Source organism: Streptomyces sp. NPDC033131 (genome assembly GCF_055578365.1).
Window position 1 is genome coordinate 251098 of record NZ_JBVIPA010000001.1, and the last position, 55939, is coordinate 307036.

Annotated in this window: 51 protein-coding genes and 1 pseudogene (2 of these 52 running past the window's edge); 20 read left to right on the forward strand and 32 right to left on the reverse strand. The window is 70.4% G+C overall.

Annotated elements, in window-relative coordinates; genetic code table 11:
• The 3 genes in view from ACZ5XS_RS01085 to deoC are tightly spaced (at most 5 nt apart) and all read right to left on the reverse strand, a layout consistent with a single transcriptional unit that may run on beyond the window.
• Nucleotides 1-467, reverse strand: partial view of an aldehyde dehydrogenase family protein gene (locus ACZ5XS_RS01085; protein ID WP_468647115.1) — the 5' portion only. Its footprint begins 433 nt before the window's first position; the window shows 467 of its 900 coding nt (coding positions 1-467); the start codon lies at nucleotides 465-467; its stop codon lies beyond the left edge, outside the window.
• Nucleotides 460-1896 (reverse strand): aldehyde dehydrogenase family protein, encoded by a 1437-nt coding sequence (locus tag ACZ5XS_RS01090; protein ID WP_468647116.1) that lies wholly within the window; start codon nucleotides 1894-1896, stop codon nucleotides 460-462. The genes ACZ5XS_RS01085 and ACZ5XS_RS01090 overlap by 8 nt, the downstream gene beginning before the upstream one ends.
• Before the next feature lie 5 nt (nucleotides 1897-1901).
• Nucleotides 1902-2861 (reverse strand): deoxyribose-phosphate aldolase, encoded by a 960-nt coding sequence (gene deoC, locus ACZ5XS_RS01095; RefSeq protein ID WP_468647117.1) that lies wholly within the window; start codon nucleotides 2859-2861, stop codon nucleotides 1902-1904.
• Between the two features lie 146 nt (nucleotides 2862-3007).
• Between deoC and ACZ5XS_RS01100 the strand changes: the two genes are divergently transcribed.
• The gene (locus ACZ5XS_RS01100) at nucleotides 3008-3712 is read left to right on the forward strand and encodes a PH domain-containing protein (RefSeq protein WP_468647118.1); all 705 of its coding nucleotides are present in this window, start codon (nucleotides 3008-3010) and stop codon (nucleotides 3710-3712) included.
• A gap of 105 nt (nucleotides 3713-3817) precedes the next feature.
• On the opposite strand, the gene ACZ5XS_RS01105 is transcribed toward ACZ5XS_RS01100, so the two are convergent.
• The 4 genes from ACZ5XS_RS01105 to ACZ5XS_RS01120 all read right to left on the reverse strand — a co-directional run bounded on the left by ACZ5XS_RS01105 (nucleotide 3818) and on the right by ACZ5XS_RS01120 (nucleotide 8498).
• Nucleotides 3818-5053, reverse strand: coding sequence for a hypothetical protein (locus tag ACZ5XS_RS01105; protein WP_468647119.1), 1236 nt, complete (start codon nucleotides 5051-5053; stop codon nucleotides 3818-3820).
• A gap of 229 nt (nucleotides 5054-5282) precedes the next feature.
• Nucleotides 5283-6914, reverse strand: a complete 1632-nt coding sequence (locus ACZ5XS_RS01110; RefSeq protein ID WP_468647120.1) for a phospho-sugar mutase — start codon at nucleotides 6912-6914, stop codon at nucleotides 5283-5285.
• A gap of 183 nt (nucleotides 6915-7097) precedes the next feature.
• Nucleotides 7098-7934, reverse strand: a complete 837-nt coding sequence (locus tag ACZ5XS_RS01115; protein WP_468647121.1) for a purine-nucleoside phosphorylase — start codon at nucleotides 7932-7934, stop codon at nucleotides 7098-7100.
• Between the two features lie 126 nt (nucleotides 7935-8060).
• Nucleotides 8061-8498, reverse strand: a complete 438-nt coding sequence (locus ACZ5XS_RS01120) for a gamma-glutamylcyclotransferase family protein (protein ID WP_217241348.1) — start codon at nucleotides 8496-8498, stop codon at nucleotides 8061-8063.
• A 106-nt stretch (nucleotides 8499-8604) separates the two neighbouring features.
• On the opposite strand from ACZ5XS_RS01120, the gene ACZ5XS_RS01125 reads away from it, so the two are divergent.
• The gene (locus tag ACZ5XS_RS01125) at nucleotides 8605-10053 is read left to right on the forward strand and encodes an NAD(P)H-quinone dehydrogenase (RefSeq protein WP_468647122.1); all 1449 of its coding nucleotides are present in this window, start codon (nucleotides 8605-8607) and stop codon (nucleotides 10051-10053) included.
• A 166-nt stretch (nucleotides 10054-10219) separates the two neighbouring features.
• Nucleotides 10220-11182, forward strand: coding sequence for a DeoR/GlpR family DNA-binding transcription regulator (locus ACZ5XS_RS01130; RefSeq protein ID WP_468647123.1), 963 nt, complete (start codon nucleotides 10220-10222; stop codon nucleotides 11180-11182).
• 881 nt (nucleotides 11183-12063) lie between these two features.
• Here the strand turns inward: ACZ5XS_RS01130 and ACZ5XS_RS01135 are convergent.
• Nucleotides 12064-13836, reverse strand: coding sequence for an acetyl/propionyl/methylcrotonyl-CoA carboxylase subunit alpha (locus ACZ5XS_RS01135; RefSeq protein ID WP_468647124.1), 1773 nt, complete (start codon nucleotides 13834-13836; stop codon nucleotides 12064-12066).
• Nucleotides 13837-14218: 382 nt separating this feature from the next.
• On the opposite strand from ACZ5XS_RS01135, the gene ACZ5XS_RS01140 reads away from it, so the two are divergent.
• Nucleotides 14219-14704: a hypothetical protein gene (locus tag ACZ5XS_RS01140; protein ID WP_468647125.1), complete on the forward strand. Its 486-nt coding sequence runs from the start codon at nucleotides 14219-14221 to the stop codon at nucleotides 14702-14704.
• Nucleotides 14705-14717: 13 nt separating this feature from the next.
• Here the strand turns inward: ACZ5XS_RS01140 and ACZ5XS_RS01145 are convergent, their stop codons facing one another.
• Together ACZ5XS_RS01145 and mmpB are read right to left on the reverse strand one after the other, a co-directional pair.
• Nucleotides 14718-15338 carry a Maf family protein gene (locus tag ACZ5XS_RS01145; RefSeq protein WP_217241343.1) on the reverse strand — a complete coding sequence of 207 codons (621 nt, stop codon included), beginning with the start codon at nucleotides 15336-15338 and terminating at the stop codon, nucleotides 14718-14720.
• A gap of 34 nt (nucleotides 15339-15372) precedes the next feature.
• Nucleotides 15373-15501 carry a morphogenic membrane protein MmpB gene (mmpB, locus tag ACZ5XS_RS01150; RefSeq protein ID WP_468647126.1) on the reverse strand — a complete coding sequence of 43 codons (129 nt, stop codon included), beginning with the start codon at nucleotides 15499-15501 and terminating at the stop codon, nucleotides 15373-15375.
• Between the two features lie 76 nt (nucleotides 15502-15577).
• On the opposite strand from mmpB, the gene ACZ5XS_RS01155 reads away from it, so the two are divergent.
• Nucleotides 15578-16333 carry an SGNH/GDSL hydrolase family protein gene (locus ACZ5XS_RS01155; protein ID WP_468647127.1) on the forward strand — a complete coding sequence of 252 codons (756 nt, stop codon included), beginning with the start codon at nucleotides 15578-15580 and terminating at the stop codon, nucleotides 16331-16333.
• Between the two features lie 417 nt (nucleotides 16334-16750).
• Here the strand turns inward: ACZ5XS_RS01155 and ACZ5XS_RS01160 are convergent, their stop codons facing one another.
• Nucleotides 16751-16960, reverse strand: coding sequence for an acyl-CoA carboxylase epsilon subunit (locus ACZ5XS_RS01160; RefSeq protein WP_217241341.1), 210 nt, complete (start codon nucleotides 16958-16960; stop codon nucleotides 16751-16753).
• A gap of 8 nt (nucleotides 16961-16968) precedes the next feature.
• Complete coding sequence (locus ACZ5XS_RS01165; protein WP_468647128.1) at nucleotides 16969-18579, reverse strand: acyl-CoA carboxylase subunit beta; 1611 nt, start codon at nucleotides 18577-18579, stop codon at nucleotides 16969-16971.
• Nucleotides 18580-18689: 110 nt separating this feature from the next.
• Here ACZ5XS_RS01165 and ACZ5XS_RS01170 point away from each other — a divergent pair, with 110 nt between their 5' ends.
• Together ACZ5XS_RS01170 and ACZ5XS_RS01175 are read left to right on the forward strand one after the other, a co-directional pair.
• A complete protein-coding gene (locus ACZ5XS_RS01170) occupies nucleotides 18690-19550 on the forward strand; it encodes a biotin--[acetyl-CoA-carboxylase] ligase (RefSeq protein ID WP_468647129.1) in 861 nt (286 codons plus the stop codon).
• 222 nt (nucleotides 19551-19772) lie between these two features.
• A complete protein-coding gene (locus ACZ5XS_RS01175; RefSeq protein ID WP_468647130.1) occupies nucleotides 19773-20933 on the forward strand; it encodes an adenylate/guanylate cyclase domain-containing protein in 1161 nt (386 codons plus the stop codon).
• Nucleotides 20934-20939: 6 nt separating this feature from the next.
• Here the strand turns inward: ACZ5XS_RS01175 and ACZ5XS_RS01180 are convergent, their stop codons facing one another.
• Entirely contained in the window at nucleotides 20940-21614 is a 675-nt protein-coding gene (locus tag ACZ5XS_RS01180; protein WP_468647131.1) for a hypothetical protein, read from the reverse strand.
• A gap of 211 nt (nucleotides 21615-21825) precedes the next feature.
• Here ACZ5XS_RS01180 and ACZ5XS_RS01185 point away from each other — a divergent pair, with 211 nt between their 5' ends.
• The 3 genes from ACZ5XS_RS01185 (at nucleotide 21826) to hutH (ending at nucleotide 25733) form a co-directional block, all read left to right on the forward strand.
• Complete coding sequence (locus ACZ5XS_RS01185; RefSeq protein WP_468647132.1) at nucleotides 21826-22626, forward strand: enoyl-CoA hydratase/isomerase family protein; 801 nt, start codon at nucleotides 21826-21828, stop codon at nucleotides 22624-22626.
• Nucleotides 22627-22963: 337 nt separating this feature from the next.
• A complete protein-coding gene (locus tag ACZ5XS_RS01190) occupies nucleotides 22964-24112 on the forward strand; it encodes a GGDEF domain-containing protein (RefSeq protein ID WP_468647133.1) in 1149 nt (382 codons plus the stop codon).
• 82 nt (nucleotides 24113-24194) lie between these two features.
• The gene (gene hutH, locus ACZ5XS_RS01195) at nucleotides 24195-25733 is read left to right on the forward strand and encodes a histidine ammonia-lyase (protein ID WP_468647503.1); all 1539 of its coding nucleotides are present in this window, start codon (nucleotides 24195-24197) and stop codon (nucleotides 25731-25733) included.
• A gap of 57 nt (nucleotides 25734-25790) precedes the next feature.
• Here hutH and ACZ5XS_RS01200 read toward each other — a convergent pair whose 3' ends face one another.
• Together ACZ5XS_RS01200 and ACZ5XS_RS01205 are read right to left on the reverse strand one after the other, a co-directional pair.
• Nucleotides 25791-26567, reverse strand: coding sequence for a hypothetical protein (locus ACZ5XS_RS01200; protein WP_468647134.1), 777 nt, complete (start codon nucleotides 26565-26567; stop codon nucleotides 25791-25793).
• A 42-nt stretch (nucleotides 26568-26609) separates the two neighbouring features.
• On the reverse strand, nucleotides 26610-26927 hold the full coding sequence (locus ACZ5XS_RS01205) for an LAETG motif-containing sortase-dependent surface protein (protein ID WP_468647135.1): 318 nt from the start codon (nucleotides 26925-26927) through the stop codon (nucleotides 26610-26612).
• A 109-nt stretch (nucleotides 26928-27036) separates the two neighbouring features.
• Here ACZ5XS_RS01205 and ACZ5XS_RS01210 point away from each other — a divergent pair, with 109 nt between their 5' ends.
• The 7 genes from ACZ5XS_RS01210 (at nucleotide 27037) to ACZ5XS_RS01240 (ending at nucleotide 36453) form a co-directional block, all read left to right on the forward strand.
• A complete protein-coding gene (locus tag ACZ5XS_RS01210) occupies nucleotides 27037-27456 on the forward strand; it encodes a hypothetical protein (protein ID WP_468647136.1) in 420 nt (139 codons plus the stop codon).
• Between the two features lie 220 nt (nucleotides 27457-27676).
• Complete coding sequence (locus ACZ5XS_RS01215) at nucleotides 27677-28930, forward strand: L,D-transpeptidase (RefSeq protein ID WP_468647137.1); 1254 nt, start codon at nucleotides 27677-27679, stop codon at nucleotides 28928-28930.
• A 135-nt stretch (nucleotides 28931-29065) separates the two neighbouring features.
• Complete coding sequence (locus ACZ5XS_RS01220) at nucleotides 29066-30532, forward strand: ABC transporter permease (protein ID WP_468647138.1); 1467 nt, start codon at nucleotides 29066-29068, stop codon at nucleotides 30530-30532.
• 277 nt (nucleotides 30533-30809) lie between these two features.
• A complete protein-coding gene (locus ACZ5XS_RS01225; protein ID WP_468647139.1) occupies nucleotides 30810-31493 on the forward strand; it encodes an ABC transporter ATP-binding protein in 684 nt (227 codons plus the stop codon).
• Between the two features lie 287 nt (nucleotides 31494-31780).
• Nucleotides 31781-35020: a S8 family peptidase gene (locus ACZ5XS_RS01230; RefSeq protein WP_468647504.1), complete on the forward strand. Its 3240-nt coding sequence runs from the start codon at nucleotides 31781-31783 to the stop codon at nucleotides 35018-35020.
• 80 nt (nucleotides 35021-35100) lie between these two features.
• Complete coding sequence (locus tag ACZ5XS_RS01235) at nucleotides 35101-35871, forward strand: globin domain-containing protein (protein WP_468647140.1); 771 nt, start codon at nucleotides 35101-35103, stop codon at nucleotides 35869-35871.
• A 69-nt stretch (nucleotides 35872-35940) separates the two neighbouring features.
• Nucleotides 35941-36453 carry a hypothetical protein gene (locus ACZ5XS_RS01240; protein WP_468647141.1) on the forward strand — a complete coding sequence of 171 codons (513 nt, stop codon included), beginning with the start codon at nucleotides 35941-35943 and terminating at the stop codon, nucleotides 36451-36453.
• A gap of 38 nt (nucleotides 36454-36491) precedes the next feature.
• Here ACZ5XS_RS01240 and ACZ5XS_RS01245 read toward each other — a convergent pair whose 3' ends face one another.
• On the reverse strand, nucleotides 36492-37415 hold the full coding sequence (locus ACZ5XS_RS01245; RefSeq protein ID WP_468647142.1) for a helix-turn-helix domain-containing protein: 924 nt from the start codon (nucleotides 37413-37415) through the stop codon (nucleotides 36492-36494).
• Between the two features lie 174 nt (nucleotides 37416-37589).
• On the opposite strand from ACZ5XS_RS01245, the gene ACZ5XS_RS01250 reads away from it, so the two are divergent.
• A complete protein-coding gene (locus tag ACZ5XS_RS01250; protein WP_468647143.1) occupies nucleotides 37590-38630 on the forward strand; it encodes an NAD(P)-dependent alcohol dehydrogenase in 1041 nt (346 codons plus the stop codon).
• A gap of 37 nt (nucleotides 38631-38667) precedes the next feature.
• Here ACZ5XS_RS01250 and ACZ5XS_RS01255 read toward each other — a convergent pair whose 3' ends face one another.
• From ACZ5XS_RS01255 to ACZ5XS_RS01265, 3 genes are read right to left on the reverse strand one after another with little or no spacing between them, the layout of a single operon-like run.
• Nucleotides 38668-39807, reverse strand: coding sequence for a FecCD family ABC transporter permease (locus ACZ5XS_RS01255; protein WP_468647144.1), 1140 nt, complete (start codon nucleotides 39805-39807; stop codon nucleotides 38668-38670).
• Nucleotides 39804-40793, reverse strand: a complete 990-nt coding sequence (locus ACZ5XS_RS01260; RefSeq protein WP_468647145.1) for a FecCD family ABC transporter permease — start codon at nucleotides 40791-40793, stop codon at nucleotides 39804-39806. The genes ACZ5XS_RS01255 and ACZ5XS_RS01260 overlap by 4 nt, the downstream gene beginning before the upstream one ends.
• Nucleotides 40790-41848: an iron-siderophore ABC transporter substrate-binding protein gene (locus tag ACZ5XS_RS01265; RefSeq protein WP_468647146.1), complete on the reverse strand. Its 1059-nt coding sequence runs from the start codon at nucleotides 41846-41848 to the stop codon at nucleotides 40790-40792. The genes ACZ5XS_RS01260 and ACZ5XS_RS01265 overlap by 4 nt, the downstream gene beginning before the upstream one ends.
• A gap of 154 nt (nucleotides 41849-42002) precedes the next feature.
• Between ACZ5XS_RS01265 and ACZ5XS_RS01270 the strand changes: the two genes are divergently transcribed.
• Nucleotides 42003-42386: a VOC family protein gene (locus tag ACZ5XS_RS01270; protein ID WP_468647147.1), complete on the forward strand. Its 384-nt coding sequence runs from the start codon at nucleotides 42003-42005 to the stop codon at nucleotides 42384-42386.
• A gap of 64 nt (nucleotides 42387-42450) precedes the next feature.
• Here the strand turns inward: ACZ5XS_RS01270 and ACZ5XS_RS01275 are convergent, their stop codons facing one another.
• From ACZ5XS_RS01275 to ACZ5XS_RS01325, 11 genes and pseudogenes are all read right to left on the reverse strand, one after another.
• Nucleotides 42451-43377 carry a trypsin-like serine protease gene (locus ACZ5XS_RS01275; protein WP_468647148.1) on the reverse strand — a complete coding sequence of 309 codons (927 nt, stop codon included), beginning with the start codon at nucleotides 43375-43377 and terminating at the stop codon, nucleotides 42451-42453.
• A 178-nt stretch (nucleotides 43378-43555) separates the two neighbouring features.
• Nucleotides 43556-44662 (reverse strand): serine hydrolase domain-containing protein, encoded by a 1107-nt coding sequence (locus ACZ5XS_RS01280; protein WP_468647149.1) that lies wholly within the window; start codon nucleotides 44660-44662, stop codon nucleotides 43556-43558.
• 67 nt (nucleotides 44663-44729) lie between these two features.
• Nucleotides 44730-45413 carry a DUF4389 domain-containing protein gene (locus ACZ5XS_RS01285; protein WP_468647150.1) on the reverse strand — a complete coding sequence of 228 codons (684 nt, stop codon included), beginning with the start codon at nucleotides 45411-45413 and terminating at the stop codon, nucleotides 44730-44732.
• A gap of 510 nt (nucleotides 45414-45923) precedes the next feature.
• Nucleotides 45924-46439 carry an SAM-dependent methyltransferase gene (locus tag ACZ5XS_RS01290; RefSeq protein ID WP_468647151.1) on the reverse strand — a complete coding sequence of 172 codons (516 nt, stop codon included), beginning with the start codon at nucleotides 46437-46439 and terminating at the stop codon, nucleotides 45924-45926.
• Nucleotides 46436-47614: a hypothetical protein gene (locus tag ACZ5XS_RS01295; protein WP_468647152.1), complete on the reverse strand. Its 1179-nt coding sequence runs from the start codon at nucleotides 47612-47614 to the stop codon at nucleotides 46436-46438. The genes ACZ5XS_RS01290 and ACZ5XS_RS01295 overlap by 4 nt, the downstream gene beginning before the upstream one ends.
• A 24-nt stretch (nucleotides 47615-47638) precedes the next feature.
• Entirely contained in the window at nucleotides 47639-48208 is a 570-nt protein-coding gene (locus tag ACZ5XS_RS01300) for a hypothetical protein (protein WP_468647153.1), read from the reverse strand.
• A gap of 4 nt (nucleotides 48209-48212) precedes the next feature.
• On the reverse strand, nucleotides 48213-48761 hold the full coding sequence (locus tag ACZ5XS_RS01305; protein WP_468647154.1) for an RNA polymerase sigma factor: 549 nt from the start codon (nucleotides 48759-48761) through the stop codon (nucleotides 48213-48215).
• A gap of 149 nt (nucleotides 48762-48910) precedes the next feature.
• Complete coding sequence (locus ACZ5XS_RS01310) at nucleotides 48911-49990, reverse strand: toll/interleukin-1 receptor domain-containing protein (RefSeq protein ID WP_468647155.1); 1080 nt, start codon at nucleotides 49988-49990, stop codon at nucleotides 48911-48913.
• Nucleotides 49991-50555: 565 nt separating this feature from the next.
• Nucleotides 50556-51221: a peptide-methionine (S)-S-oxide reductase MsrA gene (gene msrA / locus ACZ5XS_RS01315; RefSeq protein WP_468647505.1), complete on the reverse strand. Its 666-nt coding sequence runs from the start codon at nucleotides 51219-51221 to the stop codon at nucleotides 50556-50558.
• Between the two features lie 93 nt (nucleotides 51222-51314).
• Nucleotides 51315-52439, reverse strand: a pseudogene (locus tag ACZ5XS_RS01320) (hypothetical protein); the annotation flags it as partial.
• 96 nt (nucleotides 52440-52535) lie between these two features.
• On the reverse strand, nucleotides 52536-53654 hold the full coding sequence (locus ACZ5XS_RS01325) for a hypothetical protein (protein ID WP_468647156.1): 1119 nt from the start codon (nucleotides 53652-53654) through the stop codon (nucleotides 52536-52538).
• Nucleotides 53655-53740: 86 nt separating this feature from the next.
• Here ACZ5XS_RS01325 and ACZ5XS_RS01330 point away from each other — a divergent pair, with 86 nt between their 5' ends.
• Nucleotides 53741-54895: a cystathionine gamma-synthase gene (locus tag ACZ5XS_RS01330; protein WP_468647157.1), complete on the forward strand. Its 1155-nt coding sequence runs from the start codon at nucleotides 53741-53743 to the stop codon at nucleotides 54893-54895.
• Between the two features lie 286 nt (nucleotides 54896-55181).
• Here the strand turns inward: ACZ5XS_RS01330 and ACZ5XS_RS01335 are convergent, their stop codons facing one another.
• Together ACZ5XS_RS01335 and ACZ5XS_RS01340 are read right to left on the reverse strand one after the other, a co-directional pair.
• Entirely contained in the window at nucleotides 55182-55430 is a 249-nt protein-coding gene (locus ACZ5XS_RS01335) for a hypothetical protein (protein WP_468647158.1), read from the reverse strand.
• Nucleotides 55431-55455: 25 nt separating this feature from the next.
• On the reverse strand, nucleotides 55456-55939 hold the 3' portion of the coding sequence (locus ACZ5XS_RS01340) for a sigma factor-like helix-turn-helix DNA-binding protein (RefSeq protein ID WP_468647159.1). Its footprint extends 20 nt past the window's final position; only the last 484 of its 504 coding nucleotides appear in the window; its start codon lies off the right edge, out of view — the gene reads right to left on this strand; it ends in the stop codon at nucleotides 55456-55458.

Below are 55939 nucleotides of genomic sequence, written 5' to 3' on the forward strand. Positions count from 1 at the left end.
GCGACCACGCCCGTCGGCTCGGGGGACGAGAGGTTGAAGTACGGGCCCGCCACCGGGTTGGCGCCGCCGACCACCTGGGCGATCTTGTCGGTCCAGCCCGCGTACCAGACCCAGCGGTCGATCGTCGCCTCCACCTGCTCGGCGGCCTTGGACTTCGACAGGCCCTCGGCGTCGGCGACCTCGTGGACGAACTGTCCCCTGCGGCCCTCCAGCATCTCCGCGACGCGGTAGAGGATCTGGCCGCGGTTGTACGCGGTCGCCCCGGACCAGCCGCCGAACGCCTTGCGCGCCGCGACCACGGCGTCACGGGCGTCCTTGCGGGACGAGAGCGGCGCGTTGGCCAGCCACTTGCCCTTCGAGTCGGTCACTTCGTACACCCGGCCGCTCTCGGAACGCGGGAACTTCCCGCCGACGTACAGCTTGTAGGTCTTGAAGACGCTCAGACGTTCGTTGCTGCGGTCAGACATCGAGGTACGCCTCCAGGCCGTGGCGGCCGCCCTCGCGGCCGAAGCCCGACTCCTTGTATCCGCCGAACGGCGACGTCGGGTCGAACTTGTTGAACGTGTTGGACCAGACGACGCCCGCGCGGAGCTTGTTCGCCACCGCCAGGATGCGGGAGCCCTTCTCCGTCCAGATGCCCGCCGACAGGCCGTACTGGCTGTTGTTGGCCTTGGCGACGGCCTCGTCCGGGGTGCGGAAGCTGAGGACGGACAGCACCGGGCCGAAGATCTCGTCGCGGGCGATGGTGTGCGCCTGGGTGACGTTCGTGAAGAGCGTCGGGGCGAACCAGTAGCCGGAGGAGGGGAGTTCGCAGGCCGCGGACCAGCGCTCGGCGCCCTCCGCCTCGCCCGCCTCGACGAGCGTGGTGATGCGGGAGAGCTGTTCGGCGGAGTTGATCGCGCCGATGTCCGTGTTCTTGTCCAGCGGGTCGCCGAGGCGGAGGGTCGAAAGCCTCCGCTTCAGGGAGTCCAGCAGCTCGTCCTGGATCGACTCCTGGACCAGGAGCCGGGAACCGGCGCAGCAGACCTGGCCCTGGTTGAAGAAGATGCCGCTCACGATGCCCTCGACGGCCTGGTCGATCGGGGCGTCGTCGAAGACGATGTTGGCGCCCTTGCCGCCGAGTTCGAGGGTGACCTTCTTCCTCGTGCCCGCCACCTGGCGGGCGATGGCCTTGCCGACCGCCGTGGAGCCGGTGAAGGCCACCTTGTTCACGTCGGGGTGCTCGACGAGGGCCGCGCCCGTGGCGCCGTATCCCGGGAGGATGTTGACGACGCCCCTGGGGAGGCCCGCCTGGCGGCAGATGTCCGCGAAGAACAGGGCGGTCAGGGGGGTCGTCTCGGCCGGCTTCAGCACCACCGTGTTGCCGGTCGCGAGCGCCGGGGCGATCTTCCACGCCAGCATCAGCAGCGGGAAGTTCCAGGGGATGACCTGGCCGGCCACGCCGAGCGGGCGCGGGTTCGCGCCGAAGCCCGCGTGGTCGAGCTTGTCGGCCCAGCCCGCGTAGTAGAAGAAGTGCGCGGCGACCAGGGGCAGGTCGGCGTCCCTCGTCTCCTTGATGGGCTTGCCGTTGTCCAGCGTCTCCAGGACGGCCAGTTCGCGGCTGCGCTCCTGGATGATGCGGGCGATGCGGAACAGGTACTTCGCGCGCTCGGAGCCCGGCAGCGCCGACCACTTCACGAAGGCCTTGCGGGCCGCCCGCACCGCGCGGTCGACGTCCTCGGAGCCCGCCTGGGCGATCTCGGAGAGGACCTCCTCGGTCGACGGGGAGACCGTCTTGAAGACCTTGCCGTCGGCGGCCTCGGTGAACTCGCCGTCGATGAACAGGCCGTAGGAGGGCGCGATGTCGACGACGGAGCGGGACTCCGGTGCGGGTGCGTACTCGAATGCGGATGCCATGGTGATCAGTCCACCGTCACGTAGTCGGGGCCGGAGTAACGGCCGGTGGCCAGCTTCTGACGCTGCATGAGCAGGTCGTTCAGGAGCGAGGAGGCGCCGAACCGGAACCAGTGGTTGTCCAGCCAGTCCTCGCCCGCGGTCTCGTTGACCAGTACGAGAAACTTGATGGCGTCTTTGGAGGTGCGGATCCCGCCGGCCGGCTTCACGCCGACCTGTACCCCGGTCTGGGCGCGGAAGTCGCGGACCGCCTCCAGCATGAGGAGGGTGTTCGCGGGCGTCGCGTTGACGGCGACCTTGCCGGTGGACGTCTTGATGAAGTCGGCTCCGGCGAGCATGCCGAGCCAGCTGGCGCGGCGGATGTTGTCGTACGTCGACAGCTCGCCCGTCTCGAAGATGACCTTGAGGCGGGCGGCGCCCCCGCAGGCCTCCCTCACGGCGACGATCTCGTCGAACACCTTCGTGTAGTTGCCCGCGAGGAACGCCCCGCGGTCGATGACCATGTCGATCTCGTCGGCGCCCGCGGCGACCGCCTCGCGGACGTCCGCCAGCTTCACGGAGAGCGCGGCGCGGCCCGCCGGGAAGGAGGTGGCGACCGAGGCGACCTTCACGGAGGAACCGGCGACGGCCTCCTTGGCGGTGGCCACCATGTCCGGGTAGACACAGACGGCCGCGGTCGCGGGGGTCGTACGGTCGGTCGGGTCGGGGCGGACCGCCTTGGCGCCGAGCGCCCGGACCTTGCCCGGGGTGTCCGCGCCTTCCAGCGTCGTCAGGTCGACCATCGAGATGGCGAGGTCGATGGCGTACGCCTTCGCGGTCGTCTTGATGGAACGGGTGCCGAGCGAGGCGGCGCGCGCCTCCAGGCCGACCGCGTCCACGCCGGGCAACCCGTGGAGGAAGCGGCGCAGCGTGCTGTCGGACGTGGTGACGTCGGCGAGAGCGTGTGCAGCGGATGCAGTGGTGGGCATGGTCACAAGCCGAGCATATCTACGCGCGTAGCGGCTGTACACCCCGGCGGACATATCAGGTGCTCATCCGGTACTCGTCCCGTACTCGTCCGGTACGGCGGCACCTCGTACCGGCGTCGGCGGGGGCTTCGGGCAGAATCGGGACCATGACGACCCCGGAGCCCCAGTCACCAGCGCCGCAGCCCCCGGTGCCCCAGTCGCCTGACCGGATCTACCGGTCGCCCGCGGGCATGGCCGGCGGTTTCCTGCTGCTCGGCATCACCGGCTGGCTCGGTATCGACGCGATCGTCACCGGCGAGGGCCGCACACCGTGGCTGGCACTCGCCGCCCTGATCCTCGTGGTGCCGCTGGTGGTGGCCTTCACGCTGCGCCCCGCCGTGTTCGCGAACGAGGAACGGCTGCGCATCCGCAACCCCTTCCGCGTGATCGTTCTGCCATGGGCCCAGGTCGCGTCGCTGCGCTCCGGCTACTCGAACGAGGCCGTCGCCTCGTCCGGCAAGAAGTTCCAGCTCTGGGCCATCCCCGTGTCCCTGCGGGGCCGCAAGAAGGCGGCCCGGCGGCAGGCCAGGCGCGGGGCGGAGGGCGACGGACGGGGCGGTGCGTTCGGCGGCGGCCTGTCCGGGCTGTCCGGCGGGATGCGGGGTGCAGGGATCGGCGGCGGGACCGCGGTACCGGACGGGCCCGTCCGAGCGGTGACCGACCGGGTCATGGACGAGCTTCGCGAAATCCACGAGGCCCAGGGGGAGGCGGAGGCGGCCAAGGGCGAGGTGACCGTGCGGTGGGCGTACGAGATCGTGGGGCCGGCGGCGGCCGGGGCGGTGCTGCTGGCGATCCTGATCGCGCTGGGCTGAGGGCACTTCCCGGCGGGGCGTGGCCGAGTCCTGGAGCGCGCGGGACGCGGGGCGGTGAGTGGGCGGCGGTACGCCGTCCGGGGCGGGGTGGCCTGCGAGTGACGGTCACGGGGGTCCCCGCCACACCAGGGTCATGTACGCGCCGAGGTACGCCGAGCCCGTCACCGCCGCCGTCAGGACCACCGCGCGGTGGCGGCGGGATGCGCGGGACAGGTGGAGCGCCAGGGGCAGGAGGAGGGGGAAGGCCGGCAGGAGGAAGCGGGCGCGGGGGAAGTACACGCCGCTGCCGGCCAGCACGATGGTCAGCAGGACGCCCGTGAAGACCAGGAGGGGCAGCGGCTGGCGGTCCCAGAGGGACAGACCGAACAGCACCGCCGAGGCCAGCAGGGTGAGCGTCACCGCCACCAGGAAGAGCGGGGGCGTCGCGTCCCGCCACAGCAGGTCCCGCATCACCACCAGGGTGTGCAGGCCGCCGTCCAGCTCGTTGCTCCACAGCCGCTGTACGGCGAAGTAGCCGTCCCAGCGGCCCAGGTGCAGGCCCACCCAGCCGACGTACCCGCACCAGCCGAGCGGGGCCAGGAGGGCGGCCGCGAGGACGCGGGCCTCGCGGGGGCGCCGGTACAGCGAGACCAGGGCCGTGACGGTGACCGCGGCCGCCACCGCGACGCCGGTCGGGCGGGTCAGTCCGGCCAGGGCGGCGCAGGTGCCCGCGGCCGGCCAGCGGCCCGTGAGCACCGCGTACAGCGACCAGGCCGCGCACGCCGTGAACAGGGACTCCGTGTAGCCCATCCACTGCACCAGGCCGACCGGGAACGCCGCCCAGAGGGTGGTGAGGAGGATGCCGGCGCGGCGGCCGTACAGCCGGTCGCCGACCGCGAAGATCCCCCAGGCTGCGACGAGCGAGGCGACCACGGCGATGGCCAGGCCGGTACTGGCACGACTGCCGGGGGTGAACGCCGCGACGGCCTTCACCAGCACCGGGTACAGCGGGAAGAACGCCATGCTCTTCGCGCTGGGAACGGCCCCGGCCTCATGGTCGTAGCCGTGGTCGGCGATCCGCAGGTACCAGGTGGCGTCCCACTGCGTCGCCAGGATCGGCCAGAGCCCCTCGTGCCGGCGGTGCGCCCACACGGCGAGGACCAGCAGGCCCGTGGCGCGTACGGCGACGTAGGCGAGGAGCGCGGGGGCCGCTCGGCGCAGGGCGTGCAGGGCGCGTCGGCGGAGCGTACGGGGGTGCGGGGAGGCGCCCGGCCGGTGGCCGCCGGGTGCGGGGGGCACCGTGGCCGCGGGGGTGGTCTCGGTGGTCGCTCGGGGTGTCGGCCAAGAGACGGTCGAGGACACGGCGGCGGCTCCAGGCTGGCTCGGCGGGTGCTTCCGGTCCACCGTTGCCCGCGGGGCCGGCGGAGGCGGGGAGCCCGCGTCAGCCTGCCTGGGGAAATCACCCGATGGGGTGCCCCCTGAGTTTCCTCGGGGGCACCCCGCCCACGGATGGAGGCAACCCGTCCGCGGCTCAGATCCGTCGCGTACCGCTCAGGTCCGTCGCGTACCGCTCAGGTCCGTCGCGTACGGCTCAGATGCCGGCCGCCGTCGACAGGTCCCGCTTGATCGTCGCCAGCAGTTCCGCCGCCTTCGCGCGGGCCGCCGGGAGGTCGGCGTGCGCGGCGACCGGGACGACGACCTCCAGGTAGCACTTCAGCTTCGGCTCCGTGCCGCTGGGGCGGACGATGACCCGGGCGCCGTCGAGCGTGTAGCGCAGGCCGTCGGTGGGCGGGAGCGTGTCCGTGCCCCGGGTGAGGTCCTCGGCCCTGGTGATCGGCAGGCCGGCCAGGTGGGTCGGGGGCTGTTCGCGCAGGCGCCGCATCGCGTCGGCGATGACCGACAGGTCCTCCACGCGAACCGCGAGCTGGCCGGTGGCGTGCAGGCCGTGCTCGACCGCGATGTCGTCGAGGAGGCCGAGGAGGCCGCGGTTCTCCTCTTTCAGCGACGACGCGAGTTCCGTGATCAGGAGGGCTGCCGTGATGCCGTCCTTGTCCCGTACGCCGTCCGGGTCCACGCAGTAGCCGAGGGCTTCCTCGTAGCCGTAGCGCAGGCCCTCGACGCGGGCGATCCACTTGAAGCCGGTGAGGGTCTCCTCGTACGGCAGGCCCGCCTTCTCGGCGATCCGGCCGAGGAGGGAGGAGGAGACGATCGACTCCGCGAAGGTGCCGCGGGCTCCTCGGGCCACCAGGTGGGTGGCGAGGAGGGCGCCGACCTCGTCGCCGCTGAGCATCCGCCAGTCGCCGTCGTCCTTCACGGCCACCGCGCAGCGGTCGGCGTCCGGGTCGTTGGCGATGATCAGGTCGGGGTCGGTCTCGCGGGCCTTCGCGAAGGCGAGGTCCATCGCGCCGGGCTCTTCCGGATTGGGGAAGGCGACGGTCGGGAAGTCCGGGTGGGGGTCGGCCTGCTCGGCGACCAGGACGGGCCGCGGGAAACCGGCACGGGCGAAGGCGGCGAGGAGGACGTCGGTGCCGACGCCGTGCATCGCCGTGTAGACCGTGCGGGCCGTGCGGGGGGAGCCGGGGGCGAGGACGGCGTCCGTGCGGGCGAGGTAGGCGTCGAGGACGGCGTCGTCGAGGGTCTCCCAGCCGGTGGTGGGGCGGAAGACGGTGGTGAGGGACGGGATGGCGTCGATCTCGGCCGCGATCTCGGCGTCCGCCGGGGGCACGATCTGGGAGCCGTCGCCGAGGTAGACCTTGTAGCCGTTGTCGCGGGGCGGGTTGTGGCTGGCGGTGACCTCCACGCCGGCGACCGCGCCCAGGTGCCTTATGGCGTACGCCAGCACGGGGGTGGGCAGGGGGCGGGGGAGGACCGCCGCGCGCAGGCCCGCTCCCGTCATCACGGCGGCGGTGTCCCGGGCGAAGTCGGCGGACTTGTGGCGGGCGTCGTAGCCGATGACCACGAGGCCGTCCTCCTCGCCCTTCGCCTTGAGGTACGCGGCGAGGCCGGCGGCCGCGCGGATGACCACGGCGCGGTTCATGCGCATCGGACCTGCGCCGAGTTCGCCTCGCAGGCCCGCGGTGCCGAACTGGAGGGTGCCGCTGAAGCGTGCGGTGAGCTCCGGGACGTCCTCGGCGTCGATCAGCTTCGCGAGTTCGTCACGGGTTTCCGTGTCGGGGTCCTCGGCCAGCCATGCCCTGGCCTGTGCGATGACATCGGCGTGCACTTGGGTCGACCTCTCGTTTCGGTTCGTCGGTGGCCAGGGGGTCTGCGGGACGGGTTTCTCGCCCTCGCCGCCTCTACCCGTCCCGTCCCCGGGGGCTGCGCCCGCGGACCCCCTTCGGCCCTGAACGGGCCTCGTCCTCAAACGCCGGACGGGCTGATCGGGGCGAGCCCCCTGGTGTGGTCTCTACAGGCGGCCCAGCACCTGTGCCAGCAGGGAGCCCATCCGTGTCGCCGAGTCGCGGCCCGCCTGGAGGACCTCCTCGTGGTTCAGCGGCTCGCCCGTCATGCCGGCCGCGAGGTTCGTCACCAGGGACAGGCCCAGCACCTCCGCACCCGCCTCGCGCGCGGCGATGGCCTCCAGCACGGTCGACATGCCCACCAGGTCCGCCCCGATGACGCGGGCCATGCGGATCTCCGCCGGCGTCTCGTAGTGCGGGCCGGGGAACTGGGCGTAGACGCCCTCCTCCAGCGTGGGGTCGATCTCCTTGCACAGCGCGCGCAGGCGCGGGGAGTAGAGGTCGGTGAGGTCGACGAAGTTCGCGCCGATGATGGGGGACGTCGCCGTCAGGTTGATGTGGTCGCTGATCAGGACCGGCTGGCCGGGGCGCATGCCCGCGCGCAGACCGCCGCAGCCGTTGGTGAGCACGATCGTCTTGCAGCCGGCGGCGACGGCCGTACGGACGCCGTGTGCGACGGCGGCGACCCCGCGGCCCTCGTAGTAGTGGGTGCGGCCCAGGAAGACCAGGGCCCGCTTCGCACCGGTCCGGTACGAGCGGACCGTGCCGCCGTGGCCCTCCACCACCGGCGGCGGGAAACCGGGCAGCTCGGTGACCCGGAGCTCGGCGTCGGGGGCACCGAGGGCGTCCACGGCCGGCGCCCAGCCGGAGCCCATCACAAGGGCGACGTCGTGGGTCTCGGCGCCGGTCAGTTCGCGCAGGCGCGCGGCGGCGGCGTCGGCGGCGGCCCTTGGATCATTTGGGGTGGCGCCCTGGATGTCGTCCGGAAGGAGAGATGCGTTCACGCGGATGAGGGTAGCCGGTCAGGGCCTACGCGCGTAGATGACAGAGCTCACCGGATGGGGATCGTTGTCTTGTCGTTTCCAACGAGAACGGCGCCCCCGGGGCGACGGGACAGCGCCCCGGCGGCCTCAGCAGGGGTGCTTCCGGAGCTCCATCACATAGTCGTGCGGCGCGCCCGCCGACTCCGCCGCGTCCGCGATCTCGCCCAGGTAGCGGGCCGAGGGCAGGCCGCCCTCGTAGCCGTTGAGGACGTACACCCAGGCCGGTTCCTGGCCCTCCAGGGTGTGCACGCGGACGCGCATCCGGCGGTAGATGTCGAGACCGACGCCCTCCCAGCGGTCCATCGAGTCCTCGTCCATCGGGGCCAGGTCGTACAGCGCGACGAAGACCTGGGCGCCCGGCGCCTCGACGATCGTGGCGAGCGCGCCCTCCCAGCCCATGTGTTCGCCGCCGAAGGTCAGCCGCCACCCGTTCAGCCAGCCCGTCGCGCGCAGCGGCGAGTGCGGGGCGCGGCGGGTCATCAGCCGCGCGTCGAGGTTGCCGGCGTACCCGGCGTAGAGCGACATGCGTCGAGGGTACGGCAGCCGTTTCGCGGGCCTCTCCCGTCACGCACGTAACGGATGGGCCTCCCTGTCGCCCCCGGGGCGGTGGCAACGCGCGGCGTACGGGACAATGGAGTACGTGACTCGGATCGTGATCATCGGTGGCGGACCCGGCGGATACGAGGCGGCCCTGGTGGCCGCCCAGCTCGGCGCGGAGGTGACCGTCGTCGATTGCGACGGCCTGGGCGGGGCGTCGGTGCTCACCGACTGCGTCCCGTCGAAGACTCTCATCGCCACGGCCGAGGTGATGACCACCTTCGATTCCTCGTACGAAGAGCTGGGCATCATCGTCGCCGACGACACCCCGCCCATGGAGCAGGCCGCCCGGGTGGTGGGGGTCGACCTGGGGAAGGTCAACCGGCGGGTGAAGCGGCTCGCCCTCGCGCAGTCGCACGACATCACCGCCTCCGTGACGCGCGCCGGCGCCCGGGTGCTGCGCGGGCGCGGCCGACTCGAGGGCATGCAGGCCCTCGACGGCTCGCGGAAGGTCGTCGTGCGTGCCGTCGACGGCACCGAGGAGACCCTCGTCGCGGACGCGGTGCTCATCGCCACCGGCGGTCACCCGCGTGAGCTGGAGGACGCCCGGCCCGACGGTGAGCGCATCCTCAACTGGACCCAGGTCTACGACCTCGACGAACTCCCCGACGAACTCATCGTGGTCGGCTCCGGTGTCACCGGTGCCGAGTTCGCCGGCGCCTACCAGGCGCTCGGCTCCAAGGTCACCCTCGTCTCCTCCCGCGACCGGGTGCTGCCCGGCGAGGACTCCGACGCCGCCGGCGTACTGGAAGAGGTCTTCCGGCGCCGCGGCATGAACGTCCTGGCCCGCTCCCGCGCCCAGTCCGCCAAGCGGGTCGGCGACCGCGTCGAGGTCACCCTCGCCGACGGCCGGGTCATCACCGGCTCGCACTGCCTGATGGCCGTCGGCGCCATCCCGAACTCCGCGGGCATGGGCCTGGAGGAGGCCGGGGTCAGGCTCCGCGAGTCCGGGCACATCTGGACCGACAAGGTCTCCCGGACCACCGCCCCCGGCGTGTACGCCGCCGGTGACGTGACCGGCGTCTTCGCCCTCGCCTCCGTCGCGGCGATGCAGGGACGTATCGCCATGTACCACTTCCTCGGCGACGCGGTGGCCCCGCTGAACCTGAAGACGGTCTCCTCGAACGTGTTCACCGACCCCGAGATCGCCACCGTCGGCTACAGCCAGTCCGACGTCGACTCCGGCAAGATCGACGCCCGCGCCGTGAAGCTGCCGCTGCTGCGCAACCCGCGCGCGAAGATGCAGGGCATCCGGGACGGCTTCGTCAAGATCTTCTGCCGCCCGGGTACCGGCATCGTCGTCGGCGGGGTCGTGGTCGCGCCCCGCGCCTCGGAACTGATCCACCCCATTTCGATCGCCGTCGACAACAATCTGACGGTCGAGCAGATCGCGAACGCGTTCACCGTCTACCCCTCCCTTTCCGGGTCGATCGCCGAGGTCGCGCGGCAGTTGCACACGCGCAAGGCGGGTGACGAGGGCTGACGGCCGAAAGCGACTCCTCGCTGATCACGGGGGGTCGTCGCGCATGCGGATGGCATAGGCGCCGGGATTAGGCCCTATACCACTTCCTGTCCCTGTGTGCGAACATCTTCTGCAATTCGGCGCAAACTGCTGAAAGCAGGCGGTCGTTGGGGTTACTGTCAGTTTCGTGTTCGCTGCAGAACGTCGCCAATTGATCCTCGAAATGGTGCGAGCGAACGGGGCCGTGTCGCTCCGTGAGCTCGCCCGCGTCGTCCAGACCTCCGAAGTGACCGTACGGCGGGACGTGCGCGCACTGGAGGCAGAAGGACTCCTCGACCGCCGACACGGCGGTGCGGTATTGCCGGGCGGGTTCACGCGAGAATCCGGCTTTCCGCAGAAATCCCATCTCGCGACCGCCGAGAAGACGGCCATCGCCGATCTCGCCGCGAGCTTCGTCCAAGAGGGCGAGGCCATCGTGGTCGGGGCGGGAACCACCACCCAGGAGCTGGCCCGCCGGCTCGCCCGGGTGCCCGGACTGACCGTCGTCACCAACTCCCTGTTGGTGGCCCAGGCGTTGGCCCACGCCAACCGCGTGGAGGTCGTGATGACCGGCGGGACGCTCCGCGGTTCGAACTACGCCCTCGTCGGCAGCGGTGCAGAACAGTCCCTCCAGGGGCTCAGGGTGTCGCGGGCCTTCCTCTCCGGGAGCGGGCTGACCGCCGAGCGCGGGCTGTCCACGTCCAACATGCTCTCCGCGTCCGTCGACCGGGCGCTGGTGCAGGCCGCCGCCGAGGTCGTGGTCCTCGCCGACCACACCAAGCTCGGCACCGACACCATGTTCCAGACCGTGCCGACGGACCTCATCACCCGCCTCGTGACGGACGAACCGCCCGGCCACGACGACCGGGCGGCCACCGAACTCCAGGCCCTCGCCGACCAGGGGGTGCAGATCGCCGTCACGGGGGCGTCGGAGCACCCGGGGGGTGATCAGGTCCCGGCGCGTCGGCAACAGCGCCGGGACGTCCCCCTGCCGGGCCCGCGCCGCGGGCAGGTCCCCGGCGCCGGCCCCGGACTGCGCTCCGCCACGGCCCTGGGCGAGCAGACGCCCGGCACCGAACGGGCACGGGTCGCGGACCTCCGCCGCCGCTGAGGAGGCGGGGGTTCTGAGGGAACCCGGGGCGGAGCAGTGGGTTCCGGTTTCCCCTCTCCGGTCTCCGGCGGGGGGACTGCCCGGCGCGGGGTGGGTTGGTCCCTTAACTCCCATACCGTCGCCTCAAGGGTGCTCGGGGGAGTGCGCAGGGAGATCGCCGGCGCGGACGCACGGGCTCGTGCCGGGACCGACCCGTGACCGGGAGAACGCCACCGGCACGGAGGAGTTGTGGGGCGGGCGCCGACCGCGATGATGACGCCGGTGCCCCCGCCGACGCGGGGCGCTCCGGCTTCTCGATCGACCCGCCCACCGTGTCTCTCGCCGCGGTAGCCGTACGCGACCGTCCACCTCGACCGGCACGCGAGTGCACGGCCACCGTGCACGGCCACCCCGAGGGCCGTCCCCGTCACAGACGGGTTGGTCGGCGAAGTGCCGGGTGTCACGGCGGGCGGGAGCCGACCGGCATGCCGGCCGAGCGGCCACGCCTGCTCGCACGCGATGCCGATGCCGATGCCTCAGCCCTCGCTTCGCAGGTGGCCAGGGCTGCGGGGTCGGCCCGGGGTCGCGCCCCTCGGCGGGACGCCCGCACGGGCGTCACGGGCGGCGGCCACGAACTCGCGGTCAACGGAGTACCGACCCTCCGCTCCGGCGCCGCCCACACCAGCGGCGCGATCCCGCTCGGCACGGCCCCGCTGCGGGGCCGGTCGCCCCCGCCTGGGCGGCCTGCTCCCCGGGACCATCCCGTCTCGTCCGGACGATCGCCGTCTCTCGCCGTCGGCGCCGCGGGTGTGGTCCAACGGGGGGACGAAGAAGACGAGGCGCCCGGCGGACTGGAACGATCAGTCCGCCGGGCGCCTCGGGGTGTCGTACGAAGAAGGCCGTCAGTCCTTGATCTCGCAGATCGCCGCGCCGGACGTGATCGACGCGCCGACGTCGGCGGACAGGCCCTTGACGGTGCCGGCCTTGTGCGCGTTCAGCGGCTGCTCCATCTTCATCGCTTCGAGGACGACGATCAGGTCGCCCTCCTGGACCTCCTGGCCCTCCTCGACCGCGACCTTGACGATCGTGCCCTGCATGGGTGAGGCGAGGGTGTCGCCGGAGGCGGCCGGACCGGACTTCTTCGCCGCGCGGCGCTTGGGCTTGGCGCCCGCCGCGAGGCCGGTGCGGGCCAGGGACATGCCGAGCGAGATGGGGAGGGAGACCTCCAGGCGCTTGCCGCCGACCTCGACGACGACCGTCTCGCGGCCCGCTTCCTCGTCGGCCTCGGTGTCGGCGGGCGCGGCGAAGGGCTTGATCTCGTTGACGAACTCGGTCTCGATCCAGCGGGTGTGGACCGTGAACGGGTCGGCCGAGCCGGTGAGCTCGGGGGCGAACGCCGGGTCCTTGACGACCGCGCGGTGGAACGGGATGGCGGTGGCCATGCCCTCGACCTGGAACTCCTCCAGGGCGCGGGCGGCCCGCTGGAGGGCCTGCTCGCGGGTGGCGCCGGTGACGATCAGCTTGGCCAGCAGGGAGTCCCAGGCCGGGCCGATGACCGAGCCGGACTCGACACCGGCGTCCAGGCGGACGCCCGGGCCGGACGGCGTGGCGAAGGTGGTGACGGTGCCCGGGGCGGGAAGGAAGCCCCGGCCCGGGTCCTCGCCGTTGATGCGGAACTCGAAGGAGTGGCCGCGCAGCTCCGGGTCGCCGTAGCCGAGTTCCTCGCCGTCGGCGATGCGGAACATCTCGCGTACGAGGTCGATGCCGGCGACCTCCTCGGTGACCGGGTGCTCCACCTGGAGACGGGTGTTGACCTCCAGGAAGGAGATCGTGCCGTCGACGCCGACCAGGAACTCCACCGTGCCGGCGCCGACGTAGCCGGCCTCCTTGAGGATGGCCTTGGAGGAGGCGTACAGCTCGGCGACCTGTGCTTCGGAGAGGAAGGGCGCCGGGGCCTCCTCGACCAGTTTCTGGTGGCGGCGCTGCAGCGAGCAGTCGCGCGTGGAGACCACGACCACGTTGCCGTGCTGGTCGGCCAGGCACTGGGTCTCGACATGCCGGGGCTTGTCGAGGTAGCGCTCGACGAAGCACTCGCCCCGGCCGAACGCGGCGACCGCCTCGCGGACCGCCGAGTCGTACAGCTCGGGTACCTCTTCGAGGGTGCGGGCGACCTTCAGACCGCGACCACCACCGCCGAAGGCGGCCTTGATCGCGATGGGCAGGCCGTGCTCCCGCGCGAACGTGACGACCTCGTCGGCGCCGGAGACCGGGTCGGGCGTGCCGGCCACCAGCGGGGCGCCGGCGCGCTGGGCGATGTGGCGGGCGGCCACCTTGTCGCCGAGGTCGCGGATGGCCTGCGGCGGCGGGCCGATCCAGATCAGCCCCGCGTCGCCGACCGCCTGGGCGAAGTCGGCGTTCTCGGACAGAAATCCGTAGCCGGGATGGATGGCGTCGGCGCCGGACTCGCGCGCGGCGTTCAACACCTTCTCGATGTCGAGGTAGCTGGTCGCGGGAGTGTCACCGCCCAGAGCGAACGCCTCATCCGCGGCGCGGACATGCAGAGCGTCCCGATCCGGGTCGGCGTAGACGGCCACGCTCGCGATACCGGCATCCCGGCAGGCCCGGGCCACGCGGACAGCGATTTCGCCACGGTTGGCGATGAGCACCTTGCGCACGATTGAGGCTCCCTCCTTGAAACAAGCCGAGTTTAGGGACTGCCGACACGACACTTCGACCCGTCCCCACTGGTGAGCTTGCCCACACGGAGCGTGATGCGAGGCCAGCTCGACCGCGAAATCCCTTGTCGCACCTGGGTACGCCGGACTCCTGTCGAAACCCTAGCCTTCCTTTGTGGTCAAGGTCTCTATGAGAGCGTGCTGCGGGCCACAGGGTTTCTTTGTGGAGTCCCTACGAATGGCCCAATGATTCTTTGCCCGTGGCGGAACTCTTGTCCGTGGGTGTACCGGTGAGTAGCGTTCAGCACGCCCCGCACGTACTTGGGGTAACAGCAGTCTTGCTCGGGTGGTGTCCGGAAAGCTCGGAAGTGGGTGGGGACCGGTGGTGCGCAGACCGGTGGCGTGGATCGTGGCGCTCGTGCTCTTCGTCGAGGCGCTCGGCGTCGTCGCGCTGAACTGGCTCCTGGGGACCGTCGTCGACAACCAGCAGATGTCCCTGGCCGGCCTCGACCCGGACGTGATGTCCACGTCGTCCAAGGTCAGCGGCTTCGTCTTCGGTCTCTACTTCGTCCTGTGCGGCCTGGTCGCGCTCCTGGTCGCCCTCCGCGACCGCCCGCCGGTGGGCCTCGGGCGTGTCCTGCTGGTCAGCGCGGCCGTGGTGCACGGGCTGCTGGGCGCGTTCGCCTGGGGGCTGATGGGCTGGCACGCGTTCCTGTTCATGATGGTGGTGCTCGCGCTCATCGTGCTGCTGCTGATGACGTACGACCTTCAGGGCCGGCCGGAGCCCGAGCCCGCCGACGTGACGCCGGACGGCCCCAAGGGCGGCGACGGCTCGCCGCTCGCCCCGACGACGCCCAGCGCGTCCTGACCGCTGCTGCCGGTCACTTCTCTCCGGGCGTCCACAGCTCGGTGATGCCGACGCCCAGTTCGGCCAGCAGTCGCCGCAGGAGCGGCAGGCTGATGCCGATCACGTTGCCGTGGTCGCCGTCGATGCCGTCGATGAACGGGGCCGAGCGGCCGTCGAGGGTGAACGCCCCGGCTACGTAGAGGGGTTCGCCCGAGGCGACGTACGAGGCGATCTCCTCGTCGGTGGGGTCGCCGAAGTGGACGACGGTGGAGGCGACGGCCGAGGCGTGGCGTCCGGTGGCGGTGTCGTGGACGCAGTGGCCCGTCTGGAGCGTCCCGGCCCGTCCGCGCATCGCCTTCCAGCGGGCGGTGGCCTCCTCGGCGTCGGCCGGCTTGCCCAGGGCCTCGCCGTCCAGGTCGAGCACCGAGTCGCAGCCGATCACCAGGGCGCCCTTGACCTCGGGCTTCGCCGCCACCACGGAGGCCTTCGCCTGGGCGAGGGCGAGGGCCAGCTCGGCGGGGGTCGGCGCGCTCACGGCGTCCTCGTCGACGCCGCTCACGATCACCTCGGGGTCGAGTCCGGCCTGCCGCAACAGGCCGAGCCGGGCAGGGGACTGGGAGGCGAGGACGAGTCGGCGGCGCGGCTGATCAGTCATGCGGCCAGGGTATCGGCGGCCCGCCCCGGGGCTCTCACCTCACCCCGAGCACGATCATCGCCAGCACCATGGCCAGCGCTATGAGAACGCCCAGCCGCCGAAGCATGTCCTGCGTGTCGCGCAGTTCCTTCGGCAGCTCGTTGTCGGGGTCGGACCACAGCATGTCTTCCAGCGTGCGGGGGTTTCGTGGAGGGCGCCTGAGTACGCGTACTCAACTTCGGCCCGAGCTGCGGCGAGTCATGTTCACAGCTGCCTGGACCGCGTCACCCCAGCTGCCCGCCGAGGGCTTCACCCCCAACTGGTCCCGGGAGGGCTTCTGGCGCCAGTCGGTCCGTCAGGTCGTCCGGCTCAGCGCGGGCGGTGGCCGGCTCCGGATCCGGCTCTCGAACGCGTACGGCACGTCGGCGCTGTGGGTGGCCGGCGCCACGGCCGGCCGTACGGTCGCCGGGGCCGCGGTGGACTCGCCGACGCGGCTCACCTTCCGCGGGGCGTACGACGTGACGCTTCCGGCCCGCGGGGACGCCGTCAGCGACGCCGCCGAACTCGCGGTGGCGGCCGGGGACCCGGTGGCGGTCACCCTGTACTTCGACACCACGACCGGACCCGCGACCTTCCACGCCCAGGCCTTCACGACCAGCTACCGGGGCGAGGGGGACCTGCTCACGGACGTGGACGGCGACGGGTTCGACGCGACGACCGAGTCCTGGTACTTCCTGTCCGCCGTCGAGACCGACGCCGGCCGCACCGACGGCATCGCCCTGTTCGGCGACTCGGTCACCGACGGCTTCGGATCGACCCCTGGCGCCGACCGCCGCTGGTCGGACGCGCTGGCGGAGCGTACGGGGCGGCCGGTCCTGAACGCCGGGATCGGCGGGAACCTGCTGCTCAACGACAGCGCGTGGTACGGGGAGAAGGGCGTCCACCGGCTGCGGCGCGATGTGCTGGAGCTCGCGGGGGCTGCTGATGGCAGGGGAATGTGCACGAGGTCGGTTTAACTCGATCGTGTGATGGTCGACTTCCGGGCTTGCGGCGTCCTGGTCCGTTCGGGCCACGGTGATCGTGCGATCTGGGACGCCGGGTACGGCGCCAGTGTGCGGGGCCCCCGTTCCACCGGAGTGATGGTTCAGGGCCTCCCCGTCGCCTCTGGCTGTACCCATCTGGCCAGGTCGTGAGGGAGCCGGCCTCCCGGGATCGGACCACGGACAGGATCCGTGTCGCTGCCCCGGGGTCGAGTACGCCGGGGACCAGTGCGCCCAAGACCGTTCGGGGCGTGCGGCTGAGCCGGACTCACTCCTGCTCAGTCCACAGGAACGGTACGCGGTGATGGCCGAAGCCGTCGCGCGCTGTCTGTAGCGGCGGATGCGGGGGCCGTAGGGCCCGCCGCATGGTCCCCGCCGCTCAGGGCGAATGCCTCAGCCCGGCCAGTAGGTGCGGCTCCATGCCGTGGGCCCCGGCTCCGGGAGCCGGTGTGCCGCGATGCGGGACGGGTCCGACCAGGCGTCCCGCGGGGTGGGCGCGCCGGGCGGGGCTTCCGCTGCCGCCGCGGCGCGGGCGCGGACCACCGCCAGAGCGGCGGCCAGCTCCTCGGGGGTGGGATTGCCCCGTACGACCTTGATCGTCATGGCGGCTCCTAGAGGGGGATGTTGCCGTGCTTCTTCGGGGGCAGGGTTTCCCGCTTGGTACGCAGCTGACGCAGGCCGCGGACGACGTGGCGGCGGGTTTCGGACGGCATGATCACGGCGTCGATGTAGCCGCGCTCGGCCGCGATGTAGGGGTTGAGGAGGGCGTCCTCGTACTCCTGGATGAGCCGGGCGCGGGTGGCCTCCAGGTCCCCGGCGGCCTCCGCCTCGGCGATGGTCCGGCGGTGCAGGATGTTGACCGCTCCCTGGGCGCCCATCACGGCGATCTGGGCGGTCGGCCAGGCGAGGTTGAGGTCCGCGCCGAGGTGTTTGGAGCCCATGACGTCGTAGGCGCCGCCGAAGGCCTTGCGCGTGATCACCGTGATCAGCGGGACCGTGGCCTCCGCGTACGCGTAGATCAGCTTGGCGCCGCGGCGGATGATGCCGTCGTGCTCCTGGTCGACGCCGGGCAGGAAGCCGGGCACGTCCACGAAGGTGATCACCGGGACGTTGAAGGCGTCGCAGGTGCGCACGAAGCGGGCGGCCTTCTCGCTGGCCTTGATGTCGAGGCAGCCGGCGTACTGCATCGGCTGGTTGGCGACGATGCCGACGGGACTGCCCTCCACCCGCCCGAAGCCGGTCAGGATGTTCGGGGCGAACAGCGGCTGCGTCTCGAAGAACTCGGCGTCGTCCAGGACGTGTTCGATCACCGTGTGCATGTCGTACGGCTGGTTCGCGCTGTCCGGCACGATCGTGTCCAGCTCGCGGTCCTCGTCGGTGAGGGCGAGGTCCGCCTCCTCCGGGAAGGCCGGGGCCTCGCTGAGGTTGTTCGACGGCAGGTACGACAGCAGCTGCTTGACGTACTCGATGGCGTCCTTCTCGTCCCCGGCCATGTGATGGGCCACGCCGGAGGCGGAGTTGTGGGTGCGGGCGCCGCCCAGCTCCTCCATGCCGACGTCCTCGCCGGTGACCGTCTTGATGACGTCCGGGCCGGTGATGAACATGTGCGAGGTCTGGTCGACCATGACGGTGAAGTCGGTGATCGCCGGCGAGTAGACCGCGCCCCCCGCGCACGGGCCGACGACCAGGCTGATCTGCGGGATCACACCCGAGGCGTGGGTGTTGCGGCGGAAGATCTCGCCGTACGCGCCGAGGGAGGCGACGCCTTCCTGGATGCGGGCGCCGCCGGAGTCGTTGATGCCGATGACCGGGCAGCCGGTCTTCAGCGCGAAGTCCATCACCTTGACGATCTTCTGGCCGTAGACCTCGCCCAGCGCGCCGCCGAAGACGGTGAAGTCCTGGGAGAACACGGCGACGGGGCGGCCGTCGACCGTTCCGTAACCGGTGACCACGCCATCGCCGTAGGGGCGGTTCTGGTCCAGGCCGAAGTTGGTGGAGCGGTGCCGGGCGAACTCGTCGAGCTCCACGAAGGAGTCCTCGTCGAGCAGGAGCCCGATCCGCTCGCGGGCGGTCAACTTGCCCTTGGCGTGCTGCTTTTCGACGGCGCGTGCGGAGCCGGCGTGCGTCGCTTCCTCGATGCGTCGCTGGAGGTCCGCGAGCTTGCCCGCGGTGGTGTGAATGTCGATCCCTGGGATCTCGTGACGCGCTTCCGGCTCGGACATCGGGATAGGGCTCCCTGCCTGCTCAAAAGGGGGGACGGTTACTCATCCGTAGAGTAGTGGGGTGCCCAGGGATCAGCAGTGCGGTGTTTACCACACCTAGGGTGGGTTGCATGACGCCGCGAGATGCCTCAGACGACAGCCGCTGGTCCGACCTGGACCGCCCGCCGCTCAACGGTGCCGCGTTGCGCAGGGCCCTGGTGCGGGACGGCGGTCTGTGGTCCGGCATCGAGGTCGTGCAGCTCACCGGATCCACCAACCACGACCTGGTGGCGCTGGCCGACTCCGGCAAGGCGGCCGAGGGCGCGGTCCTCGTCGCCGAGGAGCAGACCGCCGGGCGGGGCCGCCTCGACCGGCAGTGGACCGCGCCGGCCCGATCGGGCCTCTTCTTCTCCGTCCTGCTGAGACCGACCGACGTCCCGGTGGCCCGCTGGGGCTGGCTCCCGCTGCTCACCGGCGTCGCGGTGGCGACGGGCCTGTCGCGGGTGGCGGGCGTCGACACGGCACTCAAGTGGCCGAACGACCTGCTGGTGACCGTGGCGGGAGAGGAACGCAAGGCCGGCGGCATCCTCGCCGAACGGGCCGGGAGCGACGGGGTGGTCGTCGGCGTCGGCATCAACGTCACCCTCCGCGCGGACGAGCTGCCGGTGCCGCAGGCCGGATCACTGGCGCTGGCCGGGGCCGTGAGCACGGACCGCGACCCGCTGCTGCGGGGTGTACTGCGGTCCCTGGAGGACTGGTACGGGCGCTGGCGGGCGGCCGGGGGCGACCCGATGACGAGCCGGCTGCAGGAGGCGTACGTGGCGGGGTGCGCCACGCTCGGGCGGACGGTGCGGGCGCAGCTGCCCGGGGATCGGTCGGTCGTCGGCGAGGCGGTGGCGGTGGACGGGGACGGACGCCTGGTGATCGCCACGGAAGAGGGCGTACAGGAGCCGGTGGGAGCGGGCGACATCGTGCACCTGCGACCCGCGTGAGCCGTACGCCCACGGGGGCGCGGGGCCGTGGCGAGCTGCGGCTCCGCCGCGTGGGCGAGGCCGGCCGCACCCGGCCCGCGGCCGCCCCCGACACGAACCACCCCCCTCTCTCCCCTCTCTCCCCGGCTCCACCTGGCGGAGCGAAGGAGTGAGCTACCGCACACCTGCCGTAAAGTGAAGGCCGGTCGAGAACTGACCGCAGCAGATCGGAAGGCAGCAGGCGTGACCGTCGACGACACGGGCTCCGGCGCGGACGCGGACGGCCGGGCGGACCCTCCACAACTCCCGGCTTCGCTCGAGCAGGGGGACCCCCAAGCCGCCGAGTCCGGCGCTGACCCGCTCGCCCTGCGCATCGAACAGCTCATCCTGGGCGCCGAGCGGCGCTACACCCCCTTCCAGGCGGCCCGCAGCGCGGGCGTCTCGGTGGAGCTGGCCACCCGCTTCTGGCGGGCGATGGGCTTCGCCGACATCGGGCAGGCCAAGGCGCTCACGGAGGCCGACGTGCTCGCGCTGCGCCGGCTCTCCGGTCTGGTGGAGGCGGGGCTGCTGAGCGAGGCGATGGCCGTGCAGGTGGCTCGCTCCACGGGGCAGACCACCGCCCGGCTGGCGGAGTGGCAGATGGACTCGTTCCTGGAAGGGCTGACCGAGCCGCCCGAGCCCGGCATGACCCGTACCGAGGTGACGTACCCGATCATCGAACTGCTCCTGCCCGAGCTGGAGGAGTTCCTCGTCTACGTCTGGCGCCGCCAGCTCGCCGCCTCGGCGGGCCGGGTCGTCCAGACGGCCGACGACGAGGAGATGGTCGACCGGCGCCTCGCCGTCGGCTTCGCCGACCTCGTCGGGTTCACGCGGCTGACCCGCCGCATGGAGGAGGAGGAGCTCGGCGAACTCGTCGAGGCCTTCGAGACCACCGCCGCCGACCTGGTCGCCGCGCGCGGCGGGCGGCTGGTGAAGACCCTCGGCGACGAGGTGCTGTACGCGGCGGACGACGCGGGCGTGGCCGCCGAGATCGCCCTGCGGCTCATCGAGACCATGGCGAACGACGAGACCATGCCGGAGCTGCGCGTCGGCATCGCCTTCGGCACGGTCACCACCCGTATGGGCGATGTCTTCGGTACGACGGTCAACCTCGCCTCCCGGCTGACGTCGATAGCCCCGCGCGACGCCGTCCTCGTCGACAGCGCCTTCGCCGAGGAACTGATCCGCACCGGCGACGCGCCGGCCTCCGAGGCGGAGGCGGCCGAGGCCGCGGCGGCCGCCGAGAAGGAGGGCGAGGAGCCGCCGGTGTACCGCTTCGCCCTGCAGCCGATGTGGCAGCGCCCGGTGCGCGGACTCGGCGTGGTCGAACCGTGGCTGCTGACGCGGCGGAGCGGGCAGCCGTAGTGCTCCTCAGTCGTGCCGGGCGGCCAGCGGGTCCACACACACGGCGATGACCGGCACGCACAGGCCGGGCCCGTCCGGGCGTTCCGGCTGTTCCGGCTGTTCCGGCTGTTCCGGCTGCGGGGCCGGGGGAGTCGTGGCCCTGCTCGGCGTGGGTGTCGGGGCGGGCTGCGGGAGCCGGCCGCCGGACATCGAGGGCCTGGTCGCGGCGCTGGGTACTGCCGTGACGGCCGGGTTCGGCGCCTGCGGGATCGTCGTGGACGTCGGCCGGGACGACCCCGCGGCCGCGGTGGGGGCGAGGGACGCTCCCGGCGTGGGCAGCGCGCCCGGACCGCCCATCACGGTGGTCGCCGACGGGCCGGCCCCGGGGACGACGGCCGAGACGGTGGCGGCGGCATGGGTCGCCCGGTCCGCGCCGGCCTTCTGGTCCACGCGCGGCTCGGCCTCCGTGGTGGCGAGGCCGTCGACGCCCGCGTCGGGGGTCAGCCGTAGGAGGCTCAGCGCGCCCGCCGCCAGTGCCAGGCCGCCGGCCGCGAGCAGCACCTTGCGGGGCCGGGGGCGGCGGTGCCGGCCGCGGGGGCTCCACAGCCGGGTTCCGACGCCGTACGACTCCGGCAGTACGGTCGCCGCGCCCTCCGCGCTGTCCCTTCCCGCCTTCGCCGCCGGTGTGTCCGTCGTCGTCATCGTGATCCCTCCCCATGCGCCCGCGCCCCCTGTGCGCTGTGGCGGACGCACGGTATGCGCTCCTTTGCGTGGTGGGTCGGGAGATGGGCGTGTTATCACTCGAACGGGGTGTCGGGTGGGGATGCGGGAACCGGCCGGGCCTTTCCTGTGCGGGGTTCGCCTGCGATGATCAGGGCAACGGATGTTAACCGTCGTTAACCGGGAGGGTGCCATGAGCGAGGAGCGGTTCGGGGAGTTCGTGCGGGTACGGCGGCACGGGGACGGGCACGTCGCGGAGCTGGTCCTGGACCGGCCCAAGGCCATGAACGCGGTCTCGACGGAGATGGCCCGCTCGCTCGTCGGCGCGAGTGCGGCGCTGGGCGCGGACCCTGACGTGCGGGTCGTCGTGGTGACCTCGACCCATGAACGGGCCTTCTGCGTGGGGGCCGACCTGAAGGAACGGAACTCCTTCAGCGACGCGGACATGTTGCGGCAGCGGCCGGCGTCGCGCGGCGCGTACACCGGCGTCCTGGAACTGCCGGTGCCGGCGATCGCGGCCGTGCACGGCTTCGCCCTGGGCGGCGGCTTCGAGCTGGCGCTCTCCTGCGACCTGATCGTCGCGGACCGTACGGCTGTGGTGGGCCTGCCGGAGGTGTCGGTCGGCGTGATTCCCGGAGGCGGCGGCACGCAGCTGCTGCCGCGGCGGGTGGGGGCGGCCCGCGCGGCCGAGCTGATCTTCACGGCCCGGCGCGTGGAGGCCGAGGAGGCGGCCTCCCTGGGGCTCGTCGACGTGCTGGTGGAGGCGGGGCAGGACCGCGAGCAGGCGTTGGCGCTGGCGTCCCGTATCGCGGGGAACTCGCCGGTGGGGCTGCGGGCGGCGAAGAAGGCGTTGCGGCTCGGGCAGGGGCTGGATCTGCGGGCCGGGCTGGAGGTCGAGGACGCGGCGTGGCGCGCGGTGGCGTTCTCGGGAGACCGGGCGGAGGGCGTGGCGGCGTTCAACGAGAAGCGGCGTCCTTCTTGGCCGGGGGAGTAGAGGTACCGGACCGCACCGCACGCACCGCACCGCACCGCGCCTTGGCCTGAGACGCCAGGGCCTGGCGGGTCCGGCGTCCGCCGGGGCGGGCGCCTCGACGGGCTTCTCGTCCGGCGCCTCCCGGGACGAGAAGCAGTCCGGCGTCCCTTCGCCCCCCCGGCCACTTCCGGCGCAACCGCCTCGCCGACCGGCCGCCGCCGCCCCTGCACTTCCGGACGTGCCCATCCCCCGCCCACCCCCGCCGAAGCGGCCCTCGCCCCGTGCGGAGCGCCAGGGGCGGTCACCCCACCGCCGCATACAACGCCCGGTTCGCCCCAAAACTCCCTAGCCTGGTGGGATGGGTGAGGACAGTCGGCTCGCGGGCGTCGTCGCGTTGGCGCAGGGCATGGCCGCCGCGCACAGCTCGCGGGAGGTGTGGTGGGCTGCCGCGAGCGGGGCGTACCGGGCGCTCGGGGGCAGTTTCGCCGCGCTGTCCGTGTGGGAGCGGGAGCTCGGGCGGCTGCGGGTGCTGGTGAACGTGGGCGAGCGGGCCGAGGACGAGGAGGAGTTCCCGGACGCCGAGGCCTACCCGGTGCACCAGTTCGCCGAGATCACCGAGTTCCTGCACGAGCGCTGGGCCGGGGGCGGTGAGCCCGACGCCTGGGTGGAGACCGCGGAGGGGCCCGCCGCGGGGCGCCGTCCCGGTTACGTCCATCAGCGTGTCGCCGCCCTGCGCCGCCGCGGCCGCGGCTGCTGCGTGGTCGCGCCGATCGTCCTGCACGGCCGGGCCTGGGGCGAGCTGTATGTCGCCCGGCCCGTCGGCGCTCCCGTCTTCGACCGCGAGGACGCCGATTTCGCCACCGTCCTGGCCTCCGTGGTCGCCGCGGGCATCGCCCAGACCGAGCGGCTGGAGGAGGTGCGGCGGCTGGCGTTCACCGACGCCCTGACGGGCCTGGCCAACCGCCGGGCGGTGGACTCCCGCCTGGACGAGGCGGTCGAGCGGCACCGCAGGGACGGGGCGGTCGTCAGTCTCGTCGTCTGCGACCTCAACGGACTCAAGCGCGTCAACGACACCTGCGGGCACGCCGTCGGCGACCGCCTCCTCGAACGCTTCGGCTCGGTCCTGTCCCTGTGCGGCGCCATGCTTCCCGGCGCGCTCGCCGCCCGCCTGGGCGGCGACGAGTTCTGCCTGCTCACGGTCGGACCGTCCGCCGACGACGTCGTCAAGGCGGCCGACGAGCTCTGCCGCCGGGCGGCCGAACTGGAGTTGGGGGAGGGGGTCGCCTGCGGGGTCGCGTCCACCGAGGACCCCATCGGGCCGGTGCACTCCGCCCGCCGGCTGTTCCGGCTCGCCGACGCGGCCCAGTACCAGGCCAAGGCCGAGCGGTCCCTCCGGCCGGTCGTCGCCGGGCGCGCGGGGCCCGACGATCCGGTCGTGCGACTGGCCGACGAGCCCGCCGTCGAGCAGCCGTCCGCCGAGCGTCGCCGCTTCCGCGGGCGTGGCTGAAGCGTGACCCCTGAGTAAGGGGCAAACCCGGCCCCCACTGGTGACATCCGGGAATTCACTGCGTACGCTCCTGAATATGGATATGCACACTGTGGTGGTGGGGACGTCCGGGGTCACCGCGTCCGACGTCCTCGCCGTGGCGCGCGCCGGCGCCCGGGTCGAGCTCTCCGGCGAGGCGGTCGCGGCTCTCGCCGCCGCCCGCGGCATCGTGGACGCGCTGGCGGCCAAGCCCGACCCCGTCTACGGCGTGAGCACCGGCTTCGGCGCCCTGGCGACCCGGCACATCAGCCCGGAACTGCGGGGCCGGCTGCAACGCAACATCGTCCGCTCGCACGCCGCCGGCATGGGGCCGCGGGTCGAGCGTGAGGTCGTACGGGCCCTGATGTTCCTGCGGCTCAAGACCGTCTGCTCGGGACGCACGGGCGTACGCCCCGAGGTCGCGCAGACCATGGCCGACGTCCTGAACGCCGGCATCACCCCGGTCGTCCACGAGTACGGCTCCCTGGGCTGCTCCGGCGACCTGGCCCCGCTGTCCCACTGCGCCCTGACGCTCATGGGCGAGGGTGACGCCGAGGGCCCGGACGGCGTCGTACGCCCTGCCGGAGAGCTCCTGGCCGAGCACGGCATCGCGCCCGTCGAGCTCCGCGAGAAGGAGGGGCTTGCCCTCCTCAACGGCACCGACGGCATGCTCGGCATGCTGATCATGGCCCTCGCCGACCTGGACACCCTCTACAAGTCCGCCGACATCACGGCCGCCCTGTCCCTGGAGGGCCTGCTCGGCACCGACAGGGTCCTCGCCCCCGAACTGCACGCCATCCGCCCGCACCCGGGGCAGGGCGCCAGCGCCGCCAACATGCTGGCCGTGCTGCAGGGTTCGGAACTCACCGGCCACCACCAGGACGACGCGCCCCGCGTCCAGGACGCCTACTCGGTGCGCTGCGCTCCCCAGGTCGCGGGAGCGGGCCGCGACACCCTGGCGCACGCCCGGCTCGTCGCCGAGCGCGAACTGGCCTCGGCGGTGGACAACCCGGTGGTGCTCCCCGACGGGCGCGTCGAGTCCAACGGCAACTTCCACGGCGCCCCGGTCGCCTACGTCCTCGACTTCCTGGCCATCGCCGCCGCCGACCTCGCCTCCATCGCCGAGCGCCGCACCGACCGGCTGCTCGACAAGAACCGCAGCCACGGGCTGCCGCCGTTCCTGGCCGACGACCCGGGCGTCGACTCCGGGCTGATGATCGCCCAGTACACGCAGGCCGCGCTGGTCAGCGAGATGAAGCGGCTCGCCGTACCGGCGTCCGCGGACTCGATCCCGTCCTCCGCGATGCAGGAGGACCACGTCTCCATGGGCTGGTCGGCCGCCCGCAAGCTGCGCACGGCCGTCGACAGCCTCACCCGCGTCCTCGCCGTCGAGTTGTACGCCGCCACGCGCGCCGTCGAGCTGCGCGAGGGGCTGACCCCGGCGCCGGCGTCCCGGGCCGTCATCGACGCCGTACGGGCCGCCGGGGTCGCGGGTCCGGGTCCCGACCGCTTCCTGGCGCCCGACCTCGCCGCGGCGGACGCCTTCGTCCGCGCCGGGCACCTGGTGGCGGCGGCTGAGACGGTCACCGGGCCGCTGCGGTAGGCGGCGGCGGACAGCACGGGGCCCCGCCGGTCCGCCGACCGACGGGGCCCCGGTCGGTCACTTGAGCTTGGCGCCCTGCGCGTCGATCACGGCGGCCGGGATGTCGTAGGCCTTGCCGGTCGTGAGCGCGGCGAAGTTCACCGAGTAGAACGTGGCGATGGTGCTGCCGTGCCGCACCACCTCGGTGTGGAAGGTGCCCGACTCGCCGTCCGCACCGGAGTCCACGGCGAACGCCACCGACTCGTCACCGGCGCCGGAGGCCTTCTCGGTGGAGATCTTGGTGATCTTCGTGTCCGTACCGTCGGCGGTGAAGCCGAACCCGCCGGAGCAGGCCGCGACCCCGTCGGAGACGGCCTTGAAGGCCTTCTCCGCGCCGTCACCCTCGTACGAGGAGAGGCCCACATAGGTCGCGGTGAGGTTGAAGGCCTCGGCGAAGTCGCCCGCGGAGGCGGCGTCCGTCGGGGCGTCCTCGGTGACGGTGTTGCTCGCGCTCGCGTCCGTGTCGCCCGGCGGCAGCGCGGCCATGGCGTAGGCGACGGGCTCGCACTCGGCCTTGTCGATGTTCTTCAGCACGCTCTTGGACTTCGGCAGGGTGTCGTCGCCGGAGGTGACCTTGTACCCCTTGACGTCGCCCTGCGCGAGCAGCAGCTTCTCCAGCTCCGCCGCGCTGTACGCCTTCGCGGCCGTCGTCGGCGACGAGGACGACGAGGCCCCGGAGTCCGCGGAGCCCTTGGGGTCGTCGGACCCTTCGTCGGAGCAGCCCGTCATGAGGGCGAGCGACAGCACGCTCACGGCAACCGTGGCGCCTATGCGCGCGCCCGATGATCTCTTCATGAGCGGACTATGAAGGTTTCCTCAAGAACCCGTCAAGCCGGTTTAAAACCCGAGGCGTTCCCGGCGTACCGAATAGACCACGAACCCGGCGCCCAGCGCCAGGCAGAGGGTCCCGCCGGCGACGTACGGCGTGGTGTCGAAGCTGCCGGTGTCGGCGAGCCGGGTGGTGTCCCCGGTCGTGCTGCTGGTGTCCGTGGACATGGCCCGTGCCTGGGTCGTGACCTGCGACGTCGGTGGCGCCGAGGGCTCCGTTCTGGCCGGCTGGTCCCCCGTGGCGTTGGCGGAGGGGACGAACCACAGGGCGCCCAGAAGGGTGCCCGCGGCGGTGGCGGTCAGCAACGAACGTCGTGCAGGTGACACGGAATATCGATCCCCTTGTGGCGCTGGCGAATTGGCCGTGTGGGGCGATGTTAGTGAAAGGTGCGGGTCACGGGAAAGTCACGGGAGGGATGAGCCTTACGCTCCGGGCATGAGCACTCCAGAGACATCACGTTATGTACGTCTTCGCGTCGATCTGATTCTCGAGGTCGACGACGCGGGAGCGGTCACCGAGGCCGCGCTGGGGCGGATCGCGGACGACACCGACATGCCGGCCGACGAACGGGCACACGCCGAGAGCGCTGTGACGGAGGACACCGCGGAGGCCCTCGCGTATCTCGTCGACCCGTTCGACCTGGTCAGCGAGATCCCGGGGGTCGAACTCGCCCAGGCCTCCTGGTCCAGCGAGCGGATCGACCACGACCCCGATTCGCCCGACTGGGGCCTGGACGAGGATGATGTCGACGACGACGAAGACGACGACGGCGACGACGGCGTATTCGACGGTGACGGCGAGGTCGAGGACGACCACGAAGTCGACGGTGACCACGAGAACGAGCGGGTCGGCTGACGTTCCTTGGGAAAATTGTGACCCCGGGCGGCAACCGCTGTCCGGGGTTTCGTCGTCTCATGGGGCGCACGGCCCGAACCCCGCACCGCCCGCCTCCGGGAACGTGGTGTGCCCCACACCTTCGAAGAATGTGGAACGGGACGAACCGGTCGTAGCGTTGAAGGTTCTTGACGGGGACTCTCGGGTTTTTGGGGATTCGGCAACGATGGAGAAGCGTGTGATGACCAACAGTAGGCGGCGCAGGGGCCTGACGGTCGCGTCCGCACTGCTCGGCGGTGTGCTGGTGCTCTCGGCGTGTTCCGGTGGAGGCGACGACGCCTCCGGGAGCGACGGCGGCAAGGACACCTCACAGGCCAAGGTCGACGAGGCCGCGGCCGAGAAGACCTCCGAGGCCCAGATCAAGATCACGCCCAAGGACGGTTCGGACAACGCCTCCATCAACAACTCCGCCGCCGTCACCGTGAGCAAGGGGACGCTCACCGACGTGGCGATGACGACCGCGGACGGCACCGCGGTCAGTGGCGAGATATCCGCCGACAAGACCAGCTGGAAGCCCAGCGTCCAGCTGGAGCGGTCCACCACCTACAAGCTGACGGCGGAGGCGAAGGACGCCGACGGGCGCGTCGCTCACGAGAACGCCTCGTTCACCACGGTCTCCCCGACCAACAGCTTCATCGGCAACTTCACGCCGGACGACGGCACCACCGTCGGCGTCGGGATGCCCGTGTCGATCAACTTCGACAAGGCGATCACCAACAAGGCGGCCGTCCAGAAGGGCATCACCGTCTCCTCGACCAGCGGCCAGGAAGTCGTCTGCCACTGGTTCAACGCCAACCGCATGGACTGCCGGCCCGACGACTACTGGCAGGAGAACTCCACCGTCACGCTGAAGCTCGCGCTCGACGGTGTCGAGGGTGCCTCCGGTGTCTACGGCGTCCAGCAGAAGACGGTCACCTTCAAGATCGGCCGCAACCAGGTCACGTACGTCGACGCCAAGACCAAGCAGATGAAGATCACGCAGGACGGCAAGACCGTCAAGACCATCCCGATCTCCGCCGGTGCGCCCGACAACAAGACGTACGAGGGCCAGATGGTGATCTCCGAGAAGTTCAAGGAGACCCGGATGAACGGCGCGACGGTCGGCTTCACCGACGACGACGGCAAGGGCGAGTACGACATCAAGGACGTGCCGCACGCCATGCGTCTGACCACGTCCGGCACCTTCGTGCACGGCAACTACTGGGGCGCCAAGTCCATCTTCGGCAGCGTGAACACCAGTCACGGCTGTGTGGGCCTGTCGGACACGAAGGGCGCCGACGACCCGAACACGCCGGGCGCGTGGTTCTACAACAACTCGATCATCGGTGACGTCGTGGTCGTTCAGAACACCGGCGACAAGACGGTCTCGCCGGACAACGGTCTGAACGGCTGGAACATGAGCTGGGCCGACTGGAAGGCCGGTTCGGAGGCCTGACCGACCCGGAGTTCACAGCATTCCGATGCCGCCCCCCGGGGCGGCATCGGTGTTTTCGGGGCCGGACACAGCCTTCTCATGCTCCTTTTATATGAGCCTTATCCCTTCATCACGTGCCGTACCTACCGTTCGGCCATGTTCTTCACCTACCTGAGGCGCGAGCTGCGCCGCCGCAGAAAAGCGGCCCTCGTCGTCGCCTCCGGACTCGCGCTGGGTATCGCGCTCGTCATCGTGGTCACCTCCGTGTCCTCGGGCATGGGCAGGGCCCAGGACAAGGTCCTCCAGTCCCTCTACGGTCTCGGCACCGACATGACCGTCACCAAGGCGGCCCAGCCACAGGCGAGCGCCTCCGACCGGCCGCGCTTCCGGTTCGACGCCCAGGACGACTCCGGCGCGGAGCAGAGCACCGACCGCGTCCTGGTGCAGGGCTTCGAGACCCTCTCCACCGCGACCGTCACCAAGGTCGGCAAGCAGACCGGCGTCTCCGGCGCGGTGGGCGGCCTCAGCCTCCAGGTCGTCCAGGTCAACGGCGAGTTCACCCGCGGCCAGGTCCAGCAGAACGGCGAGGGCGAGGGCCGGCAGGGCGCACCCGGAGGCCAGGGCGGCGGCACGGGCCAGCCGCAGGGCGAAGTGCAGGGCGGTGGCGCCGACTTCGACGTCAACAGCTACTCCGTCTACGGCACCGACGTCACCGAGCCGGCCCTCGGCCCCCTGACCTCCTCGAAGATCACCAGCGGCCGTACGTTCACGTCGTCGGAGGCCGACGCCAAGGTGGCCGTCGTCGACTCGGCGTACGCCAAGGAGAAGAAGCTCAAGGCCGGCAGCACCGTCACCATCAAGAGCGTCGCGTACAAGGTGATCGGCATCGCCACGGCCGACAGCGGTGACGCGGCGGCCAACGTCTACATCCCGCTGACGCAGGCTCAGACGCTCAGCGACTCGAAGGACAAGGTCACCACGGTCTACGTCCGGGCGACCGACTCCCAGAAGATCGACAGCGTCAAGTCGGCCATCCAGAAGAACGTCTCCGGTACGACGGTCACGACCTCCGCGGACCTCGCGGACACGGTGTCCGGCTCTCTCTCCACGGCCTCCTCCCTCGCCACCAGCGTCGGCAAGTGGCTGTCGATCGCGGTGCTCATCGCCGCGTTCCTGGTCGCCGGTCTGCTGACCTCCTCTGCCGTCTCGCGCCGGGTGCGCGAGTTCGGCACGCTGAAGGCGCTGGGCTGGAAGTCGGGGCGGGTGACCCGCCAAGTCGTCGGCGAGGCGATGGTCAACGGCCTGGTCGGCGGAGCGCTGGGCATCGCGCTGGGGCTGGCGGGCGCGTATGTCGTGACAGCCGTCAGCCCGACGCTGCAGGCGCAGTTGGGCGGCGGTTCGGGTGGCGGCGGCGGCTTCGGGGGCGGCGGCTTCGGGGGTGCCGGCGGAGGTCCGCGGGCCGCAGCCCGGACGCTCGACGTCGCGCTCACCGCGCCGGTCAGTCTGACGACCATCGGTGTCGCGGTGGGGCTCGCCGTGGCGGGTGGGCTGATCGCCGGGGCGTTCGGTGGCTGGCGGGCTTCGCGGCTGCGGCCGGCCGATGCGCTGCGGCGCGTTGAGTAGCTGACGTCGGCTGGGGCTGAGGGTGGGTGCGCTTGCCCGCGCCGGCGGGGTGCCGCTGCGCCCACCCTCCCCCACTCTCGGCTTCGCTCGAGCGGGGGGACCCCCATCGCCCCAGCGGCACGACTGCCCGCAGCTACGCACGGGCGGGGGTGCCGCTGCGCCCCCTCCACCACTCTCGCCTTCGCTCGAGCGAGGGGACCCCCCATCGCCCCAGCGCCACGACTGCCCGCAGCTGCGGCGGGATCCATAGACCTCTTACATCCCAGGAGTTGTCCCCATGTACGAACTCAAAGGCGTCACCAAGCGCTACAGCCGAGGCAAGGAAACCGTCGACGCCCTCGACGGTGTGGATCTCACCATCGGCGACGGTGACCGTCTGGTCATTCAAGGCCCCACCGGCGGCGGCAAGTCCACGCTGCTTCAGATGCTCGGCGGCCTCGACCGGCCGACGTCCGGCGAAGTCGTGCTCGACGGCACCGACATGGCCAGGCTGTCCGAGGCCCGGCTCACCAAGGTGCGCAGCGAGAACATCGGCTTCGTCTTCCAGAGCTTCAACCTGATCCCGACGCTCACCGCGCAGGAGAACGTCGAGACCGCGCTCGTCCCGCTCGGCGTGAAGGGGAAGGAGCGGCGCGAACGGGCCGCCGAGGCGCTGAGGTCGGTCGGGCTCGGCGAGCGGCTCGGGCATCTGCCGGGCGAGATGTCCGGCGGTCAGCAGCAGCGCGTCGCCATCGCCCGCGCGCTGGTCAAGCAGCCGAAGGTGCTGCTGGCCGACGAACCCACCGGAAACCTCGACGAGTCGATGCGCGACGAGATCATGGACGTACTCGAAACCATGTGGAAAGAGCTCGGGCTGACTTTCATCATGGTCACCCACGACTCCTCGATCGCGAAGAAGGCCCCGCGCGTTGCCACGATCCGCAAGGGGAAGATCACGGTGAAGGAGAACGCCCTGTCGTAACCGCGAACTCGTGGCAGCGAAGTTCGGAAATGGCCGGAGACATTCGCTTACCCGACGATCGTGTAACAGAGCCTTCCTGTCAGGTGTCTGTCTATTGAGGTGCCTGATCACCCCCCGGCATACTGCGAGTTCCGGGGGGTGCACGGGTATGCGTGCGAGACCACCCCCGGCCGGGTGAACGGGGAATTCACCTGGTACTTCTGCAAGGGGGAAACTTGCGCAGACAAGTGAAAAGAGCATGCGCGGCCACGATAGCCACGGCCGCGGCAGTGGCCCTGGCGGCGGGCATGACCAGCCCGGCGTCGGCCGAGCCCGAGCAGCGCGCGACCGGCGCCGCCCAGCTCACGTCCCACCACCGCATCACGCTGATCACGGGTGACCGCGTCTCCGTCGACACCAAGGGCCGCGTCGTGGGCCTGGAGCGGGCGAAGGGGCGGGAACACATACCCGTCCAGATCCGCAAGGCCGACGGACACACCCTCGTGATTCCGGCCGACGCGGCCCGGCTGGTCGCCACCGGCAAACTCGACCAGCGGCTCTTCGACATCACCGAGCTCAACAAGTCGGCGACCCGCACCTCCCAGAAGAACGGCCTGAAGGTCATCGTCGGCTACAAGGGAGCCGCGACCGCCACCAAGAGCGACGTCCGCGACGCGGGCACCCTGCGCCAGACCCTCGAGTCCCTGAACGCCGACGCCGTGCAGACCCCGCACGAGGACGCGCCGGACCTGTGGGACGCGGTCACCAACGGCGACAAGACCGCCTCCGGCATCGCGCACGTCTGGCTCGACGGCGTCCGCAAGGCCAGCCTCGACAAGTCCGTGCCGCAGATCGGCGCTCCGAAGGCGTGGTCGGCCGGCTACGACGGCAAGGGCGTCAAGATCGCCGTCCTGGACACGGGCGTCGACGCGACCCACCCGGACCTCAAGGACCAGGTCGTCGCGGCGAAGAACTTCACCCCGGCCGCCGACACCAGCGACAAGGTCGGCCACGGCACGCACGTCGCGTCCATCGCGGCGGGCACCGGTGCCAAGTCCGGCGGCAAGTACAAGGGTGTGGCGCCCGGCGCCGACATCATCAGCGGCAAGGTCCTGGACGACACCGGCTCCGGTGACGACTCCGGCATCCTCGCCGGCATGGAGTGGGCGGCCGAGCAGGGCGCCCAGGTCGTCAACCTCAGCCTCGGCGGCATGGACACGCCGGAGGAGGACCCGCTGGAGGCGGCGGTCAACAAGATGTCCGCCGAGAAGGGCATCCTCTTCGCGATCGCGGCCGGCAACTCCGGCCCGGAGTCGGTCGGTTCGCCGGGCAGCGCGGAAGCCGCGCTCACCGTCGGCGCCGTCGACGACAAGGACGTTCTCGCGGCCTTCTCCAGCACGGGCCCGCGGCTCGGCGACGGCGCGATCAAGCCGGACGTCACCGCCCCCGGCGTGGACATCACGGCCGCGTCCGCCAAGGGCAGCCAGATCGAGCAGGAGGTCGGCGAGAAGCCGGCCGGCTACCTGTCCATCTCCGGTACGTCGATGGCGACCCCGCACGTGGCCGGTGCCGCCGCGATCCTCAAGCAGCAGCACCCGGACTGGAAGTACGCCGAACTCAAGGGCGCGCTGACCGCCTCCACCAAGGGCGGCAAGTACACCCCGTTCCAGCAGGGTTCGGGCCGTATCCAGGTCGACAAGGCCATCAAGCAGACCGTCTTCGCCGAGCCGGTGTCGGTGAGCTTCGGCACGCAGCAGTGGCCGCACACCGACGACAAGCCGGAGACCAAGAAGCTGACGTACCGCAACCTCGGTACGAAGGACGTCACCCTCACTCTTTCCGCGACCGCCACCAACCCCAAGGGCGCGGCGGCTCCGGCCGGCTTCTTCAAGCTGGGCGCGACCAAGGTGACCGTCCCGGCGAACGGCGGCACGGCGTCCGTGGACGTCACCGTCAACACCAAGCTGGGCGGCACGCTCGACGGCGCGTACTCCGCGTACGTGACGGCGACGGGCGGTGGCCAGAGCGTCCGTACGGCCGCTGCCGTCAACCGTGAGGTGGAGTCGTACGACGTCACCGTCAAGCACCTCGGCCGGGACGGTCAGCCGTCCGACGGCTACAACACGCTGCTCCTCGGCTACTCGGGCCTCGGCAACGGCCGTGACTACCAGGTTCCGGTGGCCGCCTCCGGCACCACGACCATGCGGGTGCCCAAGGGCACCTACCTGCTGGACGCCTGGATCGCGAAGGACTTCGTGAACCTGGAGGGCGGACTCGACTGGCTGGTCCAGCCGAAGCTGAACGTCACCAAGGACACCTCGGTGACGGTCGACGCCCGCAAGACCAAGTCGGCCGACATCACGGTGCCCGACGCGCAGGCCAAGCAGACCGGCGCGATGAGCAACTACTTCTTCGAGCCGGCGGGCATCGGCATCGGCGTCGGCCTCGAGAAGTTCGCCGACCTGCGGATGGCCCACCTGGGTCCGGAGGCCGCCACCGGTCTCACCCAGACCTGGAACGGCCAGTGGACCAAGGGCGCGAGCGCCGAGTACGACGTGGCCACCACCGCCAAGGTCAAGAAGATCCAGGGCGACAAGGTCCGGCACTTCAAGGCGAGTGAACTCGCCACGGTGAGGAACAACCTCGGTGCGGCCGCCTCCGGCAAGTCCGGCGGGCTCGTCACCTGGGGTCTCTTCCCCGAGGACGTGGTCATCGGTCTCCCGGTGGAGCAGAAGCTGCCGGGTGCCCGCACGCTGTACCTCTCGACGTCCGACAAGATCCAGTGGACCTTCGACTTCGAGCAGTACGCCGGCAAGGACGCGGACGGCTACCCGATCCTCGACGCGTACTACACGCTGGGCGACCCGCAGACCTTCAAGGCGGGCAAGAAGTACACGAAGACCTTCAACACCGCGGTCTTCGGCCCGCACCTGAACGCGGACTACGGGCTCTTCCGCGAGGGCAACGGCATCTACGGCGACCTGCCGCTGTTCGCGGACTCGTCGGCCCACTTCGGTCTGTCGGACTTCACGTCGGTCACCACGTCGCTGTACCGCAACGGCACGAAGGTCGGCACGCATGACGACCCGCTGTTCGGCGAGAAGGAGTTCAAGGTCCCATCCGGCGACGCCGAGTACAAGCTGACCACCTCGGTCAAGCGGAGCGTCAAGGTCGCGGCCGCCTCCACGCGGATCGACGCGAGCTGGACCTTCCGCTCGAAGAAGCCGACCGGCGACATGGCCAAGCTGCCGGCCTCCATGGTCCGCTTCAACGCCAAGACGGGCCTCGACAGCAAGGTCGAGGCGGGCAAGACGGTGTCGATCCCGGTCACCGTCGAGGGCGCGGCCAAGGGCTCCAACCTGAAGTCGCTCGCGGTGTACGTGTCGTACGACTACGGCCAGACCTGGAAGAAGGTCACCGTGAAGAACGGCAAGATCACCGCGAAGAACCCGGCGAAGGGCAAGGCCATCTCCTTCCACGCCAAGATCGCCGACAAGAAGGGCAACAAGTCGACGATCTCGATCTACAACGCGTACTACGGGAAGTAGAACGCCGGCTCATTGAGCGCTGAGCGAAAGGCCTGCCGGAGGTACAGCCTCCGGCAGGCCTCTCGTGTTTCTGTGGTCGCATGACCGCACAGACTGTCGAGTACATCCGGTACCGCATCCCCGAGGAGCAGTCGGCGGAGTTCCTGTCCGCCTACACCAAGGCCGGTGCCCTGCTGGCCGCGGCGCCGCAGTGCGTCGACTTCGAACTGGCCCGCTGCGAGGACGACTTCGAGCACTACATCCTGCGCATCACCTGGACCTCGAGCGAGGACCACCTGGAAGGCTTCCGCGAGTCGGAGCTGTTCTCCGACTTCCTCGCCGAGATCCAGCCGTACATCCCGAGCATCCAGGAGATGCGCCACTACAAGCCGACCACCGTCCGCGGCACCGGCTCAGCCGTCCCCACGCTGTACGAGTGGGCGGGCGGTGCGGAGGCCTTCGGGCGGCTGACGTCGGCGTTCTACGAGAAGGTGATGCGGGACGAGCTGCTGGCCCCGCTCTTCGCGGGCCTCGACCCCGAGCACGCCGAGCATGTCGCCCTCTGGCTCGCCGAGGTGTTCGGCGGCCCGCCCGCCTACTCCGAGAGCCAGGGCGGGCACGGGCACATGGTCGCCAAGCACATGGGCCGGGGCATCACCGAGCCGCAGCGCCGCCGCTGGGTGAACCTGATCCAGGACGCGGCGGACGAGGCGGACCTGCCGGCGGACGCCGAGTTCCGCTCGGCGTTCCTCGCCTACGTGGAGTGGGGCACCCGGCTGGCCGTGTACTTCTCCGGCCCCGACGCGAAGCCGCCGGCGGAGCAGCCGGTACCGCGGTGGACGTGGGGGGCGGCGCCGCCGTACCAGGGCTGACGGGGAGTGGGCGTCGGCCGTTGACCAGTGCCGCGGCGAACGTTGCCTGCCGGGCACTAGCATCCCGTCATGACCGACGCCCTCGCCACCACGATCACCGCCGTCGTCGGCGTTCTCGGCACCCTCTTCGCGCCCGTCCTAAGCCACCGGCTCACCCGACGGCAGCGTGCCGAAGAGATCACACTGGAGGACAGGCGCCGGGCGTTCGAGGAGCGGCGGGATGCCTACACCGCCATGAACCGGGCCTCCCGGCAGTTCCACACGCTCCTCAAGGACGCCCTGCACCGGCTGCGCGACGACGTCTACGGCGACCAGGAGCGCGAGCAGCTGGAGGAGGCCCGCCGCGACTACCGCGACCGGTACGCCGAGGCACAGATGGTGGTGCCGGAGCGGATCCTGGAGGCCTCGCGGTCCCTCAACGAGGTGCTCGCGGGCATCGACGCCGTCGCCAAGCGCCTCGACCGGGGCCGGGCCCTTGAGGGCGAGAGCGCACAGCAGGCGCTACTGGACCTGAAGGCGGCCGAGCCCCGGCTGAGCGCGATGCGGCGGGTCATGCGGGAGGATCTGGGCGTACGGGACTGAGCCGCCGAAACGACGTCCACGGCCGCCGAACCGCCGTGTCACAGCGGGGGCGTCGACGACTGCGCACCCGCCCGCGTCGCGTCCGCACCCCAGCTCGCCAGCAGGCGCAGGGCCTCGGCCGACGGGGAGCCCGGTTCGGCGTGGTAGGTGATCAGGGACAGCTCCTGATCGTCGACCAGCTTGAACGTCTCGAAGGAGAGTTCGAGGTGGCCGACGAGCGGGTGGTGCAGCCGCTTGACGCCGTGGCTCTTCTCCTTGACGTCGTGGGTGGCCCACAGCCGCCTGAACTCCTCGCTCTTCACGGAGAGCTCGCCCACCAGCGCGGACAGCTGCGGGTCGTCCGGGTGGCAGCCCGCGTCCATGCGCAGATAGCTGACGATGTCGGTGGCCTTCTGCTCCCACTCGACGAACAGCTCGCGGTAGTCCGGCTCGAGGAACACCATCCGCGCCCAGTTCCGCTCCTGGGGCGCCAGCCGCGCCCAGTCCCCGAAGACCGCCGCGGCCATCCGGTTCCAGACGAGGATGTCGGAGCGCCGGCCCACGATGTACCCGGGAATGCCGTCCATCGTGTCCAGCAGCTGCCGCAGCGCGCCCCGCACCTGCTGGGTGCGGGCGGTCTGCTTCTTCTTGTGCTGCTTGGGCTTCGCCAGGTGCGTGAGGTGGGCGTGCTCGGCGTCGGTCAGCCTGAGCGCGCGGGCGATGGCGTCCAGGACCTCCGCCGACACGTTCCGCCCGTTTCCCTGCTCCAGGCGCGTGTAGTAGGCCACCGACACCCCGGCCAGCTGCGCCAGCTCCTCCCGGCGCAGTCCCGGTACCCGGCGGTGCCGCCCGAAGTCCGGCAGCCCCACGTCCTCCGGCTTCAGCCGGGCCCGCCGGGTGCGCAGGAACTCGCTGAGCTCGGCTCGCTGGTCCAGCGAGCCGCCGCTCTCCGCGGTGGGGTCCTGTCCGGGCTGTTCGTCCATACGTCCAGTATTCATGGTCGTACGCACACCAGCCTGACCCCGCCAGTGGTAGGACCAGCGAACGTAGGCAGAGCCGTGGCCTGGGTGAAAGCCGTCAGGTGAGGCACGCTGGAGGGCGTACCCGGCCGGAAGGCAGCCGGGCACGGAAAACCCTTTGCTAGGAGAACCCTCCGCATGACCACTGTTGCTGCGTACGCCGCCCCCGCCGCCAAGGCTCCGCTGGAGCGCACCACCATCGAGCGTCGAGCGGTCCGCGAGTTCGACGTGCTGATCGACGTCAAGTTCGCCGGCATCTGCCACTCCGACATCCACCAGGTCCGTGAGGGCTGGGGCGAGGCGATCTTCCCGATGGTCCCGGGCCACGAGATCGCGGGCGTCGTCACCGAGGTCGGTTCCGGCGTCACCAGGTTCAAGGTCGGCGACCGGGTCGGCGTCGGCTGTCTCGTCGACTCCTGCCGTGAGTGCGACAACTGCAAGGCCGGCCTGGAGCAGCACTGCACCGGCGGCTCGGTCGGCACGTACAACGCCATCGGCAAGGACGGCGAACCCACCTACGGCGGCTACTCCACCCACGTCGTCGTCGACGAGAACTTCACCGTCCGCATCCCCGACGGCCTGGCCCTGGACGTCGCCGCGCCGTTGCTGTGCGCCGGCATCACCACGTACTCGCCGCTCAAGCAGTGGGGCGCGGGCCCCGGCAAGAAGGTCGCCGTCATCGGTCTGGGCGGTCTCGGTCACATGGGCGTCAAGATCGCGCACGCGCTCGGCGCCGAGGTCACGGTCCTCTCGCAGTCCCTGCGCAAGAAGGACGACGGCCTGAAGCTGGGCGCCGACCACTACTACGCGACCAGCGACCCGAAGACGTTCGAGGAACTGGCCGGCTCCTTCGACCTCATCGTCTCCACGGTGTCGGCCCCGCTGGACTTCGGCGCCTACCTCGGCCTGCTGAAGACGGGCGGCGCCCTGGTGAACGTGGGCGCCCCCGAGGAGCCCATCGCCCTGAACCTGTTCTCCCTCATCGGCGGCAACAAGACCCTCGCCGGTTCGATGATCGGCGGCATCGCGGAGACCCAGGAAATGCTGGACTTCTGCGCCGAGCACGGCATCGGCGCGGAGATCGAGCTGATCGGCGCCTCCGAGATCAACGAGGCGTACGAGCGCGTGATGAACAGCGACGTGCGGTACCGGTTCGTGATCGACACGGCGACGATCTGAGCCTTGGCCGACGGGCCCCGGTCACCCACCGGGGCCCTCAGCGCCGGGCCGTACGACGGCCCAGCAGCCACAGCAGATACGGCCCCCCGACCAGCGACGTGAGCGCGCCGACCGGGATCTCCAGCGGGGGCAGCAGGGTGCGGGCCGCCAGGTCGGCCGCGACGAGCACGACCGCGCCGGTCAACGCCGAGCACCACAGCGGAAGGTGAGGCGTCCGGGTGATCCGGCGGGCCAGCTGGGGTGCCGTCAGCGCGACGAACCCGATCGGTCCCGCGGCACCGGTCGCCATGGCGGCGAGGACGACCCCCAGCACGGTGAGGCCGAGCCGGGCCCGGTCCGCCCGGACGCCGAGCGCGGCCGCCGTGTCCGGGTCGAGCCCGAGCGGCCGTACGGCCCGGCCCGCCCACACCAGCGCGGGCAGACACAGCAGGAGGACTGCGGCCAGCGGCCCCGCCTGCTCCCAGCCCCGCCCGTTCAGGCTGCCGGTCAGCCACAGCTTGACCTGCTCGGCGGCCTCCAGCTCACTGTCGGTGAGATACAGCTGGACGATCGCGGACAACGCGACCCCGATCCCCACGCCGGTCAGCACGAAGCGGCTCGGCTGCATACCGCGCCGCCAGGCGAGGAGGTAGACCAGAGCGGCTGCGGCAAGTCCTCCGGCCACGGAGACGGCGGGCATCGCGCCGGGTGAGCGGACGGCTCCCGTCGCCAGGGCGAGCACGGTCGCGGCGGCGGCCCCGTGCCCCACGCCGATCACGTCCGGACTGGCCAGCGCGTTGCGCGTGACGGTCTGCACCAGCGCCCCCGCGGCTCCGAGAGCGGCCCCCACGAGCGCCCCCAGCACGATCCGCGGCACCCGCAACTCCCCGACGACCAGGTCGTACGGTCCGGCGCCGGTGCGCAGGGTGTGCCAGACCTCGGCGGGGGACACGTACGTCTGGCCCAGGCAGGCCGACGCGAGCATGACGGTCGCGAGGAGAAGGAGCAGGGTCACGGCGGCCGCGGCGGAGCGGCGGTGGAGGAGGAGGGAGACGCGGCGGCCGGGGCGAAGGACGGTGAGGCCGGAGGCGAGGGCACCCGGCGTCGGTGCCGAGGACTCGGACGCGCTGCCCGGCGCTGACGGGGTGCCCTGCGCGCCCACCTGTGCCGCCCTACTGCCCGCGGCTCGGCGGCTCATGCGGCCACGCCCTTGCGCCGTACCAGCACCACCAGCACCGGCACCCCCACCAACGCGGTCATCACCCCGGCCGGCACCTCCGCCGGAGCCCGTACCACCCGCCCCGCCACGTCCGCGCCCACCAGCAGCGCCGCGCCCAGCAGGGCGGAGAGCGGCAGCACGGCGCGATGGCCGCCGGAGACCAGCCGCCGGGCCAGGTGAGGCACGGCCAGCCCGACGAAGGCGATCGGACCGGCCGCGGCCACCGCGGCGGCCGTCAGCAAGGTCGCCCCCAGCGCCGCCGCCCCCCGCACCAGCCGCACCCGATGCCCCAGCGCCCGTGCCGTCTCCTCGCCCAGGGCCAGCGCGTCCAGCCCTCGCGCACAGGCCAGCACCAGCACGGCGCCCACCGCCAGGAACGGCAGCATGCGGACGACCGTGTCAGCGTCCCGCCCGCTCAACGCGCCCACCTGCCAGAACCGGAACTGGTCGAGCGTGGCGGAGCTGGAGGTGAGGACGACGGTCGTCGCACCGGCGGTCATCGCGGACAACGCCGTGCCCGCCAGCGCCAGCTTCACCGGCGACGCCCCCTCCCGTCCGCGCGCGGCGATGGCGTACACCAGACACGCGGCGACGACGGCACCGGCGAAGGCGTACCAGACGTACCCGCCGAAGCCGTTCGCCAGACCGAACCCGATCGCGAGGACGACGCCGGCCGCGGCCCCCTGGCTGAGCCCGAGGATGCCGGGGTCGGCGAGCGGATTGCGGGTGACGGCCTGGAGCGCGGCGCCGGCGACGCCGAGCGCGGCACCCGCGGCCAGCCCGACCTCGGTGCGCGGCACCCGCAGCGACCGTACGACCAGGGCGTCCGGTGAACCCCCGCCGTGCAGCAGGGCGTCGAACACGGCCGACAGCGGCACCGCGCGGGTGCCGACGGCGAGGCTGAGCATGCCGACGGCGGCCACCGCGAGGACGGCCGCCGGCCAGGCGAGGTGTCTGGGGCTCACGTGCCGATGTGCTCGGCGAGCTGTCGTATCACCAGACGCGCGGCGGTCGGACCGGCGTTGAGGTACCAGGGGTCGTCGTCGACCTTCACGGCCTGTCCCGCCTCGACGGCCTTCATCGACTTCCACAACGGCCCGGCGACGACACTCGCCGCGTCGGTCTCGCCGGCGTCACCCTGGACGGAGTAGAAGATCCAGTCGCCGTCGGCGGTGTCGATGCTCTCCGGGCCGATGTCCTCCGAGATGGCCGCGAACCGCTGCGACTCGGGCCGCGACAGCCCCATGTCGACGGCGATGGACCCGGTGAAGGACGAGACGCCGAACATGCGGGTGCGGTCGGGCGTGAACCGCACCATGGAGACGGTGGGATCGCCCAGGTCCGCGCCCTTCCCGGCGGCGTCGGCGGTGATGTCGGCCAGCATCTTCCGGGCCGCCTCGCCCTTGCCGACGGCCTCGCCGACGAGGAGCAGGTCGCGCTTCCAGTTGATGCCGTTGCCGGCGGTGATCACGGTGGGCGCGATCTTCGACAGCTTGGGGTAGAGGTCGCCGAGCGAGTCGTTGGCGAGGATCAGGTCCGGCTCGGCGGCGGCGAGGGACTCCAGATTGGGCGCCTGCCGGGTGCCCGCGTCGGTCATGCCCGCCAGCCGCGCCTTGTCCTTCGGGAAGGCGTCGGCGAGGTAGTCGGGTACCAGCCCGGCGTTGTCGGCGCGGGTGGCGGCCGTGGGCACGATCCCCAGGGACAGCAGGTCGTCGAGCTGACCGGTGCTGAGGACGGCGATCTTCTTGGGCTCGGCCTCGAGGGTCGCCCTGCCCTGGAAGTGGGTGACGGTCCGCGGGAACGTCCCGTCGGTGTCCGTGTCGGCGCCCATGCCGTCGGCGAGGGCGCTGGGCGCGGCGGACGGCCCCGCCGAGGCTCCTGCCGACGCGCCCATCACCGGATTGCGCGCCCCGTCCGCCTTCTCCGCGCTCCCGTCACCGCCGTCCGACGACGAGCAGCCGGCGAGCAGCCCTCCGACAACGGTCGCGGCCAGGACGGCTTTCACTGCTGGTGCACGCACGACGACTCCGACGATGTACTGGTTCACCGGTGTCCTGGCACCGTTGCACTCGTTCAGCGATAAACCGGTTTGCTAAGGCAAGGCTTACCTTAACCGGTCCTGGAGTATGGTCGATACGAAGGAGCCCCGCACTCGGCGCGAGGAGGCCCGCACGATGACCGTCCAGCTGAACCACACCATCGTCGCCGTACACGACAAGAACACCTCGGCCCGGTTCCTCGCCGACCTCCTCGGACTGAAGGTGGCCCCGCCGTACGGCCCCTTCATCCCCGTCGAGATCCCCAACGGCGTGACCCTCGACTACATCGACACCCCCGGCCCGATCACCCCCCAGCACTACGCCTTCCTCGTCTCCGAGGACGACTTCGACACGATCTTCACCCGCGTCCGGGATGCCGGTCTGACCTACTGGGCGGACCCGTTCCACAGCCAGGTGGGGGAGATCAACCACAACGACGGGGGCCGGGGCGTCTACTTCGACGATCCGGACGGGCACAACCTGGAGATCCTCACGCGGCCGTACGGCAGCGGGAGTTGAGAGGCGCGGCCCGGCCCGGCCGCCCGCCGGCCCCGGTGTCACGCGAAGCCGGCGGGGGAGTTCGCTAGGGCAGCTTGACGAAGGGGGACAGGAAGGCCCGGGCGCCGGGGGTGTCGAGGCGGTAGGTCACGTTGGTGGCGTAGCACGGGGTGTCGCCGGTGATGGTCGTCGCGGCGAGGATGGTCCTGCCGCCGACGACCGCGAAGTTGGGGCCGCCCGAATCGCCGTAACAGGCACCACCGTTGCCTTGGGGCGCGGTCATCGCCAGCCGTATCCACGCGTTGTTGAGGGCGTCGAAGGTCACCGGTGCCTTCATGCGGACCCCGCCGCCCGGGTGGGTCTGGCCGCCCGGTCCGTTGACGGCTTCCTGGGTGCCGTACCCCGCGACGAACCAGTCGGCGGCGTTGAGCCCCTTGGAGCCGAGCGCGCCGAACTGGTCGGCGGTCGGCAGAGCCGCGGGGGTGAACGTCCAGCGCGCCTTCAGCTGTTGGGCGGGCAGATCGACCACCGCGATGTCGTGCGTGTCGGAGGCGGGGCCGGGGTAGGCGGGGTCCGTGTGGGCGGTGCCCTGGACGCCCACGGCGGCGGCCTGCGCGGCCGGGTCGCCGGGGTACTTGACGGCGGCGGCGTCGAGTCCGGCCTGGACGTTCTGGTCCAGGGACACGTAGAACCGCACGTTGTCCGGCCAGTCCGTGGTGCAGTGGGCGGCCGTCAGGAAGGTGTTCCCGTCGATCATGGTGCCTGAGCAGACCCAGTCGACGCGGTCCGGGGTCGCCGGGTTCGCGTCGTTGTCCCAGGTGGCGACGAGGGCGCCGACCTCGGTGAGTTCCGGCGCGGGGGTCGCGTTGTAGGAGTTGATCGCGGACGAGGGCAGCGCGGTCGCGAGCACGGCGGCGCAGGCGGCCGCGGTGACGGCGGTGGCGCGGGCCATGGTGGTGGCGCGGGCCGTGGTGTGGGTGCGGGCCGTGGTGGTGGCACGTCTGTCGGTCAAGAGAAGACCCTTCGGCTGGGTGGGACGGGTGTTCTCCTGTGGGGGGTGTGAGTCGCGATCAGTGAAGCGCCTGCGGCCAACCGCGGCAAGGGGGAGGCGCGTTCGCTCGCGAAGTGACCGACGCGCTCCGACCACCGCATGACGCGCTGTGATCGGTCGGACCGGGACCTTCCGTCCGTCAGGTACGCAGACCCGTAAGGCCGTCGTAGGCGGACATGACGATCTCCAACCCCCGCTGGTCCTCCGCGGGTTCGCGCATCTGGTTCGTCACGTACGCCACCGCCATGCGTGCGTCGGGTTCGATCATCACCAGTGAGCCGCCCCAGCCGCCCCACCCGTAGGTGCTGCCGAACAGCCCGTAGCCCAGGCCGTAGCGCACCGGCATGCCAAGGATCCGGTCATCACCGCTGAACTGCTCCACCCACGCCCGCTCACAGCCCGCCCGCGACAGCAACCGCACGCCCCGCGCCGCTCCTCCGCAGGCCATCACCGACTGCACGAGAGCGACCGAGCGGGCGTTGCCGAATCCGCTCGCCGCGGGGATCTGCGCGCGGCGCCAGGCCACGCTGTTCCCGTCGCGGACCCGCATCCCGGTTCCGGCGGCCGGGTTCGCGTCGCCGGCGGGCGTGCTCGCGGTGTAGTCCTCGTCCCGGAAAGGGGGCGGGACGGTGAGGGCCACGCGGTGGTCGTGTTCGGCGGACAGTCCGACGTGGAAGTCCGCGCCCAGCGGTCCGGCCACCTCCTCGGCGAAGTAGTCGCCGACGCTCCGGCCCGTGATCCGGCGTACGACCTCGCCCACCAGGAAGCCCTGGGTGATCGAGTGGTACCCGGCCGCGGTGCCCGGCTCCCACCGAGGCGCCTGCCCGGCCAGCCGTGCCGTGGCGGACGTCCAGTCGTAGAGCTCGTCGACCGGCCCCTCCCAGTCGGGCAGGCCCGCGGTGTGCGAGAGCAGGTGCCGCACCAGCACCTTCTCCTTGCCCGCCGCGGCGAACCTGGGCCAGTACCGGGCGACCGGAGCGTCCAGGTCGAGATCACCGCGGTCGGCCAGGACCAGGGCGCACAGCGCCGTCATCGTCTTCGTGACGGACCAGACGTTGACGATCGTGTCCCGCTCCCACGGCACCGTGCGATCCGCGTCGGCGAACCCGCCCCAGACGTCCACCACCGGCTCACCGTCCACGAAGACCGCCACCGAGGCGCCCGCGTCCCCCTCGTCCAGGAAGGCGGCCAGCGTGCTGGGCACCGCGGTGAACAGATCGTCGTACGAGCCCCGAATGTCGGCCATAACAGGTATCTAGCCCTCACCGGGCCGTCGAGGGCAACCGAGATTCCCTCGACGGCTGAGCGCCGGGCTACGTCTCCTTGCTCACCGAGGTCCTCGTCGGCGGGGAGTCCTGCGTGCCCATGTCGAGACGGAACGGCGGGTACTGATCGGTCAGCAGGGCGGCGTAGGCGGTGACCCGCGCGACCCAGCGGGCCAGGCCGATCAGGAAGTCGAAGAGGTGCACCGGGTACCGGGCGGTGAACGCCAGGATGATCACGGCGACCAGGGAGAGGAAGGGAATCAGGCCGCCGCCACGCCAGGCGCCCCCTTCTCCCCAACCCCAGCCGCCACCGACGAACATCCCGACGACGATGTACTGCGGGATCACCAGCAGCCACCACTTCACCAGGACCAGGCCGCGGGACAGACGCTCGGGATAGGCGACGTCGAAATGCGCCGGATAGTCGGGCACGTCCGCGAGGGTGAACGGCGGGTACCGGTCGGTGCCGAGCGCGGTGTGGGCGTAGTAGCTGACACGCCAGTTCCAGCGCATCACGCCGACACTGAAGTCGAAGAGGGACCGGGGGTACCGGCCGGTGAACAGGATGGCGAAGAACGCGATGACCGTCACGACGACGAACGCGATCCACAGGAAGAACAGCACGATGTAGTGCGGGATGGCGAGGAGCCACTTCACCAGCCACAGCCATCTGGACAGCCGGGGATCGAGAAACGCTTCGAGACGTACAGGTGACGCGGCGACCGGGATCATGCGGCGCAACTCCCTTCGGGCCTCCCCCCGGCCTGGCGCCCACCGTCCGTCAGTTCCCCCGCACGGGCAGGCGACCAGGTGCTTTCCGGATCATGAATCCAGGCTCGCACGCGGGGCGGAAGGCCGCGACCGGGGCTGGGCACCTGCAAGCGACGGGCAAGCCGCAGCTCGATGCTTCGCATTGGTCCCGGAGCCCGTGAGCGGCGCGCCGGCTACAAGGCGTCGAACGGAGGTGAAGGCCGGCAGTGCGCTGGGCACGATCTGGCTGACGGCTTGCCGTAGCGCGGCGACCGTGGCGGAGGGCTGGGGATGAGCGGATGCTGAGGGAGAAGCGATACGGCGCCTTGGCTGGCCGCCCGGAGGGCCCTCCGCGGTCGGCTTGAGCGTCGGCGGCGGGGCAGAGCTGGCCACGTGTTCGCGGTGACCAGAGGCTTCAAACCTTCCAAGTGCCGGGCGCGGCCTCGTGGGAGGCGCGGTGGGCGGCTGGCCGGACGGACTCGGTGACGACGATCACCCACCCGTGCGAGTTGCCTGGTATCTGTAGACGAAAAAAGCCCGTGCCGTGTGAAAAGGAACCACACCAGGGATGGGAAAACCATGGCTGATGACCGTTAACGGGGTGTCGCGATTTTCCATCTCCAGCGTCAATTTGCGGGCGAGCCGCTCAACGTAAAGACCGGCCGTGAACACGTATATGGTGTCAACCGCAGCTGGAATGGGCGTGATGAGATAATCGCGACATCGAATGGTAACTCGGTCGCCAGACCCTCGGCAGCGCAGTCGAGAGATTAGGTAGAGTAGCGGATTTATCTCGAATCCGTAAACTTGGTGCCCTCTGGCCGCTGCAGCTCTCAGCACCGAACCGTCCCCACTCCCGAGATCAAGAAGCGTTGACTGGGTGGGAAGGAGGTCAAGTGCGGCTTGTATCTGACGGGGATGTGTGGGGAGGAAAGGAGCACCGCGGAACACCGTGAGGGCGAAGAAGGAGAAAATAGCAAGCAGTACCAGGAGCGGCATCACGGTCATCGTTGTCTCTTCGACAGAGATAGTTCGACTTCATCTCTCAAAATTGCGTCTGCTGCGGCGTCCAGGCGAGCGAGGGCGTCTCGCCGCGTAGATGCCATTTCGCGCCCCTGCACAACTATGAAGTACATCTGCCGCCAGCGATCGCGGCGCCTGCAACCGTGCAATAATGCGCGTGTGCTCTCGGTGAAGTCGGCCCGCTCATTTTCAGGGAGGCCGGCTGCGCCGATGTGGGCGACAGAATCCATTGCAGAACGCAGTGCTTTTGAGGATGCCTTCGGGATAGTGGTTGCGAGTATGGCAAGTAAGGTCGGGGTACTGGCGGATCCGGCAAGTGTGAGGTCAGCGGTCGTGGGACGCTGCAAGGCGATCTGAAACAGTAGCGTAGTCACGCTCACTGCAGTGGCGTATACCCCGAGAGCGGTGCCGATCGGGATATAGAGGTTATTGTTCTCCTTCGCGTTCTCTGCGCCCCGGGACCTGCGCAGCAGAATACCGTAAGACACCAGCGCAACGCCGGCTGCTGTGATCAGCGTGGCCGCAGCCAAAGCGCGCGTTGCACCCCATATCGCAGTGACCCAAAGTGCCAGAAATAGACCCACGGACTGAATTAGTCCGATAATCGCGTATATCAGAGTGTTCTTCGCTGAACTTACGCTTCCGCTATCGCCGCCGGATGTAATGTACTTGAATCCTGCGACTATGAGCATGAGAAAACTGACTGCGAAGACAAAAGTTACGACCGCGACGACGAGGGCTGCTCCTGTCCCGAAGCCGATGTCGGCAATCCACATACCGACGGTGGTTGGCGCCATGAAGATACCGGACAACAAAATGCCGATCATCCCGCCACCAATTATCGCCGATGGCCGTTCATCTCCTTCGGCGCGGGAGCGCGAGTGATCTACCAGCCCTTTGATTAGCAACAGAAGGCTGGTGGTCGCGACCGCCCCGGTCCCAGCAATGGCCCAGAGAACGTCCGGAGTTTCGTATCCGTCCCAGAAGGCAATGGTGGAAGCGGTCGCGATGGCGCCTGTCAAAAGATTTCCGATTAGTCCATACAGAATCGTGTTCTTCGCCGAAGTGATACTTTCTTGATCTCCATTGGAGACAAAGTACTTGGTCGCCCCCAGGGTGACGATAAGGAAGCTGATGATCCAGAGCAGTATGAAGGTCATTGGAATGTAACGCATCAGCAGGGCTCACACTCCCTTGGGGCGAAGGAATCCAAAGAGACTTCGAGATTTAGGCTGTGCGGTGCTGTTGCTTGCAATCATGAGCCCGAGTGCCGATGCCCCTTCCTTGGATGCACGGTAGAATTTCATCCGGGGTTCACCCTCGGGAGTTTCTGTGTCCCAGCGTTCATGCAGCCATCCTGCCTCAACGAATTGGCGTACGATGGGATAGAGGACGGGTTGTACAGATTTCGTAGCCTCGCACAAGTCCAGTTCGCTGAACCAGCGATCCGGTTGCTTGCGAAAGACCAGACCGACCTTGATTGCTTTCCGCCCTCCCGGAAGCCCGCCTTCGGGCGTTGCGGCAGCCAATCTGCGAGCCCTTGCTTCTGCCGAGCGGCGTGCCTTTCCCTGCACGGAAGTCTTCATATTTACCAGCGCAGCCAGCTCTGAAATCCGGTGCTGTTCTGACTCGCTGCCTTCGAACAGGGATAGGACATCGGCGGCGCGTATCGATGCCGCATATTCTTCTTCGGGCGTAGGCTGACCCGCCTCGTACAGGAAAAAGCGTTGAGAAATGTCGTCGTCGTCGCTCATTGAGCTAGCCCCGCTCTCTCTCTCGCAGGGCTCCTGAAACGCGCAACAGGCCTTTGAACATTATGTCACCATGGTATTCTTGTGCTTTGACGGTGCCTTCCGGTACCTGTAGGATGTCGGCGGTCTGTGCCACATTGAAATTCTCCACTCGGCGGAGCCAGAGAACCACGCGCAGTGGTAGCTCGGTTTTGGCAAGGGCCGACCAGACGGCCGTTTTCATTGCCGAGATCTCAGTGATGCTGTCGCTCGAATCTGCGAAACCTGGGGATGTCGAATCAGGTTCTGTGGGGATCTCGCTTTCCAATATCAAGATTCGGCAGCAATTAGCTTTCTGCTCGCGGCACAGGGTCGTAGCAACGGTGTATAGGGATTCGAGTGGTGAAGCACCGTCTTGCTCGTATTGGCTCCAACTGTGTACGACAATTAGAATTGCATCGGCTGCGTTCTTCTCAAGTAGCTCGGGGTTGCATCCTCGCACCGCAAGATATTTGCGTAAGCGACCGTAATGGTGCTTTAGGAGGGCTCGTGCGTCTTCGGGTATCTGCTGGGTCAAGGGCGCCTTCCCTTCCCGTTAGTCCTCTTGGTCGGCACCGTCATGAGCAGCGAGCAGACGGTGCCCACAAAGGCTGAGACCGCCGGCACCGCTGCGGCTCTGATCGGGGCGATGGCGACCTCGCCCCTTCAGTGCTGGGAAAGGCTGGGTCAGGGGCGCTTCTTCATGAGGGCGTCAATTAGACGTTTCATGGCAATGTCGAATCTGTCGGAATCGCTGATCGTTCCTCGGAAGTCACCCACGATTCTGCGCCCGATTCTTTCGGCGAGAATCGGCTCCTTTTTCTTCCAGTCCGAGAATACATAGTCGTCCAACGTGATGGGGAGGAGGTACGTGGCCCCTCCATCACGAGTTTCACGACCCAGTGTCTCCTGAATCTCGTGGAGGACGCCTGGACGATTGAGAGAGTCTGCGGAGCAGATGAGGATGATGCGATCGTGCTCCTGAAGCTTGTTGAACAACTCTGTGTCGATTCTCTCCCCGAGTGTGGCGTTTTCGGGAAAGAAGAAGGTCACGACACCATGCGACCTGAGAGCGTTGTAGAGTTTGCTTGCAAAAGGCTCATCCGGCCCACCGTAGCTGATGAAAGTGCTTTGCATCAGGGTCCTTAAGTCCGAAACGTTGATGGCGTGAGCGCAGTCGATCATGAAAGTGGCAAAAATATCGGGAACTCCGCAGTCGGTCATGAATGTCCGCAGCCGGGGGTGTGGATAGGTTGCCATCACCGTGCGTGAGTCGACTGGAGAGGGGGATTCGTGCCGGATTCCTCTGGCTTCGCAGAATGACTGGGCGTCGATGGAGTTGATGCCGGTGCCGCTCAGAAGTACACCGTCAAGGCGCGTCCCCGACAAATCAGCGTTGTCGAGTCGTGCCATTCCTAGATTCGCTTTCCTGAGATCGGCTTCAATGCACTTGGTACCGTTCAGGAAGGCTTTAGTCAGGTCCGACGAGCGAAAATCAGTGGCAGAAACATCTGCGCTGCTCAGGTCGGCACCTGAAAGGGCAGCACCTGTAAAACTGGCCTCCACCAGGTCGGCTCCTTTGAGTTGTGCATTGAGGAGCAGAGCCCCCTGGAACTTTGCCCGACGCAGGGAAGCGTACTCAAAGCAGATGCCAGGAAGGGAGACTTCAGAAAATTCAGCGTCGTCGAGTTGGGCATAATAAAATTCGCGCCGGCCAGCCTTGTAGTCGGCGACAACTTCCTGTGACGTCATGGCGACTCGCTTCACGCAGCTCCTTGCGCATGCGGGGGAGGACGGTTGCGCGGTGTGGCCCTGATCCTTCCCTCAGTTGAGCCGCCGCATGTCCCCAACCCCGAACCAGACCTAGGCTGCGTATGCGCGTAACCAGGGGGGCATGTACCTGTTCAGAGATACATAGCCCGTACGGGGAGGCTTCCGATGCCATGACTGTGCATGCCAAAGCTGAGCGTCTCATCGGACCACGGAGCTCGTAGGAAGGCGGAGTGCCGGTTGACGGTCGGCAACAGCGGCGATTGATGTCCGTCGGGAAGATGACGCCGCACTCGGCGAGCGAGGTCCGCGCGGACCTCGCTGTATCCAAGAGTTGGGAAGTGCCTCGATCAGCAGCGTTCTCCGCGTGTTGGCGGGCGGCGAAGTCACCCACCTCCGTGAGAGGAACCCTGTCCTGCAGAGGTTCAGCGCCCAGCAGGGCAGCTGGAGCTGGGGCAGTAGTAGTGCCGACGGCACACCTCAGTGCTGTGTGCCGTCAGCAGAGCCGTAACCGCTCCTCACGCATTCAGCGTGCGTATGGGCCGAAGCCCCACCGGTGACGTCAGCCCTCGGCCTTGGCCACGCCGATCGGGCAGGACACACCGGTCCCGCCGATCCCGCAGTACCCCGCCGGGTTCTTGTCCAGGTACTGCTGGTGATATCCCTCCGCCACGTAGAACGTGCGGCCCTCGACGGGGAGGATCTCCGTGGTGATCGTGCCGTGGCCCGAGCCCGTCAGGACCTTCTGGTACGTCTCGCGCGAGGCCTCGGCGACGGCCGCCTGCTCCGGGGTGTGGGTGTAGATCGCGGAGCGGTACTGGGTGCCGACGTCGTTGCCCTGGCGGAAGCCCTGGGTGGGGTTGTGGGACTCCCAGAAGGTCTTCAGGAGCTGCTCGTATGAGATCAGCTCGGGGTCGTAGACCACGCGGACCGCCTCTGTGTGGCCGGTGAGGCCCGAGCAGACCTCCTCGTAGGTCGGGTGCTCGGTGTGGCCGCCCTGGTAGCCGACGAGGGTGGTCCAGACGCCTGCCGGGAGCTGCCAGAACTTGCGCTCGGCGCCCCAGAAGCAGCCCAGGCCGAAGTCGGCGATGCCGTAGCCCTCGGGGTAGGGGCCGAGCAGCGGGGTGCCGAGGACGGTGTGGCGGTCGGGGACCGAGAACGTCGGCTCCGAGCGGCCCTGGAGCGCCTGCTCGGGGGTGGGCAGGACGGGCGTACGGCCGAACAGCATGGCGCGGGCTCCTTCATGCATCGGTTTGCGGGGCGGCACCCGTAACAACGTTTGCGTGCCGCCCCGAATTCCGGCCGGACACCGGCAGCCCGGTGAGCCCTGCGCCGCCCCGCCCGCATTCGCCAGGCTCGCGTCGCGCAGGCGGCAGAACTCGCTCGCCGGGTCGCCTCGGTAACGCCACGGGAGGGCGTCGACGTACCCGTCGACCTGGCGGAACTGTTCCACGGCCGCCTCGTCCCGGTCCTGCAGACAGAGGTAGAACGCCAGCAGGCGGCGGACCTCCGGCAGGCGGGGGTGGGCCGGATCGGCCGCCGCCACGTCGGCGAGCGCCGCGTCGACCAGGGCTCGCATCCCGGGGGTGCGGTCGGCGTCCGCCGAGCCGGAATCGTCGTGCTCGAAGTACGCGATCAGGGGGAACACCGTCATCAGGCTGCCCAAGGGGGCTTTCGCGGCGGCGCTCGCCGCGAACTCGCGGGCCAGCGGCTCGGAGCCGCGCCACTTGGCGCACCAGTACTGCAGGGCGAAGTAGTGGGCCTCGAAGTGGTGCGGGGCGCGGTCCGTGGGCTCCTTCCACAGGCGGTCCATCTCGGCGTGCGGGTAGCCGAGGCCCAGCGCGGTCGGGATCTCGCCGATGTACGGGGTGGGGTCGCCCTCGACGGCCAGGGTGGCCGCGCGGGCGTGCTCCTCGCGGGACCGGGCCATGACGCGGTGGAAGCCCTCGAACTGCTCGGCGGTGGTGTGCTTGGCCCGCTTCGCGCCCCGGATCTTCCCGGCCAGGGTCACCGTGCTGCGGGCCTGCACCAGTGCGGCGCCGGGGTCGTCGGGGCGGGCGGCCTCCCAGGCCAGCAGCCACGCGTCGTCCTCCGCGGCGAGGGAGGCGAGCCGTCCGCTGTGGAAGGAGCGGTGTTCCCAGTCCCGCGCGTCGGCCGACGCGTCGAGCAGGGCCGCGGCCGGCTGCCAGTCGCCGGCCTTGGCCGCGTCGAGCGCCGCGACGAGCGCGGTCGGCAGCGGTGCCGCGGACTTGGTGTCCTGCCGCTCGGGGGGCAGCAGACCGAGGGCGGCGGCCGTGGCGGGCAGTTCGTACTCCTCGTCGCCGTTCCCTTCCCCGCGCCAGCCTTCGACGGCTCCCTGGACGATCGCCTTGAGGAAGTACAGCCCGAGAGCGAGCAGGGGGAGTCCGATGAGGGCCAGGACGACCCAGAGAACGGAGTGAGGCAAGACGCGCCCGGGTGGAGGCGAGGCAGGAGAGCCGCGCCCGGCCCTGTGGAGGCGAGACCGGGCCCGCCCGGGTCCCGGTTCACGCCACGTACGTCGTCAGTTCGACAGGGTCGCCGGGCTGCCGCCGTTCGCCTCGTAGCCCGCGACCGCCAGGGCGCGGTAGACCGCGAACTCCCCGGCCGGGTCGGGGGACAGCGTCCAGGGGAGGGCGCCGACGTGGCCGTCGACGTGGACGAGCTGGCTCATCGCCTCCGCCCAGCGCTCGGCACGGACCAGGAAGAAGATCAGCAGGTGGCGGACGTGCGCCAGCATCGGGTCGTCGGCGCGGGCCGAGTGGACCGCGTACAGCGCGCCGTGCATCGCCTTCGTCACGGTCTCGCTCTGGTAGAAGCCGCTGACCAGGTTCACCTCGGGCAGGTGCTCGAAGACCGCGAAAAGGGGCATGGCCGCCAGGAGGGAACCCCGGGGAGCTCTCGCCGCCGCCGCCTCCGCGAAGCCGTACGCCTGCTCGCGTGAGCCGTGCCACTTCTCGCACCAGTAGTGCAGGGCGGCCAGATGCGCCCCCATGTGGTTCGGGGCCCGGTCCAGGATCTTCAGCCAGAGCTGCTCGAACTCCGGCTGGGAATACCCCAGTCCGCGCGCCACCGACAGCTCGACGATGTACGGGACCGGGTCGCCGGGAGCCAGCAGAGCCGCGTCGCCGACCGCCGACCTCGCCTCCTCCATGATGATCCGGAACTCGTCCGTGCCCGGCGTCGACGTCCGCCACGCCTGCTGGACCAGGAACTCCGCGTGCACCGCCGCGCCGCCCGCGTCCTTCGGCGCCTCGGCCCGCCACACCCGCAGCCACTGCCCGCCCGGCGCCTCGCTCACCCCGCCGGGCCGCTGCCGCAGCTCCAGCGAGGCGGCGCCCGCGAAGGCCTGGACGCGCTGCCACCGCAGCTCGCCCGCGGCCTCCGTACCGGCGAGGAGCTGGGCCGCCGCCCGGTGATCCTGCGTGCGCTGCACCACGTCCAGGACATCCACCAGATCCTGGTCGGGGCCGGGCATCCGGACGTCCAGCTCCTCCTGCAGGGCGAAGCCGTAGTTCGCCGGGTCCGCGGCGTCCGGGTGGCCGGGCGAAACCTGCTCGATCATGCCGCGCCTGCGCCGCATGACGGGGAGCAGCACGAAGCCAAGCATGACCAGCGCCATCAGGACCCAGAGAATTTCCATGTCTCAAGGGTTCCAGACGCCTCGGACAATTGGCCAACCCGGTCGGCGCCTGTGGAAAACTCCCGAGCGCACTACGCTCGGTGTCCATGAACGACAGGCACATCAGTCAGCACTTCGAGACCCTCGCGATCCACGCGGGCAACACCGCGGATCCCCTCACCGGCGCGGTCGTCCCGCCGATCTACCAGGTCTCGACCTACAAGCAGGACGGCGTCGGCGGCCTGCGCGGCGGCTACGAGTACAGCCGCAGCGCCAACCCGACCAGGACGGCCCTGGAGGAGAACCTCGCGGCCCTGGAGGGCGGCCGCCGCGGCCTCGCGTTCGCGTCCGGACTGGCGGCCGAGGACTGCCTGTTGCGTACGCTGCTCAGCCCCGGCGACCACGTGGTCATCCCCAACGACGCCTACGGCGGCACGTTCCGCCTGTTCGCGAAGGTCGTCTCCCGGTGGGGCGTGGAGTGGTCGGTCGCCGACACCAGCGACCCGTCCGCCGTACGGGCCGCCATCACCCCGAAGACCAAGGCGGTGTGGGTGGAGACCCCCTCCAACCCGCTCCTCGGCATCACCGACATCGCCGCCGTCGCCCAGATCGCCCGGGACGCGGGCGCGCGGCTCGTCGTCGACAACACCTTCGCCACGCCGTACCTGCAGCAGCCGCTGTCCCTCGGAGCGGACATCGTGGTGCACTCGCTGACCAAGTACATGGGCGGCCACTCGGACGTCGTCGGCGGCGCCCTGATCGTCGGCGACCCGGAGCTGGGCGAGGAGCTCGCCTACCACCAGAACGCGATGGGCGCGGTCGCCGGCCCCTTCGACTCCTGGCTGGTGCTGCGCGGCACCAAGACGCTGTCGGTGCGCATGGACCGGCACAGCGAGAACGCCACCAAGGTGGCCGACATGCTCACCCGGCACGCGCGCGTGACGAACGTCCTGTACCCGGGGCTGCCCGAGCACCCCGGCCACGAGGTCGCCGCCAAGCAGATGCGGGCGTTCGGCGGCATGATCTCCTTCCAGGTCGCGGGCGGCGAGGAGGCGGCCGTCGAGGTCTGCAACCGCGCCAAGGTGTTCACCCTCGGCGAGTCCCTGGGCGGCGTCGAGTCGCTCATCGAGCACCCCGGACGCATGACGCACGCGTCCACGGCCGGCTCGGCCCTTGAGGTGCCCGCCGACCTCGTACGCCTGTCCGTGGGCATCGAGAACGCCGACGACCTCCTGGAGGACCTGCAGCAGGCCCTCGGCTAGGACCTGTCCGGCCGGTCATGCCCCAGACGCGGGGTGTGGCACGCGCATCTGCCGCGTTGTCGTCGGTTGCCGACTCCCCCACTCCCGACTTCGCTCGAGCGGGGGCACCCCCATCGCGTCGACGCCCTCCTCCGCCTTGCAACTGCACGCACCACACCCCGCTCACCGGCACGATGTCGCACCGTCGCTTTCCTGCGACTTGATCGGCCGGACAGGTCATAGGCATCCGGCCCCTGGCGGCCGGCGGCGGCGCTCACCGGCCGCTCGCCCCGAGTCCCCGCCCAGGTCACCAGTCCGTGACCGGTGGAGTCGTGTCCGACGGCGGCTCCACCCACGGCTGGGCCGTCAGCGCCCACACCACGAAGGCGACGGCCGCGGCGAGGAGCAGCAGCCACAGCAGGCGCCGGGCCGCCCTCCTGCGGCGCAGCATGCGGGCGCCACGCCGCACGACCTCGCCGTACAGCTCCTGGGGCACGGACGGCACGGACCGCTCCATCATCCGCCGTACGGCGGCCTCCCGCTCGGGCCGGTTCACACGCGCCTCCGGCCACCGGGCCGCCTCATGACGGCGCCACCCTCGGCCCGCCCACCGACGGCGCCGGGCCCCGCGGCGGATGCAGCATGGTCGCCGTGGCCCGGTCGCAGAGGGTGCGGACGCGTTCCACGGGGACGCCCAGAAGCGCCGCCGCCTGTTCCTCGGCGACGCCCTCGTACAACCTGAGGACGAGGATCAGGCGTTCCTGCGGAGCGAGCCGGGCCAGAGCGCCGGCCGGGTCGCGGCGGGCCGGGACGAGGCCGCCGTAGTGGTGCCACGCCCCCCGCGCGAAGCGGGTGGCCAGGTACTGGCGGGCCCGGTCGTACGGGTCCTCGCCGCGCAGCCGGTCCCAGCACGCGTACGTGTGCGCCAGAGCCAGCGTCAGCAGGCGCCGCGCACGCGGGTTGTCGTGCGGGTCCTCCGCGGTGAGGAGCGTGGCGGCGTGCAGCAGCCGCCCGGCCGCGCCCGCGACGAACGCCTCGAACTCGCGTGCCCGGCGGGCCCCCTGG

Bases quoted from the DNA above. Each gene is read 5' to 3' on its own strand.
- ACZ5XS_RS01090 (WP_468647116.1), bottom strand. From the start codon at position 1,896: ATGGCATCCGCATTCGAGTACGCACCCGCACCGGAGTCCCGCTCCGTC.
- deoC (WP_468647117.1), bottom strand. From the start codon at position 2,861: ATGCCCACCACTGCATCCGCTGCACACGCTCTCGCCGACGTCACCACG.
- ACZ5XS_RS01100 (WP_468647118.1), top strand. From the start codon at position 3,008: ATGACGACCCCGGAGCCCCAGTCACCAGCGCCGCAGCCCCCGGTGCCC.
- ACZ5XS_RS01120 (WP_217241348.1), bottom strand. From the start codon at position 8,498: ATGTCGCTCTACGCCGGGTACGCCGGCAACCTCGACGCGCGGCTGATG.
- ACZ5XS_RS01125 (WP_468647122.1), top strand. From the start codon at position 8,605: ATGGAGTACGTGACTCGGATCGTGATCATCGGTGGCGGACCCGGCGGA.
- ACZ5XS_RS01145 (WP_217241343.1), bottom strand. From the start codon at position 15,338: ATGACTGATCAGCCGCGCCGCCGACTCGTCCTCGCCTCCCAGTCCCCT.
- mmpB (WP_468647126.1), bottom strand. From the start codon at position 15,501: ATGCTGTGGTCCGACCCCGACAACGAGCTGCCGAAGGAACTGCGCGAC.
- ACZ5XS_RS01155 (WP_468647127.1), top strand. From the start codon at position 15,578: ATGTTCACAGCTGCCTGGACCGCGTCACCCCAGCTGCCCGCCGAGGGC.
- ACZ5XS_RS01160 (WP_217241341.1), bottom strand. From the start codon at position 16,960: ATGACGATCAAGGTCGTACGGGGCAATCCCACCCCCGAGGAGCTGGCC.
- ACZ5XS_RS01165 (WP_468647128.1), bottom strand. From the start codon at position 18,579: ATGTCCGAGCCGGAAGCGCGTCACGAGATCCCAGGGATCGACATTCAC.
- ACZ5XS_RS01170 (WP_468647129.1), top strand. From the start codon at position 18,690: ATGACGCCGCGAGATGCCTCAGACGACAGCCGCTGGTCCGACCTGGAC.
- ACZ5XS_RS01180 (WP_468647131.1), bottom strand. From the start codon at position 21,614: ATGACGACGACGGACACACCGGCGGCGAAGGCGGGAAGGGACAGCGCG.
- ACZ5XS_RS01185 (WP_468647132.1), top strand. From the start codon at position 21,826: ATGAGCGAGGAGCGGTTCGGGGAGTTCGTGCGGGTACGGCGGCACGGG.
- ACZ5XS_RS01190 (WP_468647133.1), top strand. From the start codon at position 22,964: ATGGGTGAGGACAGTCGGCTCGCGGGCGTCGTCGCGTTGGCGCAGGGC.
- hutH (WP_468647503.1), top strand. From the start codon at position 24,195: ATGCACACTGTGGTGGTGGGGACGTCCGGGGTCACCGCGTCCGACGTC.
- ACZ5XS_RS01200 (WP_468647134.1), bottom strand. From the start codon at position 26,567: ATGAAGAGATCATCGGGCGCGCGCATAGGCGCCACGGTTGCCGTGAGC.
- ACZ5XS_RS01210 (WP_468647136.1), top strand. From the start codon at position 27,037: ATGAGCACTCCAGAGACATCACGTTATGTACGTCTTCGCGTCGATCTG.
- ACZ5XS_RS01215 (WP_468647137.1), top strand. From the start codon at position 27,677: ATGACCAACAGTAGGCGGCGCAGGGGCCTGACGGTCGCGTCCGCACTG.
- ACZ5XS_RS01220 (WP_468647138.1), top strand. From the start codon at position 29,066: ATGTTCTTCACCTACCTGAGGCGCGAGCTGCGCCGCCGCAGAAAAGCG.
- ACZ5XS_RS01225 (WP_468647139.1), top strand. From the start codon at position 30,810: ATGTACGAACTCAAAGGCGTCACCAAGCGCTACAGCCGAGGCAAGGAA.
- ACZ5XS_RS01230 (WP_468647504.1), top strand. From the start codon at position 31,781: ATGACCAGCCCGGCGTCGGCCGAGCCCGAGCAGCGCGCGACCGGCGCC.
- ACZ5XS_RS01235 (WP_468647140.1), top strand. From the start codon at position 35,101: ATGACCGCACAGACTGTCGAGTACATCCGGTACCGCATCCCCGAGGAG.
- ACZ5XS_RS01240 (WP_468647141.1), top strand. From the start codon at position 35,941: ATGACCGACGCCCTCGCCACCACGATCACCGCCGTCGTCGGCGTTCTC.
- ACZ5XS_RS01245 (WP_468647142.1), bottom strand. From the start codon at position 37,415: ATGGACGAACAGCCCGGACAGGACCCCACCGCGGAGAGCGGCGGCTCG.
- ACZ5XS_RS01250 (WP_468647143.1), top strand. From the start codon at position 37,590: ATGACCACTGTTGCTGCGTACGCCGCCCCCGCCGCCAAGGCTCCGCTG.
- ACZ5XS_RS01255 (WP_468647144.1), bottom strand. From the start codon at position 39,807: ATGAGCCGCCGAGCCGCGGGCAGTAGGGCGGCACAGGTGGGCGCGCAG.
- ACZ5XS_RS01270 (WP_468647147.1), top strand. From the start codon at position 42,003: ATGACCGTCCAGCTGAACCACACCATCGTCGCCGTACACGACAAGAAC.
- ACZ5XS_RS01280 (WP_468647149.1), bottom strand. From the start codon at position 44,662: ATGGCCGACATTCGGGGCTCGTACGACGATCTGTTCACCGCGGTGCCC.
- ACZ5XS_RS01285 (WP_468647150.1), bottom strand. From the start codon at position 45,413: ATGATCCCGGTCGCCGCGTCACCTGTACGTCTCGAAGCGTTTCTCGAT.
- ACZ5XS_RS01290 (WP_468647151.1), bottom strand. From the start codon at position 46,439: ATGACCGTGATGCCGCTCCTGGTACTGCTTGCTATTTTCTCCTTCTTC.
- ACZ5XS_RS01295 (WP_468647152.1), bottom strand. From the start codon at position 47,614: ATGACCTTCATACTGCTCTGGATCATCAGCTTCCTTATCGTCACCCTG.
- ACZ5XS_RS01300 (WP_468647153.1), bottom strand. From the start codon at position 48,208: ATGAGCGACGACGACGACATTTCTCAACGCTTTTTCCTGTACGAGGCG.
- msrA (WP_468647505.1), bottom strand. From the start codon at position 51,221: ATGCTGTTCGGCCGTACGCCCGTCCTGCCCACCCCCGAGCAGGCGCTC.
- ACZ5XS_RS01325 (WP_468647156.1), bottom strand. From the start codon at position 53,654: ATGGAAATTCTCTGGGTCCTGATGGCGCTGGTCATGCTTGGCTTCGTG.
- ACZ5XS_RS01330 (WP_468647157.1), top strand. From the start codon at position 53,741: ATGAACGACAGGCACATCAGTCAGCACTTCGAGACCCTCGCGATCCAC.